Origin of the sequence: Rhodococcus sp. ARP2 (assembly GCF_001029585.1) — a bacterium.
Lineage (GTDB): Bacteria > Actinomycetota > Actinomycetes > Mycobacteriales > Mycobacteriaceae > Rhodococcus_F > Rhodococcus_F erythropolis.
This window is the reverse complement of sequence record NZ_LEKE01000042.1, coordinates 56288-112665: the sequence shown is the minus strand read 5'-3', so window position 1 is coordinate 112665 and position 56378 is coordinate 56288. Positions and strand designations below refer to the sequence as shown.

Below are 56378 nucleotides of genomic sequence, written 5' to 3'. Positions count from 1 at the left end.
CCGGAGACCATGCCGTCGGCAATACCCAAGTGCACCATCATCGTTCCGAAGTACGAGATGTCGGCGATCACCTCGCGGGCCCGCTCGATGGTCATGCCCTTGTGCGCCCGCAGCGCGGTGTATTCCTGTGCGAAGCGCTCGGTGTACTCGGACTGCGCGGGCGCGAGTATCTGCGCGCCGCTGATGTCCACGCCGAGTTCCGCTGCGCGTCGACGCACACTGGGTTCGTCGCCGAGGATCGTCAGGTCGGCAACCTGGCGCTGCAGCAGCCGGCCGGCCGCGCGCAGGATCCGGTCGTCGTCACCCTCCGGGAGGACGATGTGCTTGCGATCGCGTCGAGCGCGGTCGATCAGCTTGTACTCGAACATCTGTGGGGTCACGACGGACGGGATCGGCAGTGCCAGTCGGTCCATCAGGACGTCGGCGTCGACGCGCTGTTCCATCAAGCTCAGCGCAGTGTCGACCTTTCGCTGCGAACCGACTGCCACGCGTCCGCGGGTTTGGGCTGCAGCGCTTGCGGTGTCGAAAGTGCCGAGGGTTGTGGTGAGAATCGGAAGACGCTGTTTGAGGCCGGCCATCAACGCCGCGATGGCCGGGTGCGGTGTGATCCCGCCGTTCATGATGATGCCCGCGAGCGACGGAAATCCATCCGCCTCATGCGCATTGAGCAACGCGAGCAGCACGTCCGAGCGGTCACCCGGTGCGATGACGACCATGCCCTCGACCAGACGCTCGAGGATGTGCTCGGCGGTCATGCCTCCCACCATCACCTTCAGTGCCTCACGGTGCAGCAGTTCCGGGTCACCCGAGTACAACTCGCCGCCGGTGGCCTCCATCAACTCGGCCATCGTGGGTGAGACGAGCAACGGAATCTCCGGCAGGCTCCACGTCGGAACTCCGATGTCGGACAGGGCTGCGGTGACCTCGTCGAGCTTGTCGGGATCGCAGCGATTGGCGACGACCGCGAGCAGGTGAGCGTGGTTGGCGGCCAACTCGGCGGCGCACAGGTGCGCGAGCTGAGCAACCTCCTCGACGCTGCGCCGAGCGCCTCGAACCGCCAACAGCACCGGCGCTCCCAGGTTCACGGCGATGCGGGCGTTGAAGCTCAATTCGCTGGGGCTTGCGACGTCGGTGTAATCACTTCCGATGATCACGACGGCGTCGCACTGCTCGGCCACGGTGTGGTACTTCGCGACGATGTCGGCCAGTGCGGCTTCCGGATCGGCGTGAACTTGCTCGTAGGTGACGCCGAGTGCGTCGGCGTAGGAGAGATCGGCAGTGGTGTGCTCTAGCAGCAGTTCGAGGATGTAGTCGGTTTCCTCGGTCGAGCGGGCGATCGGGCGGAAGACACCGACCCGGGCGACGGTCGCGCACAGCATCTGCAGTACGCCAAGCGCGATGGTGGATTTTCCGGTGTCACCTTCAGGGGAGGCGACGTAGACACTCGACACGGCAGCGGGCGCTTCTGGCATGCCCAACAGCCTAGTGTGGGCCGCCGCCCACCTTGCCACTGATCGTGGTCACGCTCACGGTGCAGCCGACAACCGGCCGCTACGAGAAAGACGAACGGTGCCTGCCACACGTCGAGTGGCAGACACCGTTCAGTTGATCTCGAGGATCAGCCCAGAGCACGCAGGCGGGGCGCGAGGTCACGCTCGAACAGTTCGAGGAAGCGGCGCTGATCGTGGCCCGGTGCGTGGAACACCAGGTGATTGAGACCGGCGTCGACGTAGGCCTTGACCTGCTCGACGGCGTCGTCGGGATCGGAAGCGACGATCCAGCGCTTGGCCACCTGCTCGATGGGCAGAGCGTCGGCAGCTGCTTCCATTTCGATCGGATCCTCGATGCTGTGCTTCTGCTCCGGCGTCAGGGACAGCGGCGCCCAGAAGCGCGTGTTCTCGAGTGCAGCCTCGGGGTCGGTGTCGTAGCTGATCTTGATCTCGATCATCTTGTCGATGTCGGCGACGTCGCGCTCGGCCTTGGCCGCGCCCTCGGCTACGGCGGGAAGCAGCTTCTCGGTGTAGAGCTCCATGCCCTTGCCGGAGGTGCAGATGAAGCCGTCACCGGCACGTCCCGCGTACCGGGCGACAACGGGTCCACCGGCCGCGATGTACACGGGAATCCCACCCTCGGGGACGTCGTAGATCGACGCGCCACGAGTGGTGAAGTACTCGCCTTCGAAGTCGACACGATCGCCCAGCCACAGCTCACGCATCAGCCGCACCGACTCACGCAGGCGCGCGAAGCGTTCCTTGAACTCGGGCCACTCGCCCTGGAAGCCGGTGGCGATCTCGTTGAGTGCCTCACCGCTGCCGACACCGAGCATGATGCGCCCCGGGTAGAGACATCCCATCGTCGCGAACGCCTGAGCGATGACCGCCGGGTTGTAGCGGAACGTCGGCGTCATCACGGACGTGCCGATCTGCACGCGCTCGGTGCGCTCACCGACGGCCGTCATCCAGGCGAGCGAGAACGGCGCGTGTCCACCGTTGTGGCGCCACGGCTGGAAATGATCGCTCACCGCAACGGAATCCATGCCGTGCTGCTCTGCCAGAACTGCCAGCTCTACCAGTTCGCGAGGGCCGAATTGCTCAGCCGATGCCTTGTATCCGAGCTTGAGTTCCTGCGCCACCGTGCACTCCCTTGTCGTCTGTTTCGTTTACTTCTCTGACGTGCTTCTCGTTCTTTGCAGACTATCCAGACACCGCTCGGACTTCTCTGCGTATCTCACGAGGTATCTCAGCGAGCGAGGCTGGTAACCACCGTTGCCACGCCGGCCGCGACGGCAACCCCGGCCAATGCCAGTGCGAACAGCCACAGCGCATGCGGTTCCGGCATCGCCGCTCCGTCCTCGAGCGCCTTCTTCACCTGTAGCCAGCGTCGCATACCGACGAGGGCGGCTGCTGCCGAGAGTGCGATCAACGTCAGACCGAGCGCCGTGCGAACCCACCCTGTACTCCACTCGGGGACCAACTGGACGACGGCAATGCCGCCCGCCAGCAGGGCAAGCGAGCTACGCATCCACGCGAGGAAGGTGCGCTCGCTGGCAAGGGTGAATCGCTCGTCCGGGCGGTTCGGTTCACTCATGCGTGCTCGCCTCCGTGGGGTGCCACCAGATCCGGGTCCTGACGCCAGTCGTAGACGACCTCGGTGCGCAGAACGATGTCCTGCAACGATCGTCGCCGTCGATCGACCGCCGACCACAGCAATCCGAAGGCGAAGAGCACACAGAGCACCGCACGGATGAAGGCGAGCGGCCAACGGACCAACCGGTGACCCGACGTGATCACCCGCAACCCCATCACGAGGGAGCCGACAGTTCGGCCGGTGGTCGCCCAGCAGGCAGTCAGGTAGGCCACCGAGACGCCGAGAAATGCCGTCGTGGACAGGAAGATTCCCGGTTCCGAGAACGTGAAACTCTGCGGCGAGAAGAGCAATCGAACAAAGGCCAAGGCCACGTACACGGAACCCATCAGGATCAGCACGACGCCCAGGTCGATCAGTCCGGCGAGGCCGCGGGTGACGATTCCGGCCGGGCCGGAATTCTCCTGGGCCACTAGCGTTCACCTGCGTTCGTGTCCGGATGCGGCTCGTGTGAGGGTGGTGCGTTGTCGCGGCCGAACAATCGTCCGACGAACCCGGCGACAGCGTCGTCCGCCTGCATCCCCTGCACGCGCGCCCCGTGCACGGCTTCGGTGGAGAGTGAACCGGTCGATTCACGAATCATCTGTGGGAGGTCGACACCCTCGATGACCTGGTCGGCGATCTTGAGGAGGTCGACGCGGTCGATCTGGCGCTCGAGGTCGACACTGTCGACGATGCCGTCGAGGTCGAGGCGATCGATCACTGCTTTGACGTCGAGTCGGCTCGCGATCGCATCGACGTCGACGCGATCGATGATCGGTTCGAGCGAGACCCGTTCGGCAATCTTGTCCACGTCGATGTTCTCGGCGATCTTGTCGATGTCCACGTGGTCCACGACGATCTTCGTGATGTCGACTTCGGCAAGAGCAGCGTCGACGACAGCTTTGATCACCGTTCTCAACGTGGAATCGGCAAATTCCGCTGTCGAGCGAATCGCTTCCGTGCCGCGGGTGGCGACCTGGGTGATCGCGTCGTCGAGTGCGTCACCGACAACGGGGATCCGCTGCACCGAATCAATGGCGAGACCAGCGGTTCTGCGCGCCGCACCAGCCGTGATCGCGGCCAGCCCGAAGGCCAGCCGAATCACGTCGGATTCGGGGTGATGCGACTGCGATCCCACGCAATTGTCTCCATCTTCTTACCGGACTGTTATCCGGACATTCGTCACTCTCCTTCGCATTGTGCCACTGTTGGTAGGCACGAATACGCTGTCCGGCTTGCGCCAGGGGGAAATAATGAAGGCACGTCGATTCACGGTCCGATTGACGATGGCGGTGGCCATGGCTGCCGGCTTTCTCGGCCTCAGCGCGCCGACCGCGAGCGCGGATTCAGTGGTCAGCCGCATCGATGTCTACTCCCCCTCCATGGACCGCTGGATCGCCAACGACGTGATTTCCCCGGCCGGCGGTGGCCCCGCCCCGACCTTCTACCTGTTGACCGGCGTCGGCGGCGGTGAGGACGGGATCTCTTGGTTCAACAACACCGGAGTTCGTGACTTCTTCGACGACAAGCACGTCAACGTGGTCATGCCGGTCGGCGGCAAGTTCAGCATGTACACCGACTGGAACGCCGACGATCCGGTGCTCGGCCGCAACAAATGGCAGACGTACCTCACCAAGGAACTACCGGCGGCGGTCAACGCTCGGTACAACACGACCGGTGTCAACGCACTCGGCGGTGTGTCGATGGCCGGTGGACCGGTTCTGGACCTCGCGATCCAGTCGCCTGGCACCTACCGCGCCGTCGGCTCGTACAGCGGCTGCCCGCGCGCCGGCGACCCGCTCGGCCAGGCAGCGGTGCGCTCGATGGTCGAGATACTCGGCGGAGGAAACGCGGCCAACATGTGGGGGCCGTGGGGTAGCCCGCAGTGGGCTGCTCACGACCCGCTGATCAATGCCGAGAAACTGCGCGGCACAGCGCTGTTCATCTCCACCGGCAACGGCCTTCCCGGTCCGGTGGACGGAATCAACTCACTGGCGATGGCTGCCGGAGTCGTTCCCGGCGCTGTGCTCGAAGGCATCACCAACATGTGCACCGCTGCCCTACAGGGTCGATTCGGTCAGCTCGGCATCCCCGCGACGTTCAGCTTCCGACCTGAAGGCACCCACACCTGGGGACTCTTCGAAGCCGACATGCGTGCGTCGTGGCCGATGATCGCGGGCGCGATCGGGGCGTAAGCCTCACGGACCTCCTTCAAGACATGGCGTCAGGTGAGACTGCGCGCCCAGTCCCGCATCCCGGCGGGGCCAGTGCCAGTGGCGTATTCAGCGAACAGATTTCGCGATTCGTCACGGCGAATGCCGCCGAGGACTTCACGCGGCTTACGGAAAAACGGAAGCTCCTCAGGCGGCGCCCACAGCTGCACGAGTTCCCTTGCACCGTCGTTCGGGGATTCGAGAGCGAACCACACCCGGGACACACCGAGTGTGATCGCGGCACCCATGCACATCAGGCATGGTTCGAGATTGACCGCCAATGTCAATTCTCCTGACGCTCGAGTGAACCCGAGAGCCTCGTCGGCCTGCAAGAGCGCTTGAAGGTCCGCATGGACTACCCGTCGGCCAAGTGCCCGTTCTTGCGTATACGCCCGCCCGAGCACACGGTCGTCGTCGAACACGACTGCCCCGATCGGCATCTCCCCGAGTTCCATGCCCTCACGCGCTACGTCAAGAGCAAGGGAAAGCGCATCTCGGGGCGAAAACATCACTCGACACTAGTAGACCAAGGCAAGCTCATGCTGCCAGTAGTGCGGGTAGCCCCCATTCCTTGGCAAGCAGCTCGTACGAGCGCAGACGATCCTCGTGCCGATGGGTCACCCCGGTGATTACCAATTCGTCCGCTCCGGTGAGCTTCTGCAAACTGTCGAGCCTGTCGGCGACGGTGGTGGGTGAACCGACGAACTGCGTGATCAGCCGATCCTCCACTACTGCTTTGTCGGCATCGGAAAGTGGGAGCGCTGTGGCCGGATCGGGGTACGGGATGGCGCCGTGCCCGCTGCGAATGCTGTGCGTCCAGTGCGCGAACGTCGACGCCAACTCCCTCGCCGTCGCATCGTCTTCCGCAGCAACAACATCCGCGGACACGACGACATACGGCTCCGACAGAACTGCCGACGGTCGGAATGCTGCTCGGTATGCCTCGACGGCGTCGAGCGTACTCGAGGGCGCCACATGGTAATTCGCGCCGAACGGCAATCCGAGTCGTCCGGCGAGTTCGGCACTGGGGCCTGCGCTGCTTCCGAACACCCACAGTTCGACGTCGGCGTCCTCGCCGGGACTGGCGTGCAATTCGATGCCGTCGCGGGTGCGGTGGGTGCCGTTCAGGAGCGAGAGTATGTCGTCGACCTGCTGCTCGAAATCGGGCGCCTGTGCGCCCGGAAACGCCAATGCCTCGAACGACGCCTGCAATCTCGGTGACGTGAGAAGACCGGTTGGATCGAAGGGCGCCGGGATCACGACGCCGTCGCGTACGACGGTCTCCCGCTTCGATTCTGCCGGGGCAGGCGTTCCGGCAGCGACGGCACGAAGTGCCTCCACCCGACGCTGCCCGCTGCGCCCGATACCGAGATCGATACGACCCGGATACAACGCTTCGACGGTACCGAAGGCCTCGACCACCTGAGCTGCCGTGTTGTTGCCCAGCAGCACGGCGGCCGAGCCGACGCGAATGGTGTTGGTCGCGGCCGCAATCAGTCCGACCAGAACGGCCGGTGACGAGCTGGCTACGCCGACGAAGTGGTGTTCGGCGACCCAGTACCTCTTGTATCCCCACGCTTCGGCAGAACGAGCGAGGTCCAGCGAGTTCCGCAAGGCCTGGCGGGCCGTTTCACCCTCACTGATCGGAGAGAGGTCGAGTACGGACAGGGGCGCGCTCACCTCGGTGCGCTTCCGTCGCGGGTCTTCGGTGTCTTCTCGCCGGCTTCCACCGCGAACGGCAAACGATTCTCGGCGGGGGCGACGGGGCACGTCGCGTAATCGGTGAAGGCGCAGGGCAGGTTCGACGCCCGATTGAAATCGAGGGCTACCGCACCACCGGGCTCCGGTGCGCTCACGTGCAGCGAGCGTGCGGCCGGGTAGGTGGATACACCACTGGTCGCGTCGGTGAACAGGATGTGAAAGCCGTTGTCCTTGCCCGCGAACGCAATCAGCGTATGCGTTGCACCATCGTGTTCGAAGCTGATGGTTCCGCGGGCGTCGTGATGATGCTCGAGGCGCTCGACGACCGCACCTGTCGTCACCGTGCGAGCCTCCTCGAAAGCTGTGAAGACACCCTCGATGCGCCACTGCGGGTTCGGCTCGAAGGTCGGGATACCACTGAACTGCGCCAATGCCGGGGCCGACGAATCGTGGATCCGCAGAGCCACCTCGCCGGTGCGGCGGATGACCTCGACCAACCGCGCGCCCTGCTTGACGATCAGTCCCGGCGCACCCTCGATCGGATTCAGAGTGACTGAACCGTCCACTGCGACGCCGTCGATCGAGAGGTCGTCGGCCGGCGTCGCGGTGACGACAACGGCATTCGCGTCGGCGCGCCACGCACCGGGCAGGTCCGCGAAGGTGGAATCGGTGTCAACCAGCCAATGCAACGCAGTCAGGCTCAGCCAGCCGAGTGGTTCACTGAAGGTGGCGTCGCGCGAGGCATGCCAAGCATTCCACTCGCCGGTGAAGGTGCTGGTGGAAGTGTCGGTAACGGTCATGATGCGCGGACTCCTTCAGCCTGCTCGTACGGGTGGCGCAGCCCGAGATGGCTGCGCAGGGTGGTTCCTGAGTATTCGGTCCGGAAACTGCCGCGGTCCTGTAGTTCTGGTACGACGGTGTCGATGAACTCGTCGAGGCCCGCGGGGGTGATGTGGGGAACGAGGATGAATCCGTCGCTCGCGTCGCCCTGGACGTAGGTGTCGATCTCGGCAGCCACCTCCGCTGCACTACCCACGAACTGTTGGCGGGCAGTCACTTCGATGATGAGTTCACGGATGCTGAGATTTTCGGCCTCGGCCTTGGCACGCCACTGATCTGCGACCGCTCGCGGATCCTTGACGTGGCGGACGCGTCCGCGGGTGACGTTGACGTCGTCCGACGGATCTTCCTTCGGCAACGGGCCGTCGGCGTCGTACTGGGAAAGGTCTCTGCCCCACACCTGTTCGAGAAAAGCGATGGCAGTCTGGGGCCCGACCTGCTGCCGCCGGACGTGATACGCCTTCTCCTGTGCGTCCGCGGCGTTGTCACCGAGCACGAAGGTGGCGGCGGGGAGAATCTTGAGGTCTGCGTGCGTGCGTCCGTACTTGGCCAAGCGTCCCTTTACGTCGGCGTAGAACGTCTTGCCTGCTTCGAGCGTTCCGTGCCCGGTGAAGATGGCGTCTGCCTTGGCGGCGCCGAACTCGCGTCCTTCGTCGGAGTCACCTGCCTGCAGCAGGACTGGGTGTCCTTGGGGACTCCGAGGTACTTCGAAGCGTCCGGAGATGTCGAACTGCTTACCGGAGTGTTGGAACTGACCGACCTGCTGGTCGGTGGCAAAAACGCCGCGCTCACGGTCGACGATCGGACGATCGATGCTCCAACTGTCCCACAGCGTCCGTACTGCGTCGACCAACTCGTTTGCGCGTGCGTACCGCTCGGAATGCTCCAGATACCCACCGCGGCGGAAGTTCTCACCGGTAAAGGCATCCGAAGAGGTGACCAGATTCCACGCGGCGCGGCCGTCGGAGAGATGATCGAGCGTCGAGAACTGCTTGGCCAACTCGTACGGCTCGTTGAACGTGGTGTTGATCGTCCCGGCCAGGCCGAGATGCGTTGTCACACCGGCAACCGCGTTGAGAATACTGAACGTATCCGGGCGACCGACCACGTCGAGGTCGTGAATCTTGCCCTGATGCTCGCGCAGGCGCAAACCCTCTGCGAGGAAGAAGAAGTCGAACAATCCGCGTTCGGCACTGCGGGCGAGATGCTCGAACGAGCTGAACTCGATCTGGCTCTTGGACGCCGGATCGGTCCACACCGTGGTGTTGTTCACGCCGGGGAAGTGAGCACCCAGGTGAACTTGCTTGCGAATCCTGTTCTGTGTCATCGGTGTTCCTGTTCTCTGTTCGCGCTACGCGAACTGATTGACGGGCAACTCGAAACCCAACCGCTCGCGCAGAGTCGGGCCGGTAGTCGGTCGCGGATTGAGAGTCGGCACCACGTCCGCCGCGATCTTCTCCACTGCGGCAGCCAAAGCCAAGGGACGCAGGACAACACCGTCGACCCCGGCCAGCCCACCGATCTCGCGAAGGAGGACAGTCAGGCCGGCGCTGTCACCGCGATAGAACAGCGAGTGCGGGGCGTACGGCGCTCCCGCCCATTCCTCGAGTTCCGCCAGAGCGTCGTCGGCGGCTCCGCGATCAGCGCCGAGAAGCACGTCGACGTCGAGGAGAGCCCTGACGCTGCGCCCGAGGGCAGCGGCATTCGCGTGGACCAACTTGGCCGTGGCGTTGGCCTCGCCGAGGTCGGTTGCCGAGATCCGAATCAGATCTCCGCGCGCAACAGCGAGCTCGCGTGCCTCCGGCCTGCTCGCGTCGACGGCGATCAGCGGCTGCCCCTGCGGGGAGCGCGGCGTGATGGACGGCCCCTTGACGGAAAAGTTCTTTCCCTCGAAGTCGATGTAGTGCAGCTTGTCTCGATCGATGAATCGTCCGCTCGCAGCGTCCCGTATCTCGGCGTCGTCCTCCCAGCTGTCCCACAGCCGACTGACCACCTCGACAGCCTCGGACGCTTCCTCCCACGCGGACTCGGGGCCCTGCACTGCCTTTCGGCCGAACAACGACGCCTGCTCAGCGGTGTCGGACACCGCGACCTGCCAGCCGGCCCGCCCCGCTGAGGAGTAGTCGATACTCGCGACGGCCTTGGAGATGTGGAACGGCTCGGTGTGCGTGACTGTCGCAGTGGGGATCAGGCCGATACGCGAGGTCACAGCACTCAGCCGCGCCGCAGTTGCAACCGCCTCCAATCTGCCCCGCACTGCGTGCCGACCCTCGGATTGCAGTCCGAACGAGTCAGGGAGGAACGCCAGATCCACCCCACCCCGATCCGCGGCGGTCACCAGGTCCACCCAGTACGACGGCGTGAACAGATCTTCGGCGCGCGAATCCTCGCGTCGCCAGGAGTACGGATGAGCTCCGGTTCCCTCGAATTCGAGGCCGACCAGGAATGCTCCGGAACTACGCTCGGACATGTTCGGCCTTTCGTGTCGAATGATCCCGCCCGGGGATCGCGTCGAGAAGTGTGCGTGTGTACTCGTTTCGGGGATTGTCGAAAATCTCGGTGGTAGTGCCGATTTCGAGCAATCGCCCGGCCTGCATGACGCCGACGACGTCGCTGATCTGGCGAACAACCGCAAGATCGTGGGAGATGAAGAGATAGGTCAGGCCCAGTTCGCGCTGCAACTCGTCGAGTAGCGCCAGAATCTGCGCTTGCACCGAGACGTCGAGAGCGGACACAGGTTCATCGAGAACGAGCAGGTCCGGCTTCAACGCAAGCGCACGAGCGATCGCCACCCGTTGACGCTGGCCGCCCGAGAGTTCGGCCGGTTTGCGGCTCAGGAACTGCTCGGGAAGTGCAACCTGATCGAGCAACTCTGCTGCACGACTCTGCTGCTGGCTGCGTCCACCAACCTTGAAGGCCCGCAGCGGCTCCGCAACGATGTCCTGGACGGACAATTTCGGGTCGAGTGATGCATAGGGGTTCTGGTACACGAGCTGGATCTTTCGGCGCAGCTCGCGCAGATCGCTGCCCTTGACCTTCGTGATGTCGTGTCCGTCGAAGGAGATGGTGCCGGCATCCGCCTGCTCCAACCGCACGGCGATGCGCGCCGTGGTCGACTTGCCGGAGCCGGACTCCCCCACCAATGACACCGTCTGACCACGCGGAACAGTCAGCGATACCTCGCTCACCGCGGTGATCGAACTCCCGCGTCCGACGTTGAAACGCTTGGTGATTCCGGTCAACGTCAGCAGCGGGCTCGTATCCTGACGGACCGGCCGATCGACCGGTCCCGAGGACAGGCTCGGAGCCGAGTCGAGCAGCTTCTTCGTGTACTCGTGTCGCGGGTTGTCCAGAATATCTGCGGTGCGGCCGGATTCGACGATCCTGCCGCCCTGCATCACCAGGATCCGGTCCGCGCGGTCTGCGGCCACTCCCAGGTCGTGCGTGATCAGGAGCACGGCGGCACCGGATTCGGCGATTCGCTCGTCCAGGTGGTCGAGGATGCGTCGTTGAACCGTGACGTCCAGAGCACTGGTCGGCTCGTCGGCGATGATGAGGGCGGGGTTCGCGACAAGCGCGATACCGATCAGAACGCGTTGCCGCATACCGCCGGAGAGCTCGTGCGGGTACTGGCGTGCTCGGATTTCCGGCCGGTCGATACCCGCGCGCTCGAGCACCTCGACGGCGTCCAACCGGGCTTTGCGACGGTCTGCGAGGCCGTGGATCCGGAGGACTTCTGCAACCTGGTCGCCGATCCTCGTCACCGGGTTGAGCGAGGTCGTCGGATCCTGCGGCACCAAACCGATACGCGCGCCGCGGATTCGCTGCCACGCACGGTCGGAATACGAGTCGATCTGTTCACCCTCGAACTCGACGGTCCCGCCGGTGACGTGGCCACTGCCGGCGAGCAGACCCAATATCGCGTGTGCCGTGGTCGACTTACCGGAACCCGATTCCCCGACCACCGCAACTACTTCGCCCCGACCGACGGTGAAGCTCACGCCGGATACCGCGGGCTCGGCGCCGTAGGCGATCTGTAAGTCGGTGACGGAAAGCAACTGTTCCTCGGTCGTGCTCATCGCCGGTTGTTCCTTTCGATCTCGTGGCCGATACGGTGTGCCGAGATGACCACGGCGACAATCGCGAGACCGGGAAGTGTTGTCATCCACCAGGCATTGGCGAGGAAATTACGTCCCTCGGATACCAGCGATCCCCATTCCGGGGTAGGCGGAACGGCGCCGAATCCCAAGAAGCTCAGAGCCGACACGGCTAGTACTGCCTGCCCGAACTCGACAGCGGACAGCGCGACCACCGGCGCGTAGGAGTTGGGAAGCACGTGCCGACGCAGGACACCGAGCCACTGCACACCTGAACTGAACGCAGCCTCGACGTACTGAGCTCCGCGCACCCGCATCACTTCGGCACGCATCACTCGCGCGAAATTGGCGACCATACTGACGCCGACAGCGATGGCGACGTTGATGGTGCCGAAGCCGAGTGCGGTGACAAGGGCCAACGAGAGCAGCAGTGCCGGAATGGACAGCAGCACGTCGACGATGCGCATCAGCACGGCGTCGACGACGCCACCGACAAAGCCCGCGAGCAATCCGATTATCGATCCCGCCACCAATGCGATTCCGACCGCCACCAAGGTTGCGGTCAGGGACAGCGCGGCGCCGTGCACGAACCGTGTGTACAGGTCACGTCCGAGATTGTCGGTTCCGAACCAGTGAGCCAGGCTCGGGCCCTGCAGTTTGTCCGCCGGGACACCGGACAACGGATCGCCGCTGGCAAAGAATCCGGGTGCGACGGCAAAGCCGATGGCAAGCAACACGATCAACACCGGAATCACCAAGCCGGGCTTTCGGATCCAGCCGATGGCCGTGGACTTTCGGCGCGAAACAACAGGTGCCTTCGCCTCGACGCTCGGATCGAGGAGTAGGGGTTCGATCAATGTGTCAGACATGAGCCGGCTCCAGATCGGTCGAGCTTTCGGTATTCGACTTTTCGGTGTGACTCTTCTTCGTCTGGATGATCCGTGGATCTATCAAGGGGTAGAAGAGGTCGACCGCGAGGTTGACGAGCACGAACACGAGAGAGGCGAACACAACGACTCCCTGCACCACCGGGATGTCCTGCGCCATCACCGACGTCTGTGTCAGACGGCCGACGCCCGCGCGAGAGAACACCGTTTCCACAACCACCGAGCCCGCCAGCAGCGTGCCGACCAGCACACCGGCAATGGTGAATGCCGGAATGCTCGCCAGTCGCAACGCGTGACGGGTCTGCACGCGCCAACGGCTTGCGCCCTTGGCGTACGCAGTCTCCACATGCGGCGAACGTAGCGTCGACTGCAGGCTGGTCGTGAGCACCTGCGCGATCACCGCGCCGGTCGGGATCGCCAAGGTGATCGCCGGAAGAATCACCGTTGCGAATCCCTTGTCTCCGAATGCCGGGAAGATGTGCAGACGGAACGAGAAGAGTTGCAGGAGAATCAGGCCCACCCAGAAAGTGGGCACTGCCACACCCAGCGGCGGCAGCGAGAACAACAGGTTCGCGAGCCACCGCTTGCGGGTGTAGGTAGCGAAGAACGCGATCGCCACTCCGAACAACACGGCCAGAACCAAGGCGGTGGTTGCCAGCACCAGAGTGCTGGGCAGCGCCGAGAAGATGGCATCCGTCACCGACTGACCGGTGGAGATGGACGTACCGAAATCGCCGCGAAGAGCATTCGTCAGCGACGTCCAGTACTGCACCCACACCGACTGGTCCAAGCCGTACCGTGCACGAAGCTGATCGAGCGCAGCCTGATCCACTGCGACACCCTGACCGGACGAGTCGGCAGCCATGCTGACGGGATCACTGGGCAGGAGGAACAGAATCACGAACGAGATGGTGAAGGCGGCCCACAGGACCACTGCGGCCTGACCCAGTCGGGTGAGTACGTATCGAGTCATGATTACTTACCCGACAACCATGCGTCGTAGAACTGCAGGCGTGAAGAGGCTTCGAAGTTCAGGTCCTGCACACTCGATCCGGCGCCGATGGCCTGTGAGAGCTCGATGGTCGGGATGGAGAGTCCACGGTCGAGGATCAATTCCTGTGCAGTGGATACCAGTTCGCCGCGTTGGCCGTTGTCCGTGGCTGCAAGCTGGTCTGTGAGTACCTTGTCGAGCTCCGGATCTGCGCCGCGACGGTTCAGGTTGCGGCCCTCGGTGCTGAACGATGCCCGCAGGATGTCGGCGTCCGCGCGAGTGCTGTTGTAATACAGCGAATCGTAATCACCCGATACTCCCTTCTCGGTCCATTCACCGTTCGAGACCAGGTTGAGCTGCAAGTCGACGCCGACCTTCTTGAGCTGCTGCTGTACGAGCTCGAGGATGGCCTGGTTACCCGAGAACACCGGACTGAAGGTGACGCTGAAAGTGAGCTTCTGCCCGTCCTTCTCGCGGATACCGTCGCTGCCGGCCTTCCAACCAGCCGCGTCGAGAAGCTTCGCCGACTTGTCGGCGTCGTACGTCACGACACTCGATTCGTCGCTGTAGAGCGGAGTGGTGTGAGCCAACGGGCTCGTGGCCGGGAAGAACGACGGATCCAGAACGGTGTCGACGAGTTCTTGGCGGTTGATCGCGGGAATGATGGCCTGGCGAACAGCCTGATCGGCGAGAACGCCGCGACTGACGTTGGGCTGGAAGAAGAAGCTCACACCCGGGTTCGGCCTTGTGAGGATTCGTCCGCCTGCGCCCTCGATCTGCGGCGCATCCTGCGGAAGCGCATCGCTGACCGCATCGAGCTGGCCGGAGGCCACGCTGCCTGCCCGCACACCAGATTCGGGGACCACAGTGAAGTCGACGCCGTCGAGGTAGGCCTCACCCTGATGCGCGACCGCGTCCGACGCCCAGTTGTATCCCGCACGCTTGGCGATCTTGACGCTCTTGTCCTGCTGCCAGTCGGTGTACACGAACGGTCCGGAGGCGATCACCGCGGCACCCGGGCAGCGCTGCTCGGATGCCAGCGCGGTGGTGGAATCGGCGAGGATTCCGAGCTGTGGCGTCGAAGTTGCCTGCAGGAACTGAACATTGGGTCCGGAGAAATTGATCATCGCCGTGTGAGCATCTACGACGTCGGTACCCGTGTACGAGGACAGGTAACTCTTCGCCAACGACGCGTTCGGTCCGAGATTCTTGACCGAGTCGAAGGTCTTCTTCACCGAATCCGCCGTCACCGGTGTGCCGTCACTGAAGGTGGCGTCGTCGCGAAGGACGAACGTGAAGCTAGCGGCGTCGGGGCTGATCTCCCAACTCTTGGCGAGCCACGGGGTGATCTCTCCGGTGTCGGGATTTTGATCGGTCAGCGAATCCACCACGGTCCGAGTGACATACACGGTCTGGTTACTGCCGGCCTGGGCCGGATCGGCGCACGTCGGCGCCTGCGACAGACCGTAGCGAAGGGTTCCGCCGGACTGGGCGGGGCCTGCGTCGGCAGCACTGTCACTCCCGCTGCTGCAGCCGGCGAGGACGGTGCCGAGAACCGAGACAGCACCGATACCGGCGATTACGGTCGCGCGTTTGCGGGCACCGAATGAGGGCGAAGACACCAAGAACTCCTAAAGAGGCATGCCGAAGAGCGCACCCGTCGCCTGAGACGAGAAAGGCGATCGAGCACGAATCACTTGTGAGAGAAGAGAAAACAGACTTGTCGACGACTCGCCTGAGTGTGAATGACTGACCGAGGTCAGTTGGTACAGAAAGATCCCGCGGTGCGGCACAGGTCTACGTGACGACGCGACCAGGCGGTATCGAAACCGCCTTCGACTGCCTTCATTTCGTGTTCCTCCATCGGTCCTGGCGGTAGCACCCGCACCCGATCACTCGGGGGGTTGCTGCGACTTCAATGAGCCAGGTCTCTCGGTCGCTCTGGATGGTCGTTCGCAAGTGTACGAGGTTAAACCCGGGTGTTGTCAACCCGGTCGGTAGGAATTGCTGCTCGAGTCACATTTTCGAGGACCCGAAGTTGTTTCTCGAACGGGTGGATGCCCACCTCTTCGGGCGAGAGTGACGCGTCGTAAAGCGGTGTGTATCCACTGGACAGATACAGCGCGACGGCCTCGGGTTGCCGAGGACCCGTCGTGAGAAACACCCGGTTGTATCCACGAAGTTCGATCTCTCGTTCCAACTCGCGAACGACGGCCTTGCCGAGGCCGCGCTTCCGATAGTCGACCGATGTCCAGATTCTCTTCAGTTCGGCAGTGGTGGAATCGAATTGACGAAACGCACCACCGGCGATCGGCAGACCGTCGTGGGTGAGCACCAGAAGCGCACCCTGAGGGTAGGCAAATTCTTCTGCCGGATACGTCGTGAGATCCTCGAGCATCGCTTCGCGAGTCCCGCCGTAACGCGAACTGTATTCGAGTGCCAACTCCGCGATCAGCGGAGCTGCCAAGGGATCGTCCTGCGATACCGAATAGACCTCTACCGCTCCGACACCCTCGAGCTGCCGAGTTCCGAGCTCCAGTGCCACAACACTTTCCTCCATGAATCTGGTCAACGCTCCCCCAGCCTGAAAACTTCCGGAGCGAGGGTGGTTCCGTCGACGAGGTCCGCCACAAGTTCACCCAAGGCCGGACCGAACTTGAACCCATGCCCCGAGAACCCCGCCGCCACCGTGACGGCTCCGACTCGGTCGATGACGAAGTTACTGTCCGGCGTGCTCGTGTACAGGCAGGTGAGCGACTCGACACGGGTGGAATCGACACCGGGCAACCACGACTCGGCGTACTCCACCAATCGCTGCTCTCCGTCGACACCAGGGGTGTAGTCACGGGTCTGCGGAGTCACCACCGGCCCGGTCGCGTGTTCGCCGATCTTGATCCCGTCCTCGGAACCGAGCCCGTAGATCCCCGCGGTCTCCAATTCTGCGCCGGTGTGGTGAACGAAACTCGGCCACTCGACTCCGGGATCGAGCGGTGCGAAGTGTGCCGGTTGTTCCTGTGTCGTGCGCAGTGTCGGCAGTACGATCTCGGAGCCGAGACCGCTGTCTGCGATCAGATCCGCAGTCCACGCACCGGCCGCGATCACTACCTGACGAGCTGCGAGCGTTCCACTGTCCGTCACCACGTCCACGCCGTAGGACGCCCGCGCGAGTGCCAACACCCGAACATCGTGACGGACCTCGGCGCCGGCAAACACCGCTCCCGCCTTCAGAGCGGTCACGGCGCGGTCCGCGTGCAACCGGCCTGCATCGGGGTGATGGAGCACCGTGGTGTCGAATCGCAGCCCCGGCCAACGGGCGGACGCCTCGGCAGGGGTGAGGATCTCACCCTTGATGCCCGCCTCGAAAAGTATCTTCGCCTTGGACTGCACGGCCTGCGGCAGGCCGTGATCAACGGCACCGGTGAGTTCCAGGAACCCGATGTCCGTCGTTGTCTCCAACTCCCGCCACAGCGGCAGCGCGTCGGCCGCCAACCCGGTGTACAGGTGATTGTCGTACGCCTGCCGGTAGATGCGCGAAGTACCGTGCGACGCACCGTGCTTGTGCCCCGGCCCGAACTGTTCCAGCTGAACGACGCTACGTCCGCGCGCCGCGAGCCGCCAGGCGGCGGAGGACCCGACGAGTCCTCCACCGATGACGATCGCATCGAGAATCTCACTCATGGACGAGAGCTCACTTGGTCTTCGGAAGGCCGGGCGGGTTGATCAGGGACGTGTCGACGGCTTCATTCGTGATGTTCCAGCGCTCGAGGATCTGCTGGTACGTGCCGTTCTCGATCGTGTGGTTGATCGCGTCGTTGATTGCCTTGATCAACCCGTTGTCCTTCTTCACCAGAACCGCAATCTGGCCTTGCAGCGTGTCGCCTGCACCGGAGAACTCACCGACGACTTCGGTTTCACCCGACTGCTTGGCATGGAACTGCGACGACGGGTTCGGTCCGAAGTAGGCGTCGATCCGGCCGGACTGCAGCGGCAGGTAGTAGTCGGTGGTGTTCTGGTAGTAGGAGATGTCGGTGGGGGCCAGGCCGGCCGCGACGTTCTGCTCACTCCATTTGACCAGCAGCGCTTCCTGATTGGTGCCGGAACCTACCGCGATCTTCTTGCCTGCGACATCCTTGGGTTCCTTGATGGAGATCCCGGAGCCCTTCTTGGCTTCGAAGGCCAGGGTGTCGAGTCGGTAGGTGGCGAAGTCGTACTTCTCTTTACGCTCCTCTGTCACAGTCACATTGGAGAGGAATGCGTCGGCCTCACCGGAATCGATGCGGACGAAGTTCTGTGCCCAGTCTGCGGTCTGCAGGTCGACCTTCAAACCGAGAACGTCACCGATCAGGTAGGCGAAGTCGGTCTCGGAACCGATGAGAGTGGTGTCGTCGTCGGCGTAGAAGCGGAGCGGCGGAGCGGCACCGGCACTACCGGTGACGCGCAGCGTGCCACGATCGCGAATGTCCTGAGGTAGCTCGGCGGCAATGGAATCGACTTTGTCGGTGGTGATGCGGTTCTGATCGGCAGTGAGGTTGTAACCCGCAGCAGCGGTGACCTGGGCGCCGTCGGACTCGGCGTCCGCACTGCTGCATGCAGCGCTGAGCAGTCCGACTGTGGCAAGAGCCGAGATCAGAAAAGTCGCGCGACGGGATGGGGAGAACATCAATTTTTCCTTCCGGGAATGAGTCTGGGTCGCGTCAGAGGACGCGGGAGAGAAAAGCTTTGGTCCGTTCGTGGACCGGATTGTCGATCACCTGCGAAGGTGGGCCCTGTTCGACGATGACGCCGCCGTCCATGAAGACCGCAGTGTCCGCCACTTCCCGAGCAAATCCGACCTCGTGTGTGACGATCACCAAGGTGGCGCCGTCACGGGCCAGCTGAGCGAGGACTTCGAGAACCTCGCCCACCAGTTCCGGGTCGAGCGCCGACGTCGGCTCGTCGAAGAGAATGACCGCCGGCCGCAGTGCCAGCGCTCGCGCTATCGCGACGCGCTGTTGCTGGCCACCGGAGAGTTGGCGGGGATACTCGTCCGCCTTGTCCCCCACTCCCACTCGCTCGAGCAGTGCGCGGGCCTCGCGGTACACCTCGTCACGATCACGCTTCTGGGCCGAGAGCGGCGCTTCCACCACGTTTTCCAACGCGGTCAGGTGCGGAAACAGGTTGAAGTTCTGGAACACGAATCCGATGTGCGAACGCTGTTTCAGGATCTCGCGGTCACGCAGTTCGTGGAGCCGATTTCCCTTGCGCCGGTACCCGATCAGTTCTCCGTCGATCCGCACGGTCCCGCGGTCGACCTTCTCGAGGTGATTGAGGGTGCGCAGCAAGGTGGACTTACCGGAACCCGACGGACCGAGAATGACGGTCACTTCGCCCTTGCGGACCAGGAGATCAACGCCGGCAAGTACTTCCAGCGTGCCGAAGGACTTGTGAATTCCGCGCGCTTCGACGGCATACAACGTCTCTTCGGTCAGTTCTGCGGTCATCGGGTCGCACCTCTCGGAATATCGAGACGCGCATCGCGAATCTCTTCGAACTTCTTGCGCGCCTTCTGTACCGGAGTCAACGGAAGCGCACGGGCGGATCCTCGTGCATAGTGGCGCTCCACGTAGTACTGACCGATCGAGAGCAACGTCGTGAGGATGATGTACCAGATCGTGGCGACCATCAGCAGGGGCACGACTCGTCCGTTGCGGCCGAAGATGACCTGCACCTGGTAGAACAGTTCGGCGATTGCCATGGTGGAGACGATCGACGTTCCCTTGAAGAGTCCGATGACCTCGTTGGCGGCATTGGGGAGGATCGCTCGCATTGCCTGCGGGAGAACGATCTTGAAGAACTGGCGACTGCGCGGAATACCGAGCGAGTGAGCAGCTTCGATCTGGCCGTGATCCACCGAAATGATTCCGGAGCGGATGATCTCGGCCGAGTATGCAGCCTGGTGCAGCGCCAAACCGATGACCGCCGCGGTGAATCCGCCGATCACACCGCTGACCTGGAAGGTGAAGAACTCGGGCCCGAAAGGTATTCCGAGAGAAAGTGTCTGGTACAGGTAGGTGATGTTGAACCAGAAGAGCAGCTGCACGATGAGTGGAATCGAGCGGAAGGCCCAGATGTAGGTCCAAGCGATCACCTGCAGGACCGGGTTTTTCGACAACCGACCGAGTGCCAGGAAAACACCGAGACCGAATCCGAGGATCGTCCCCCACAGCGTCAGTTTGATCGTCATCCACAACGCGGCGAGCACTGATTTCGCGGTGAAGTACTGCGCGAACGTCGGCCAGTCCCAGCCGGGGTTGACGACGAGACCGTGGATGAACTGAGCAAGCAGTACCAGCACGACCGCACTGATCACCCAGCGCAGCGGGTGCCAGGTGCGAGCAACGACAAGCTCCGAGTCGGGAAGTTGCGACTCGGACACCGACTTTTCGGGGCGGACATCGGTGGGCGCGCTCACGGCGCGCTACCTGACGGAGTGGACATCACGAATAGACCTTTCGGGGAAATGGGAACGCAGCTGTGTCCTCGAGTTGGTGTGCTCGAGTTGCGAAGACGACGAGAGTTCGGTCAGCGACAGTGACACGAAGCGGTGCGGCACAGATCGATGTGACGTCGCTTGTGCGCAGCGTGCGAAGTGGTACCCATGTGATGCCTTCCATCGGTCCTGGCGGTAGCACCCGCTCCCGATCACTCGGGGGGTTGCTGCGACGTCGACGAGCCAGGTCTCTCGGTCGCTCTGGATGGTGAGCAAAGACTAGACGCGAAATGCCGAGTCGTCAAATGTTGTATTTCCCTGCACTGCAAGGGAAATGAAGGGTCCACGATGTTGAAATCGCATTGATTCCAACGGTGTCCGAAGCCGCGTTCGGCGTGTTGAATGGAGCGTTCGAATGAAGACCGGGACCGCCGTCCGGACTGACTTTTCCTCTGCCGTACCGTCTGCGGAGTGAGTGGACTCGACGCATTCTTCATATTGCTGGCCGGCATCGGTGCGGGCGCGATCAACGCCGTGGTCGGCAGTGGAACGCTGATCACGTTCCCGACGCTGGTCGCCTTCGGCATGCCGCCCGTGACCGCGACCATGTCCAACGCGGTCGGGCTCGTCGCCGGCGGAGTTTCCGGCACCTGGGGCTACCGACGCGAGCTGTCCGGACAGTGGGATCGACTGAAGTGGCAGATTCCGGCGTCACTCGCCGGGGCACTACTCGGTTCCTGGTTGCTCATGCATCTACCCGAGAAACTGTTCGAAACCATCGTTCCGGTGCTGTTGGTCCTCGCCCTCGCACTCGTCCTCCTCCAACCACGCATCCAGGCGTGGGCCAAGAAGCGTTCCACCGAAGAAACGACGCTGTCCACCAAGAGGCTGATGCTCCTGACCGCCGGCACCTTTGCAGTCGGCATCTACGGCGGATACTTCACTGCCGCGCAGGGCATCCTTCTCATCGGTGTGATGGGTGCCATCCTCCCTGAAACCCTCCAACGCATGAACGGCGCGAAGAACCTGCTCTCACTGCTCGTCAACATCGTTGCAGCGGGGATGTACATCACTCTGGCGTTCGATCAGATCAATTGGGCAGCAGCAGGTTTGATCGCTGTCGGCTCGCTCGGCGGTGGCGTCCTGGGCGCCCGCTACGGACGGCGCCTGTCCCCCACTGCATTGCGCTACACGATTGTCGTCGTCGGCCTGATCGGGCTGTGGCGCCTTCTCGCTTGATCGCCCACATCGGGCGGCACCCGCACATACTGGAGTCATGACCAGTACAGAAGATCAGACCGGTTGGACCTACCTCATGGACATGGACGGGGTTCTCGTCCACGAGGAGCACTTGATACCTGGAGCGGACACGTTCCTGGCAGAGCTGGCGTCGAACGACATCCCGTACATGGTGCTCACCAACAACTCCATCCGAACCCCGCGTGACCTGCGAGCACGCCTGCTCAATTCGGGACTCGACATCCCGGAGAAGTCGATCTGGACGTCAGCGCTCGCTACCGCGACGTTCCTGGCCAACCAGCGGCCAGGCGGCAGCGCCTACGTGGTCGGCGAATCGGGCCTGACCACTGCCCTGCACGACATCGGTTACGTCCTGACGGACAGTGACCCCGACTACGTCGTCCTCGGCGAGACGCGCACGTACTCGTTCGAGGCGATCACCACCGCCATTCGCCTGGTCGAGCGTGGTTCGCGGTTCATCGCCACTAACCCCGACGCCACTGGGCCGTCGCGTGACGGCTCGCTGCCGGCCACCGGCTCGGTCGCCGCTCTCATCACCAAGGCAACCGGACGCGATCCCTACTACGTCGGCAAGCCCAACGCTTTGATGATGCGCTCTGCCCTGCGGTCCATCGGCGCTCATTCGGCTAACACGTTGATGATCGGCGACCGGATGGACACCGACATCGTCTGTGGCCTCGAAGCCGGACTGCAGACGATTCTGGTGATGACCGGGATCTCGACCCGCGCGTCGGTGGAGCTCTTCCCGTACCGACCCACAGTCGTTCTCGAGTCGGTCGCCGATCTTGTAGGAATGACAACCGATCCATTCCGTAGCACCGCAAACAATTGATTCAATTGCAAAACAAAACCGCGAGTCGGTAATTAACTGGTAAAAAACACTAGATTTGCCAGGTTCCGACTCGTCCGCTTTGTCCAACTGGACAAACAATCGGTTTTCTTCACTCCAAAATTACATACTGATAGTTATCTGCAGGTCAGAAGGCAATTTGTTCGACAGAGAAAGGTGGATCACAGTCGAAAAATAAATTTCGAAAAAGTAGTAACGAATCGTTTGCCGTGGCTGATACTCATGTCTGAACGACCCATTTCGGGTCCCAGACATGAAATGAGATTTTCATGAAGAAGCAGACCAAGGGCGCGATCGCTGCTGCGGCGGCCGGCGCCCTCCTCCTCGGTGGTGCGGGCTCGCTCGCAATGTGGAGTGACAGCGAAGTTGTCGGCGGCGGCGGCGCTGTCACAGCGGGCACGTTGCAGCTCGCTCCCTGCGCCCCGGTATCCGGAACGGGGTGGCAGTCCACGAACCCCACGGTGAAGCCGATTGCGGATATCACCGCATGGCGAATTGTGCCGACCGAAGTGCTCACTTTCGACTGCACAACTTCGATCACCGCAGATGGCGATCGCCTCGCTGCAACTATCGCAGCGGACACGAGCACCATCACGGCAGGCACGACGGCGGCTCCAGGAGCCACCGCGAATCAACTCAAAGACAACATCACGGCAACAACGGTGGTGACCGTAGGCGGCACCGTAGTCACGGCCGCATCCCCACTGACCGAAGCCGACAACGGCAAACCTGTGACGGTGAAGGTGACTTTGACCTTCGCTGACGTCCAGCTTCTTGTGGCTCAGGGCGCGTCGGTCAACTTGTCGAACCTCGCCATCAAGCTGCAACAGCAAGCCATCCCGGCATAAGCGATCTATGAAGGGGAGAGCTTGGGGAGCCCTTGCGGGCGCGTCGGTGATTGTGTTGATGTTCGCATCAGCGCAAGGCACCGGCGCGCTATGGAAGTCCGCTGCCCCGATCAGCAACGACGTACTGACCGCCGGTGGTAGCACGTTTGCACTCAAGGTTGGTTCTACGGTTGCCAACGCCGCCAGCACCTACACCTGGAGCACGTTCGCGGGCTCAGCGATGACAGCAACGACGGCCGTTCAGATGCCGCTGACCATCGTGAATCCGGCTACGAACAACGCGGCACTGACATTTCGATTGGCCTCGGTGACTGCCACCAATGCAAATCCTGTTCTCGACCTCAAGATGTCGACCGTGACGAGTGCCGCGAACTGTCCGAACACCGTGAACACAGGCACTGCCCTCCCCGGAGCCCAGGTCTATTCGGGAGTGGCAACAAACGCCGCATACCCGTTGCCCGCGAACCCCGGAATCTCTTTGGCCAACGGCAGTTCCACGGTCTGGTGCATGCGCGCGTCGGTCAACATGGCAGAAACCACCCTGGGCGGGGTGTCGACCAAGCTCGTTTTCACCTTCACGGCAAAACAGTCGTAGGACTCGATCGAGATGACAGGCGCAGGTGAATGACTACAAAACACTCCCATCGACGTGAACGGACCGGCCCGCTGTGGTGGGTCAGCTCAGTTGTGACCTGGGTTTTGCTGTTCGCTCTGTGCGCGGTCATCGTCGTCACGATCGTGATACCGATCGTCACAGGCTCACAACGATTTACGATCCTCACGGGCTCTATGCGTCCTACCTACGAACCGGGCACACTCATCATTGTCAAACCTGTGGACAAGGGCGATCTGACCGTCGGCATGCCTATCACCTACCAACTCGAATCAGGCCAGCCGACTGTTGTCACGCATCGGATCATTTCGATGAGCATCAACACCAAAGGCGAACGCACGTTCATCACACAGGGCGACGCCAACAACACCCCCGACGAGAAACCGGTGCTCCCGGTACAGATTCGCGGCAAGGTGTGGTATTCGGTTCCCTACCTTGGACACGTCAACAGTTGGCTGACCGGCGACCAGCGCAAGATCATCCTCACCGTTACGGTCGGCACGCTGGGTGTGTACGCGTTGTACATGATCGCCAGCGGGACACGTGAAAGTATGCGCTCTCGCAACAAGAACCGGAGCGAGCCACAAGGATCCGCACCAGACGTTTCAGCTGACACCGCAGATCCGGAAACAACTAGGTCGACGAAAGATGGTGTGCACCATGGCGGGCAATGACAGCTCGTTGCGTCAGCGTTTTTCCGGAGCCCGAAGCACTCGTATTCGGGCGCTGCTCTCACTCGGTATGGTGCTCGGAGTCGGCACGTTGAGCACCATGGCGGCCTGGGGTGCAACAGCAACATCCACGTCAGGAAACTTCTCCGCGGGAACCGTCAACCTGGTCGCATCGAGCACTGGTGTGACCGAGGCAAAGAACATCACCATCACCCTGTCGTCGAGCGCCATGACATCCACAACCGCTGTGACACAGAGTCTGACCGTGAAGAACACCGGGTCCTTCGGTGCCTCTCTCGGCATCACGGCCCAGTCTCCCGCATCGACTCCGCCGAGTTTCGCTGCGGCGCTGAAAATCTCGGTGTATCTGGATAGCACATCCTCTGGATCGGCGTGCTCCGGCACTGCGCAAAAGGCAGAGCTCGCGCTGGTCGGCGGTGGCAGTACAGCGGCGCTCCTCGCAAGCCCGATAACGCTGGCCGCTGGGGCCAGCAGGATTCTGTGCGTGAAAATGACTCTGGCCGCAGGTACTCCGGGAGGCGGAAACCTCCCCTATACGCAACTCAACATCGCGGGAACGGCGGTCTGAATCGATATGTCACATCCCAACCGCCCGGACACGATCAATCGCTTCAAGCAAGCTGCTCTGACCACAGGCGCCGTCCTCGGAGTTCTGTGCATCGTCGCCACGGCACTGTCATTGGCATTCGGCATCAAACCCGTCGTCTTTCGATCCGGCTCGATGTCTCCCGCAATACCGACGGGCTCGTTGGCATTTGTGAAATCCCAACCGGTATCCGAGTTGACGGTTGGCGACATTGTCAGTGTCACCACCAACGGCGGAGATCGACTCACTCACCGCGTGTACGGAATCGATCAGCTGGACAACAATCTGTCGTCACTGACACTCAAAGGTGACGCCAACAATGCTCCCGACAGCGAAACATACGCGGTCGCCGACGCAGACCTGGTTGTATTCAGCATGAGTCGAGTCGGCTACGTACTTGCGTGGCTGTCCGGTCCGATCGGAATCTTCGCCGGCGGATTGTTCGCCGGCACCCTGTTGATGATCGCATTTCGTCCAGCACCGCGCGGCGAAGGTCCACCGAGCGGCGGCATGCCTGCAGAGGGCATACCCAACGACACTCCGACTGTGCCCGAACACAATTCGCCTCGTTCACGTTCGACGCAGGTCTCGTCGCGCATCCTCACAGCACCCTGGCGACAAAGGGAATTGATCCTCGTTACAGCTGCCGGACTGGGCGCACTGCTGGCGATGTCACCGATCGGCAACACCGCCGCCATGATCACCGACACCGCAACCGCAAAGACCGGCCAGTTCGCCACAGTCCAGACCTTCACATGCGAGAACTATTCGCCGAGCCTTCTTGCCTCCAGTGCTCGAATCACGTGGACGGCGCCAGGGGCGGGAACCTACACCTATCGTGTTCTGGTACTCAAGCCCGACGGCACCACGTACAGCGATAACATGCAGAGCGCCAATACCGTTGACATCACGCTCCCACCCGCACTTCTCGATCTGAGCGGCACCTCTACAGTACGAATTTACTCGATTGAAAACGGACTGACGGCCCCTACATGGACGGGCTTCAGTCTGAGCAAAGGTCTTCTCTTCGGTGGAACATACTGTGGCTCGATGATTTCCGGAACCAGCGCCGCCAGCAGAATGGCTGCCAGTGCGCCCACATCGACTCAGTCGACCGTAACCACTACTCCGGCAACAACAACACCGACGGCAACCACCACCACAGGTACCACCGAACCGACTCCATCCACGTCTGCGTCGACCACAACGACGACAACCACGCCGACGACTACTGCGAGCACTACACCGGAAACCACGACCACCGCCGAGATCACAGCGACAACAACTGCCCCGCCCCCGACTGGAACACAGGTCGGATCCGACCTCGTCTCAGCCGGTCCGGATTCATACACCGCCCGCAGAATCCACAGCGACACCGGAATTTTGCTTGACGTGTACGACGCGCTCGGGACTCGGATCTATCGCACGTCCATCGAATCGACCGATGTACTGCACTGGCTATCCGGCACCAATCAGTTGTGGATCATCGGCACCGCAGGAGCGGAATTCGTCGAATTCACAACCGGAGCGGGAGTGCGACAGACAGCAACGGGCGAACTTCCGGCCGAGATCGAGGACTTGGTGCCCTGATGCAGAGACAAATAAAGGGTGCGCTTGCAGCGACCGTCGCGCTGGCGGTCATGCTCGGCGGGGGAAACTCACTCGCAAAATGGGTCGACCAGGAATCACTGTCGGGCGCGAAGGTCACGGCAGGCACGTTGTCCCTCGGGGCGTGTGTCAAAGACGGCGCGAGCGGGTGGTCCGAGAGAGTGTACGCCCCAGACCCCAACCCGAACATTTACACCGAAATTGCCGATATCGCTTCGTTCAGACTGCGGGCCGGCTACGACTACGTCTACTACTGCTATTCACCGGTTTCAGCTACTGGCCCTCGGTTGCGAGGATCGGTAACCGCGGACCCATCACTTGCCGGTGGCACCCTGCCAACTACTGTCAACGCATTCAGAACCTATGTAACAACACAGTCGAACGTCGAATTGTACAACAGCACACTGACTCCCAAGATCCGCAGTGACCTCACCTCAGCGCAGAATGCCCAAGACGTTCTGGTAACCGTGGCGTTCAGCATCCTTCCGAACGACCCACTCAGCGCAGGTGGAACCCTGAACATGGCCGGCCTCAGCCTCGTCACACAACAATTGGCGCCAATCTGAGCGGAGAGCTTCGACGGCACTACCCTCGAAACCCTCCGCGGCTTGCGACGGGACTACCCCAGAGCTCGCTTCAGATCAGCCAACAGATCAGCCGTGTCTTCAAGCCCGACGGACAGACGGACAACTCCGTCTGTAAGACCCACTGCTGCACGGCCTTCCGGCCCCATGGCCCGGTGCGTTGTGGTTGCGGGGTGGGTGATCAACGACTTGGAATCACCCAAGTTGTTGGAGATGTCGATGACGCGCAGGCCGTTGAGAACCTCGAACGCCCGCTTCTTGCCCTCGCCGTCAGGCGCATTGAGCTCGAACGTGACTACAGTTCCGCCGCCGCTCATTTGAGACTTCGCGAGCTCGTGCTGCGGGTGCGAAGTCAGGTACGGATACTTGACCCACTTGACGCCGGAGTGCCCTTCGAGGAATTCGGCGATCTCGAGTGCCGAAGCCACGGAGTGCCGAATACGGACCGGCATGGTCTCGAGACCCTTGAGCAGAGTCCACGCATTGAACGGGCTGAGCGCAGGACCGGTGTGCCGCATCAGTTCTCGGACGGGACCGCTGATGTATTCCTCGGTTCCGAGGATCGCGCCGCCGAGCACGCGGCCTTGACCGTCGATGTGCTTGGTACCGGAGTACACCACGACGTCGGCGCCCAGATCGAGGCTGCGCTGCAGAAGCGGCGTCGCGAAGACGTTGTCCAGCACTACCTTTGCCCCGGCAGCATGAGCAAGCTCCGACACCCGCCGAACGTCGACGAGGGACTGCATCGGGTTGGACGGCGTTTCGAAGAACACCGCAGTGGTCGGCACCGAGAGCGCTTCTTCCCACTGCGCATTGTCTTCACCGTCGACAAAAACGACCTCGACACCCCAACGCGGAAGGATCTCGTTGCACACGACAAAGCAGGATCCGAACAGGCTGCGAGCAGCCACCAATCGGTCGCCGTTGCCCAACAGCGCGCCCAACGCTGTGAAGACAGCCGACATTCCACTGGCCGTCGCAAAGCAGGCTTCCGCGCCTTCGATGAGACGCAAACGCTCTTCGAACATCTTGACCGTCGGATTGCCGTAGCGGGAGTAGACAAAATGATCCACCTCGCCGGTGAAGGCCTGTTCGGCGGCTTCTGCACTCTCGTAGACGAATCCGGAGTTGAGGAACAGCGCTTCGGAAGTCTCCTCGAACCCGGTACGCATCAGTCCGCCGCGAACTCCGAGAGTGCCGAGACCGACGTCGTCCGGCAGCGCTCGTTGAAATGCGCCACCCTGGGGAATTCCGCTCACTGCTGCCTCCATGGCAAGCCGATGGCCCGCCAACCTACAAGTCCGCGATGTCCGTCGGCACCCAATGCGCCTTCGAACCCGTCGAGCACGTTGTACGACGGGCCGATGCCCGCCGCAGTCGCAGCTTCCGCCGCACCGATGGAACGTTGTCCGGATCGACACAGGAAGATCACCGGACGCTCCGACCCGGAGGAATCGGCGGTGATGCCGGCTTCCTTCAACTGGTCGACGAAGTTGTCATTGCGCGCGCCGGTCGGGTGGCTCACCCATTCGATCAGTGCGGCCTGCTTGCCGAGGGAGGAAACATCGGGGACACCGACGTACTTCCACTCCGCATCGGTCCGCACGTCGACCAGCACGGCGTCGGGGTTTTCGCGGAGCAGCTCCCAGGCTTGCTCCGGCGTCAGATCGCCTGCGTAACTCACGTAGTCCATGTTTTCACAAGACTGCCGTGAGCGCCTGAGCGGGCCGTCAGTTACAGACGACCCAACGGTTGCCGTCACGGGTCAGGGCCCAGGTCGAGACCCGCTCGCCCGCTCCGCCGCCGGTGATCGTCACGTCGGCCCTGGCGCGATCGCCGTTGACCACGACCCCGTCCACACCCTTCAGTTCGACCGTCCCGTCGACTCCGGCCATCGGACCAGTGCTCGAATTGAAGCTCGCGCAGGTCAGGGTCTTGACCGTCTCCGCGTCATTTCGATTCTCGGCATCGACGTAGTCGGTGACGGAGCGGCTCACGCGGTCCGACTCGGTGACGTTCTCCTCGGCCGGCGAGATCCACGATGCGACGAAGATTCCACCCAGGATCAAGGCGACGATGGCAACAGCCAAGAGGAACGGCCCCGCAGACGCCTTCTTGCCATCGATGTTGTCGGATTCGCGAAGCTCGTCACTCATAACGCCAATACTCCCCCACAACTTGAAATTGTGGCCCGTCAAGGACCAGGCCCCTACCCCGAATACCCGAGACAACGGGAGAATGGGAAGAAAGAATAGGTTTACCCACAACCGATCGAGTGAGAGTGTGGATCCGTTCGGCCGCAACCGAGGCACTGTGCTTAGGTTCGGCTAAATTGGATACTTGTCGATATGTTGTCCGAACTTCGAAGAAGGTAGCTGTCCTCACGATGACTGACTCCAACCGCCCACTCCGGGTCGCGATCGTCGGCGCCGGCCCCGCCGGCATCTACGCCGCCGACGCCCTCATGAAATCCGACACCGCAGTCTCCGGCCGCGGCGTCAGCATCGACCTCTTCGAGCGCATGCCCGCGCCCTTCGGCCTGATTCGTTACGGCGTCGCGCCTGATCATCCGCGCATCAAGGGCATCATCACCGCTCTGCACAAGGTGCTCGACAAGCCTCAGGTCCGCCTGCTCGGCAACATCGACTACGGCACCGACATCACCCTCGACGACCTGCAGTCGTTCTACGACGCGGTCATCTTCTCGACCGGCGCCAACGCCGACCGCGCGCTCGGCATCCCGGGTATCGAACTCGACGGCAGCTACGGCGCGGCCGACTTCGTCTCCTGGTACGACGGCCACCCCGACGTACCGCGTACGTGGCCGCTCGAAGCCGAGAAGGTCGCCGTCCTCGGCGTGGGCAACGTTGCGCTCGACATCGCCCGCGTCCTCGCCAAGACCGGCGACGAACTGCTGCCGACCGAGATCCCCGCCAACGTCTACGAGGGCCTCAAGAACAACAAGGCCGTCGAGGTTCACGTCTTCGGACGCCGCGGCCCGGCCCAGGCCAAGTTCACGCCTCTCGAACTGCGTGAGCTCGACCATTCCCCGACCATCGAGGTCATCGTCGACCCCGAGGACATCGACTACGACGAGGGCTCGGAGCAGGCTCGCCGCAACTCCAAGCAGGTCGACATGGTCGCGAACACGCTGCAGGACTGGGCAATCCGCGACGTCGGAGCCCGCCCCCACAAGCTGTTCCTGCACTTCTTCGAATCTCCCACGGAGATCCTCGGTGAAGACGGCAAGGTCGTCGGCCTGCGCACCGAGCGCACTCAGCTCGACGGCACCGGCAACGTCAAGGGCACCGGCACGTACAAGGACTGGGATGTCCAGGCCGTGTACCGCGCCGTCGGTTACCTCTCGCAGAACGTCACGCAGCTGCCGTTCGACGACCAGGCGGGCACCGTCCCCAACGACGCCGGACGCGTCGTCGCCGACGACAACGCCGAGGGCGCAGCCCGGTTCATGCCGGCCACCTACGTCACCGGCTGGATCAAGCGCGGCCCCGTCGGCCTCATCGGCCACACGAAGGGTGACGCCAACGAAACCGTCGCGAATCTTCTCGAGGATTCCGTCGGCTTCGCCGGCGCCGCGAACCCCGACGAGAACGCCGTCATCGAGTTCCTCGAAGGCAAGCAGGTGCCGTACACGACCTGGCAGGGCTGGTACCGCCTCGACGCGCACGAGCGCAGCCTGGGCGAGCCCGAAGGCCGTGAGCGCATCAAGGTCGTCGAGCGTCACGACATGCTGAAGGCATCCGAGCCCGACCGCGCGAACTGAGTGCGCAGAAGTAACTGAACAGAAACACTCCACCGGCCCGACGCGACCCAGGTCACATCGGGCCGGTGGTGTGTGCGGGGACCCAAGGCAACAGGGCAAAATAGACCCCGTGTTTGACGCCCACGTGCATATCATCGACCCGCGCTTCCCGCTGGTCGAGAATCACGGGTACCTGCCTGAGCCCTTCACCGTGGCCGATTACCGGGCCCGGCTTGCCTCACTGAAGGGCCTGAGTGTTGACGGCGGCGCTGTGGTGACCGCGTCGTACCAGGGCAATGACCAGGAATACCTGAAAGCCGCCTTGTCCGAGCTCGGCGAAGGCTGGGTGGGCGTCACTGCTTTGCCGCTCGATGCGACGGATGAAGACATCGTTGCGCTGGACGCGCTGGGAGTGCGCGCCGTCCGATTCAATCTGCGCCGAGGCGCCACCGACCTGCGTCTACTCGCCGATCTCGCCAACCGCGCATTCGATCTGGTCGGCTGGCACGCCGAGTTCTACGTCGATGCCACGCTGTTGCTGTCGCTGGAACCCGTATTCGCCAAATTGCCGGCGGTGAGCATCGACCACTTGGGAATGTCCACCCGCGGACTGCCGTATCTCCTCAACCTCGTCGACCGCGGGGTACGCGTCAAAGCCACCGGGTTCGGCCGCACCACCATCTCCGACGTCGGCGACGTGCTTCGCCAGATCCACGCGGTCAACCCCGCTGCGCTGATGTTCGGCACCGATCTACCCGGCACACGGGCACGTCGAGCGTTCGAGGTCCACGACCTGGACGTGATCGCCGAAGCTGTCGGCGACGACCTGGCCGCGGTCATGTGCGACAACGCCCGCTCCTGGTACCGCTGCGCTCAAGTGAACGCGACGGCTCCCAGCCACAGCCCCGCCGCGATCAGCGCTCCGAACAGTTCCACCAGCATGGACAATCCGACTGCCTTCACCGCGTGAAGCGTCGACGACCAGGCGATGTCGTAACGGCGCAGCCGCGCTAGTTCGGCGAAATACGTTCCGACGATGAATCCGAGGAACAAGCCCACGACCGGAATCACGAAGAACCCGATGATGCCGACGACGCCGCCGACCACCACCGACAGGTTGGGCACTCCCCCGGACTTCATCCGCTTGCCTGGCCAGGTGTACTTCACGATCCCGGTGACCACCAGTGCCAGCGTCGACAGCGCGAACACCGTCCACGCCGTCGCGCCACCGGTCATGATCGCCCACACCAGAATTGCACCGAAAACGAGAAGTGTCCCCGGAAGAATCGGAACGACGACACCGATCAGACCGACCAGGATGACCAGCCCGACGAGGACCTCGGCCACAGGACTCATCCGACGGGACGCACCTTCGACGCGGCCTCGCGAGCACGGGCGCGTGCAGTCGGCACATCGGCGGCCGTCGACACTGCAACACCCATGCGACGACGCGTGAAGCTCTCGGGCTTGCCGAAGAGCCGCAGGTCCGTCTCGGGAACCGAGAGTGCCTCGGCGACGCCGTCGAATCCGATCCCCTTGGCCTCCACTCCGCCGTAGATCACCGCCGATGCTCCCGGCACCGTGAGCGTCGTGTCGACCGGCAAGCCCAGGATCGCGCGGGCATGCAGCTCGAACTCCGAAAGTCTCTGCGTCCGCAGAGTCACCAATCCGGTGTCGTGCGGCCGTGGGCTCACTTCGGAGAAGAAGACGTCGTCGCCCTTCACGAATAGCTCGACACCGAAGATGCCTCGCCCGCCCAGAGCCGTGGTCACCTTCTCGGCGACGTCTCGGGCCGAGGCGAGGGCAACTGCGGACATCTGCTGCGGCTGCCACGATTCGATATAGTCACCGGCCTCCTGCAGGTGCCCGATCGGCTCGCAGAACGACGTCTCGACCTGACCGCTCTCACCGACGGCGCGAACCGTCAATTGTGTTATCTCGTAATCGAAATCGACAAAACCCTCGACGATCACCCGGCCGTGATTCACACGACCTCCGGCCATCGCGTAATCCCATGCGGCGTCGAGATCTTCGGCGGATCGAACCGTCGACTGTCCCTTCCCCGACGAGGACATGACGGGCTTGATGACGCACGGGAAACCGATTCGGTCTGTCGCTGCCTGCACTTCGGCAAGCGAGTCCGCGAAAGCGTACGGCGAAGTGGGCAGGCCCAACTCCTCGGCCGCGAGCCGACGGATCCCCTCACGGTTCATCGTGAGCTGGGTGGCGCGGGCGGTCGGAATGACCACCGCGGCCCCGCGTTCTTCAACGAGTGCAAGCGCATCCGTCGCAATGGCCTCGATCTCGGGAACCACGAAGTGAGGCTTTTCCAACTCGATGACGGCAAGCAGCGCTTCCGGGTCGGTCATGTCGACGGTATGCGCACGATGAGCCACCTGGTGCCCAGGGGCATCGGGATACCGATCCACCGCAATCACTTCGACGCCAAGACGCTGCAACGCGATGACAACTTCCTTACCCAACTCGCCTGATCCCAACATCATCACGCGGATGGAGTTCTCGGTCAGAGGAGTTCCGAATCGGAGCGGAAGCGTCGGCAGGGGCGAAGGCGTCGAATCAAGCTGCATGGGTGCGACTATATGCCAATCCCGATGCAGGTCAGCGCGGTTATCGGCCGTCCACCACACCTTCGCGGCCAAATCCTCGCCTGATCGTTCGTGGTATGTCAGGTTTGCGATAGGTGCGGGTGGCCATATCGGGCTCGGAATTCCGTTGCGGCAATGCATCGTTGCCGAGCCGGCGCACTTTCACGAGGTTGCGCCCGGCGCGCTTGGCTTCGTACAGAGCCTCGTCCGCGACGCTCATGAGGGTGGTCAACGTCGGCGTCGCATGATCGACCCACGCGACGCCGACACTGACGGTGCTCGTCACTTCTGATTCGGCCGAGTACTCGACTTGCGCGCCGCGGACCGCCTCGGCCACATCGACTGCTCGCGCGTAGCTGCAGTCCGGAAGCAGAATGGCGAACTCCTCGCCGCCGAGCCTTCCGATCAGATCGCCGTCCGACAATCGGTCAGCGGCCCGTTCGGCGAAGTTCGCGAGAACGCTGTCACCGGTCATATGTCCATGCGTGTCGTTGATGCTCTTGAAGTGGTCCAGGTCGAGCATCAGCAGGCCGACCGGGGATTGTGTGCGGGCCGCGGCGGCAAGCTCCGATTCCGCATGCCCGAGAAACGCACCACGCGAGAGGACCCCGGTCAGATGGTCGAATTCGACAGCAAGGAAGAGCTCACGCTCGGCAGCGCGACGTTCCTCGGTCGCACAGGCAACCGCGATCGGCCCCAACGCGATCAGCGTGACGGCAATGGACGTGATGACGTCCTCGTTCCACGTCGAGGCGGCTTGATCACCGATATCGAGTCGACCGCTACCCGCCATCATGAGCGACCACACCGACCAGACCACGGAAACGAAGGCAGTGCTCGGAACCGAGATGCGAGTGGCGCACCACAGGAGAGCCGGAATCGGAAGGACCAGCGCGATCGGCCCTTCGATACTCAGGGCGATCGGCACGCAGGCTGCAGTGGCGAGTAGCGGAACGCTCATAGCGGCGACAGTTTTGGCAGTCAGTTTGCTGCGGAACTCGGCAAGGCTCGACGGGATGGTGAGAGTGAGAATGAGAGGAAGGACCAGCAGGTACGCCATGACCTCGGTGGCGCCCCAGTGGAAAAACGTGTCGGTAAATGACTGACCGCGTAAGAGCCGGTCCAAGGCGCCGGCAGTGGCCGCGGTACCAGTCGCCGCGACGAACGAGACGAAGACCATCCACACCAGTGACTGCGAATCGACCAATCGGAACGGTGTGCGCTTCAAGTAGTACAGAACAAGAACACCGACTGTGACTCCGGCGAGGTTCGCCCCGTTCAACTGCACCGCAAGCGAGAGCGAGTTGCCGGTGATCAGGTCAGCGCAGACGTATCCGACAGCCGCAGCGATCCACGTCGGCCACTCGATCAGGACCGGCCATCTGACCATCATTCCCAGCAGAATGGCGTTGGCGCACCAGAATGTCGCGAGCAAACCTGGTGGGCGCGTGAGGATGCCGATCAACGAAGCCGCAAGTACAACGGCCAGCACTAGGAGAAGGCGCAGAAAGCGACTCGTCCCTACCATGCGTCACCTCGCGGTCGGCTACCTCTGAATTCGGGAGCACCGGACGTCGCGGTGACCGTATGCCGATGTCGTCGAACCATCGTACGCAGGTGCTGCCACTCACAGTTCTGTGTTCACACGCCAAAACGGCAACTACGAAGATCTCCGCAAACGCGGGTGCCCTCTGGCCACGACAGTGGACAGAGGGCACCTGCATGCAATCCGATTGGCAGAGCCGAATGGACCTGCCGGAAGGGATGACTACTCGGCGGATCCGCTGGACAGACCCGAGAGTGAACCGGTGGACGAGCCCTCGCCCTCGCCGGACAGCGATTCGGTGGGAACGGACTTGAGGAAAGCTCCGAGCGCGGTGAGCAGGGGTCCGAGGGTGCTGAGTGATCCGAACATAGGAGGTTCTCCTGTTTGTGAGGTGGTGTGATGTTCCAGCGCCATTCCGGCCGCAGGCGGTGGCCGAGATGGTTCGGGAACTTCTGCCGCGCGGATGGCTGAACCGCCCCCCGAACAACATCCCGAGCTGTGATGTAGCGCACTACCTTGGCGCTGCCTGCATTTATAGACCGACTGCTCACACTTGTCTAGCTACTGAATAGCTACCAACGTGAACTGTCGGTAACACCTTCTGGCATAATTGCAGTTCAGAGCCCAAATAGACAGTTCGAAATATCCAATAATGTGATTTAGCTCACAATTGAAATGCAGAAAGTGTGGCCCGCAGACAACCGCGAGCCACACTTTCGGACAAACGGGACTTACTTGTCAGCCGCCGATCCGGTACCCGGGGTGAGCGAGCCACCACCGAGTGCCGTGAACAGGTCCTTGAGTACCGGAATGAACGTCTTGACGACGCCGCTGAAGTCTTCGAACGAACCCATGTCGGGTCTCCTTATGTCGGGATGCAGTTGAAATGAAGTGGGGACCGAGAACTACTCGGCAGTGGAACCGGCCGAACCCGAGCCGTCTGCCGATCCCGCGTTCAACTTGGTCACGAACGCGAGAACGCTCTTGAGGAAGGCGTCGAGATTCTGAATCGAGGTCATGCGACTACTCCTGTGTTGTTTCGGAAGAATTGTTGTGGTCGAACGTCAGGAGTTCGAGCTCGCGGTGTCCAGCCCCTGAAGGGTCTTGAGCATGTTGACCAGGGGAAGAAGCTGGAGAATGCCCCAGCCCATGCCGTTGGCCTTGAGAAGGTTTCCGAGGGATCCCATGTGTGACTCCTTGCATGAATATCTATGACGCGGCGCACGTTTTGTTCGCTCCGCCCCTTTGTAGCCAAGCTAAATACGTACGTCCAGTTTGTTTCGATCCAAGTAAAACCGTGACATATTGGAGCAATATGTAAACCGGCAGTTCAGGCCCTGTGACCTGAAACCAATATCGAATTCAAGTGTGTTGGACATCACATTCGATTTGGACAAATGGTTGCAATCGTCAGAGTCGGTGCCAACCTCGACCACGATCTGTCATACCGTGTGCTTGTGATCAATCGCGAACGAGCGGCAACCGAAGCAACTCACCGGGAACCGTCGTGCTAGCAAAACTCCTCAAGGCGTACCTGCCGCCGTACCGCTGGTTGCTTGCCGGGGTCCTCGCACTTCAACTCTTCGGGGCCATCGCGTCGTTAGTCCTCCCCACGCTCAACGCTCGGATCATCGACGACGGTGTCGCCCGAGGCGACACCGGATTCATCATGTCCACCGGCGGGATCATGCTGCTGGTCTCGCTTGCGTCGATCATCGCGTCGGTCGCATCGACCTATCTGGCGGCAAAATCGTCGATGGGCTTCGGCCACGACGTTCGAGGCGCCTTTTACAAGGCCGTCGGCAGCTTCTCTGATCGCGAATTCAACAGTTTCGGTGCGCCGACGCTGATCACACGGAACACCAACGACGTCCTGCAGATCCAGGCCCTGGTCATGCTGACCTCCTCGATGCTCGTCAGCGCCCCACTGATGTGTATCGGCGGCATCATCATGGCGCTGCGCGAGAACCTGCAGATGTCCTGGCTCCTGACGATTTCGGTACCACTGCTCGGCATCACCGTCTCGGTCGTGGTGGCCAAGCTGATCCCGCACTTCCGGACGATGCAGACGCGGATCGACAACATCAATCGATCACTGCGCGAACAGCTCACCGGTATGCGTGTCATCCGCGCCTTCGTTCGAGAACCCGACGAGACGATCCGCTTCGACAAAGCCAACAAGGAACTGACCGACACCTCGCTCCTCATCGGTCGCTACCAGGCGGTTCTGCTGCCCACCGTCATGTTGATCGCCAACCTGTCGAGCGTCGCGGTGCTGTGGTTCGGCGCGCATCTGGTCGATACCGGAGACATGCAGATCGGCCAGATCAGCGCCTTCCTCGCCTACGTCATGCAGATCCTGATGTCCGTGGTCATGGCGACCATGTTGGCCGTCGTGATCCCCCGCGCGGCCGTGTGTGCCGACCGCATCACCGAGGTACTCGACACCGAGCCGACCGTGCCCGCACCGGCCCAGCCCCTTCGCCCGACCAGCCCCTACGGCGTTGTCGAGTTCGGTGGAGCCGGATTCACGTATCCGGGAGCAGAAACGCCGGTCCTGTCGAATGTCTCGATGCGATGCATGCCAGGAACGGTCACCGCGATCGTGGGCAGTACCGGTAGTGGCAAATCGACCCTCGTCTCACTCATCCCCCGACTCTTCGACGTCACGGCCGGCGCCGTCCTGGTCGACGGCTTGGACGTCCGTGGCTGGGATCAGGACGAACTCTTCGCCAACTTCGGATACGTGCCCCAGAAGGCCTACCTGTTCGCCGGCACGATCGCGAGCAATATCCGCTACGGAAACCCGACCGCCACCGACGACGACATCTGGGCAGCCCTCACCATCGCCCAGGCAGACGACTTCGTCCGTGAACTCTCCGACGGTCTCGAGTCTCCGATCGCCCAGGGCGGCGGCAATCTCTCGGGCGGACAGAAACAACGTCTCGCCATCGCCAGAGCTGTGGTCCGCAGACCCCGGATCTTCGTCTTCGACGATTCGTTCTCCGCACTCGACATGCACACCGACGCCGCAGTCCGACGCGAACTCCGCACGGTCTCGACTCATTCGACGGTCATCATCGTCGCGCAGCGCGTCGCGTCCATCATCGATGCCGACCAGATCATGGTCCTCGAAGACGGCGCTCCGGTCGGTCTCGGCGACCATCAGTTCCTCCTGGCCAACTGTCCGACGTACCAAGAGATCGTGGCTTCCCAGATTCCCGCGGAGATGAGCGCATGACCAGCCCGCAGGACCCGACGTGGGGCAGCCCCAACAGCCAGTACTTCGACGATGCCCCGACGGTGGTGTTCGCCAAGATCCCGAGCGAACCTGAATCCGCGAACGGGGATGCGAAGTCGAGTAACCCCGAGAACCCCGACAAAGAGCCGAAGCCCGCGCTGACCGCGACGGACACCAAACCTCGCCACTTCAAGGCGACGATGAAGCGGCTTCTCTCGCTTCTGCAGCCACACAAGTTTGCGGTCGTCTGTGTCGTCGTTGCGACGATCGCCAGCATCGCGCTCTCCGTCGCGGTGCCGAAGATCCTCGGTCACGCGACAGACCTCATCTTCGCCGGGTTCATCGGCAAGAGCCTGCCCGCCGGACTGACCCGCGATCAGGCAGCAGAGGCGATCCGCGCATCAGGAAATTCGACGTTCGCCGACCTCGTCGCCAACTCGACCGACGTCGTTCCCGGTGTAGGTCTGAACTTCGACGCCATCGGCAAAGTCGTCATGCTCGCGATCGTCGTGTACTTGCTCTCGTCGCTACTTGCCTGGTTGGAAGCATTCCTCCTCAACATCATCGTCCAGAAGACCATCTACAACCTGCGTGCCTCGGTCGAGGCGAAGCTTCACCGTCTCCCCCTTCCATACTTCGACAAGACGCCGCGCGGCGAGATCCTCAGCCGCGTCACCAACGACATCGACAACATCTCGTCGACGTTGTCGTCGACGTTGACCTCACTCCTGACGTCGGTGCTCACCGTCCTCGGCGTCCTGACGATGATGTTCGTCATCTCCCCGATGCTCGCCCTGATCGCACTGATCGCGGTGCCGGTATCGGTGCTCCTCGTTGCCAGGGTCGCCAAGCGTGCACAGGTGTTGTACAAGGCTCAGTGGACCGAGACGGGCAAGATCAACGCACAGATCGAGGAGAACTACAGCGGTCGCGACCTGGTACGCGTGTACGGGCATCAGGCCGAAGCCGAGCGTGAATTCGCCGAGCAGAACAAGAAACTCCTCGACGCGTCCTTCGGCGCACAGTTCCTCTCCAGCCTGATCATGCCGGTCATGAACTTCGTCGGAAACATCACCTACGTGCTGCTCGCTGTGGTCGGCGCACTCAAGGTCGCCAGCGGCAACATGTCACTCGGTGACGTTCAGGCGTTCATCGTCTATTCGCGCCAGTTCAGCCAACCACTCACGCAGATCGCGTCCATGTCGACGAGCCTGCAGTCCGGAGCAGCGTCGGCCGAGCGGGTCTTCGAGCTTCTCGACGAACCCGAGCAGTCGCCCGACATCGACGTGCCACTAATGCCCGAGCCTGCCGGACGCCATCGCAACGTCGGACACATCGAGTTCGAGAACGTCTCGTTCCGCTACGAGCCGGACAAGCCGTTGATCGAGAACGTGTACCTGACGGCTCGGCCCGGGCAGATGGTCGCCATCGTCGGACCCACCGGTGCCGGCAAGACCACCTTGGTCAACCTGCTCATGCGCTTCTACGAAGTCGACTCGGGCCGAATCACTCTCGACGACGTCGACATCTCGCAGATGCGCCGCTCCGACTTGCGCAAGCACGTCGGCATGGTTCTGCAGGACACCTGGCTCTTCGGCGGAACGATCCGCGACAACATCGCGTACGGCCGGCTCGACGCCAGTGAATACGAGATCCACGAAGCCGCACGCGCTGCCTTCGTCGACCGCTTCATCCACACGCTCCCGGACGGGTACGACACCGTGCTGGACGAGGAGGCATCGAACATCAGCTCCGGCGAGAAGCAGCTCATCACGATTGCCCGAGCATTCCTGTCGGAGCCGTCGCTGCTGATTCTCGACGAGGCGACCAGCTCGGTCGACACACGTACGGAACAGCTTGTGCAGCAAGCAATGTCCGCGTTGCGCGTCGGGCGCACCAGCTTCATCATCGCGCACCGGCTCTCCACCATCCGTTACGCCGATCTGATCGTCGTGATGGAGGCGGGCAAGATCGTCGAGCAGGGCACACACGACGAACTCATCGCAGCGGCGGGCGCGTACTTCCGTCTCTACAACGCTCAGTTCGAGGGTGCCGCCGTCTAGTGATCGGCGCCTCCCTCGGCGGACACAGTGCCCCGGAGCACACCTGACCGATTCGACACGTTACCGTCGAGTCAGGAGTGTTGTCACCGTCTGAATTGGGAGTGCGTGTGTCTGCAGAAGCTGTGGAGAAGAAGGGCCCGCTCGCGGGCATTCGGATCGTGGAATTCGCTGGATTGGGACCGGGCCCGCACGCCGCGACGCTGTTGGCGGACATGGGCGCCGACATCGTCATCGTGCAGCGCGCAGGGCAGATTCCGCAGGACTCGAACGCAACCGACCAGATCAAGCGCGGCCGCCGCATCGTCGAGGCCAACCTGAAGGATCCGGCCGACGTCGCCAAGGTTCTCGATCTCCTGGGCCGCGCCGACGTCCTCATCGAGGGCTTCCGCCCCGGCGTCATGGAACGCATGGGACTCGGACCCGACGTGGTGTCGGAGCGCAATCCGCGCCTCGTTTACGCCCGTATGACGGGCTGGGGACAGGAAGGACCGCTCGCCAACGCCGCCGGTCACGACATCAACTACATCTCACTGACCGGTGTCCTCAACGCCATCGGACGCAAGGGTGAACGCCCCGTCCCGCCGCTCAACATGGTCGGCGATTTCGGCGGCGGTTCCATGTTCCTGATCTTCGGCATTCTGTCGGCTCTCGTCGAGCGCTCGACGTCCGGTAAGGGCCAGGTCGTCGACGCGGCGATGGTCGACGGAACCCTCGCGCTCTCGCACATGATGTGGGCATTCCGCGGTCGCGGCGTCTGGTCCGACGAGCGCGGCGTCAACCTCCTCGACACCGGCGCTCCGTTCTACGACACCTACGAGACCTCCGACGGCAAGTACATGGCCGTCGGATCCATCGAACCGCAGTTCTACGCATTGTTGCTCGAGGGCCTCGAACTCGATCCCGCGACGCTCCCTCACCAGATGGACACGTCCAAGTGGGACGACATGAAGACGCTCTTCACCGAAAAGTTCTTGTCCAAGACTCGCGACGAGTGGGCCAAGATCTTCCTCGGCACCGACGCCTGTGTCTCCCCTGTCCTGACTTTCGCCGAGGCTCCGTCCAACGAACACATCGCGGCCCGCGGTTCGCTCATCGAACTCGACGGCGTCACTCAGCATGCTCCCGCACCGCGCTTCTCGCGCACGCCCACCGCGACGCCCGCTGCGCCGGCGCGTGAGGCGACGGAAATCGACACGGTCTGGACCTAGGGCCTTCGGCCCCGTGCGCGGTTAAGGAGCCTCAGGACTCTCTAACCACGCACGGGGCGTCAGCCCAACCTGTAGAACCTGAACATCTCGTGCTCGATCGGCAGCACGTCCACCCGCTCGAAACCGGCCGCCTTGGCATAGCTTTCGAGTGTCGAGTGCCTCATCACCGTCCCGGTGGCAACGCTCCCCGGATGCGACAGGCTGTCGGGCAGGCAGCACGTCAGCGAAAAGCCGTACAGCAATTGCTCGATCGGACCCGCCTCGGGATCGAACACATCTGCCGTTCGTTCGTCCATGACGATCACCGGAGCGCCCGGCTGGGCAATCGCCCGAGCCGTGGACAGAAATCCCACCGGATCCGGAACGTCGTGAAGGCATTCGAAAGCGAAGACGGCATCGTAGGTCCCGGCATCGACTCGCCCGGCCTCAGGAGCCTGTCCGGCGACGTCGACCAACGAGAAATGTACTCGGTCGTCCACCCCACGATCGTGGGCGTTACGACGGGCAGCGTTCACCGATGCCGCGTCGACGTCGAAGCCGTGCACTTCGATCTTCGGGTATCCGAGGGCGAGCGCGATCGACGACCAGCCCTCCCCCATCCCGAGATCAGCGACCTGCCCGCCGCCGACAAGAATGGCGTGCAGGTCGGTGACTACCGGCAGGAACTGCTGACAGAGCTGCTGGAGATACATCGGCCGGTTCAGCAGCGCCTGGCCCTCGCGAGCATCGGGGCCCATCGATTCCCACGTGACTCCCCCGCCGTGACGATAAGCGTCGAGTAGACGCGGCATCGACGACGTCGTCGCGACGAACAGCCTCGCCAACGGCGCCAGAAAAAGCAGGTTCTCGTCGTCGACCAGAACATCGGCGTGGGCCTGCGGCAGGCTGTACCGGCGATCGGCATCCGAATTGACGTCCACATAACCGGCGACGGCCTGCTGCTCGAGCCACTCCCGCGCATACCGTTCGACGGTCCCGGTCCGGTCCGCCAGCTCCGTCGACGTGAGCGGGCCGTGATCGCTCAGCGCGCGGTACCAGCCCAGCCGGTCGCCCAGATACACAGCCTGCAGCTCCGACGCCCCGAGCGTGGCCGCGAACAATCGTTCTGCGAGCGCGTCCGCCGCACTTGTTCCCGCTGCGCCTGTACCGTCTACCGCCGTCATGCCCTACCTCCTGGTTTCACACCACTTTCAGGGTGTGTACCCAGTTCTCAGACGACGACCATTCGTTGGTCTGCCGTGTCGCGATCCGTCGCGAGGGTGTCGTACGCAGCGGCGATGGACGCGACGCCGCGAATGAGGTCCTCGGGAGAACGTGCGTACGGCACGCGGATGAATCGTTCGAACGCACCTTCGACGCCGAAACGGGGGCCGGCGGCAAGGAGTACGCCGAAGTTGGGTGCCACCGCCGCCAACGCCGTCGAGACTGGCGCGGACATTCGCATCCAGACCGACATTCCACCGGAGCCGATGGTGGGACGCCAGTCCGGCAGATGCTCTGCCACTGCACCGAGGAGTACCGCACGCTGTTCTCGCAACACTTCGCGACGCTGTTCGAGCAACGAGCGGTCGTCGGCGAGCAAGTAAGCGGCTGCCAACTGATCCATGACGGGAGTACCGAGGTCGACCGCGGCACGCGCCCCCACCAACTGGGTGATGAGCGCGGCATCGGCGCGAATCCAACCGACACGTAGCCCGCCCCACAGCGACTTCGCGGTCGAACCGAGCGTCACCACTTCGGTTTTCGCCGCGCCTCGCCCATGTGAGGCGACCGGTGCCGGAGGCGGTGCGTCGAGCCACAGGTCCACCATCGTCTCGTCGACGACCAGAGTCATTCGCGTTTCGTGCGCAATCTTCGCAAGCTCGGCGCGGCCGGAAGAGTCCATGCAGAGGCCGGTCGGGTTGTGAAAGTCGGGAATCAGGTACGCCATTCTGGCAGCGGTTTGCCTTGCTGCACTTCGAATCCCGTCGAGATCCCAGGCTCCGGCCGCCGCGAACTCCGGTCGGACCGGAACCGGTACGGGCCGAGCGCCGTTTCGCCGAATCGCTTCCAGCGCATTGGGGTACGTCGGATGATCGACCAGCACTCGCTCGCCGGGTGAGGTGAGCACCGACAGCAACAATCGAAGCGCGTGCTGCGCACCCGAGGTCACCATGATCTGTTCGGCGGTGGTGGGAAGACCCCGCGCCGTGTAGCGCTGCGCGATCACGTCACGCAAGTCGGCGATCCCGACCGGTTCCATCCCGTGCGTGGGCAGGAAGTTCGGAAGTTCCTGCAGCGCAGACGCATACGCCAGTTCGACCTGAGCGGCGGGAGCTGCCATCGCCGCGTAACTGAGGTCGACGACGGGCCCACTCGGCCCCGGTTGATGGGAGCGGAACATCAACCCGTTCGGCCGCGCGCCGGCGGGCAAAGCCACGGTGCTTCGCGAACCCTGCCGGCTGATCAGATACCCCTCGTCTCGCAGCACCGAGTACGACGACGTGATCGTGGTCCGACTGAGTTCGAGCACCGCCGCGAGTTCACGCTCACTCGGCAGTGCGACCCCCAGCGGAACGCGACCGTCGTGCACGAGCAGGCGGATACCGTCGGCAAGCGCACGGTACGCGGGCCTGCGCCCAGACTCTTCCTGCCAGGACCCCAGATCGCGCGCAAGCGAACGGGCACCGAGAACTCGAGTCATCATGCAGTCCAGTATCGACAACTTGGCTATGTAACTCAATACCAGTCGAGTTGATCATATGTCCATGACTACCTTCGCAACCCTGATCGCCATCGGACTCTTCGTGGCACTCGTCTACTTCTTCGCGCCCGCTGAAGGTGAAGGTACATACATTCGTTTGGAGCAGTTTCGCCTGGCAGCACCCCTCGGCGGCATCTTCCACGACAAGACTTCAGACCGCGAAAACGACGCTGTCAGACCCCCGTGCGATTGTGATCAGGGGGAAGAATTCACTGATCTCAGTCCAGTTGCGTAAAACTGGACTCTTTTCGCACTCAGAAAGTCTCCAGAGAGGGATTGCATGCCGGCTTCCAAAAAGATCCTCTACATCGATCTCGACAACACCTTGGTCAACTTCCAGTCGGGCATCGATCGCCTGACCGACGGCGTCCGGGAGAAGTACAAGAACGACCTCGACGAAGCGCCGCACATCTTCTCTCGCATGGATCCTCTCGACGGTGCTATCGACGCCTACCACCAACTGGCGCAGCAGTTCGACACCTACATCCTCTCGACAGCGCCGTGGAAGAACGCCACAGCCTGGCACGACAAGGTTCTGTGGGTCCAAGAGCACCTCGGCATGGAGGAGGGCAGCGTCGCGTACAAACGTCTGATCCTCTCGCACCACAAGCACCTCAATCGAGGCGATTACCTCGTCGACGACCGCGGAGCAAACGGCGCAGATCGATTCGAGGGCGAGTGGATCAAGTTCGGCAGCACCGAGTTTCCCGACTGGAAGACCGTCACCGCACACTTGTCGAAGCTGGCTTGAAACACGAATCCCCGCTCCTGCTTGCAGGAGCGGGGATTTCGAGGGAACGAACTAGCGGACGATTTCGCGCCGGACGATCGTCTCGTCGCGGCCGGGACCGACACCGATGCAGGAGATGAACGCACCCGAAAGCTCTTCGAGCCGAAGCACGTAGTTCTGCGCATTCTGCGGCAGTTCCTCGAAGGTGCGAGCCTCCGAGATGTCCTCCCACCAGCCAGGCATCTCTTCGTAGATGGGCTTGGCGTGGTGAATGTCGCTCTGCGACATCGGCATTTCGTCGTGGCGGACACCGTCCACCTCGTACGCGACACAGATCGGCACGGTGTCGAGGCTGCTCAACACGTCCAGCTTGGTGAGGAAGTAGTCGGTGATGCCGTTGACGCGCGTCGCGTAACGCGCGATGACTGCGTCGAACCATCCCGTACGACGAGCGCGTCCGGTGGTGACACCGACCTCGCCGCCCTGCTTCGCCAGGTATGCGCCGTGATCGTCGAACAGCTCCGTCGGGAACGGACCGGAACCGACACGCGTCGTGTACGCCTTGAGGATTCCGAGCACCGTGGTGATCTTGGTGGGACCGATGCCCGAACCGACCGCCGCACCACCTGAGGTGGGGTTGGACGAGGTCACGTACGGGTACGTGCCGTGGTCGACGTCCAGCAGAGTGCCCTGCGAACCTTCGAGCAAGACGGTCTCGCCGCGCTCGAGGGCGAGGTTGAGCTCCAGGCGCGTGTCCGAGATGCGGTGCTTGAAACCCTCGGCCTGCGTCAGTACCTCTTCGACGACCTGCTGCGGGTCGAGTGCCTTGCGGTTGTAGATCTTGACCAGCACCTGGTTCTTGAATTCGAGTGCCGCTTCGACCTTCTGGGTCAGGATCTTCTCGTCCAGGACGTCCGCAGCACGGACACCGACACGGGCGATCTTGTCCTGGTAGCACGGGCCGATACCGCGGCCGGTCGTGCCGATCTTCTTCGCTCCCAGGAAGCGTTCGGTGACCTTGTCGATGGCCACGTGGTACGGCATGATCAGGTGCGCATCAGCAGAAAGCAGCAGGCGGGACGTGTCCACACCGCGCTCTTCCAAGCCTGCCAATTCGGTCAGCAACACACCCGGGTCGACGACGACACCGTTACCGATGACGTTGTTGACGGCGGGGGTGAGGATTCCGGACGGGATGAGGTGCAGTGCGAACTTGTCACCGTTCGGCAGAACCACGGTGTGTCCGGCGTTGTTACCGCCCTGGTATCGCACGACCCACTGAAGCTGCTCGCCCAGTAGATCTGTAGCTTTGCCCTTACCTTCGTCGCCCCACTGGGCGCCGATCAGGACGATTGCCGGCATGACGTTGTCTCCTACGGTCGACGTGCAGCAGTTGTCCCGCCGCATTGGTACTGCCTGGCTTCCGCGCACATGATGCAGCGCCGAACTGTTGCAGTGACCGAAGGAGCAGTCTAGCCCAGAGCACCAGACCAGACCTGACGGTCCAGAATTTGGCCGGTGACCATCACGATTGCGAGTCGACACAGAGACTCGCACTAAGATCGTCGGCAGTGATTCGGACGGCCATTTCGGGGAAGGGTGGCGAGGTCCCACTACCCGAGAAGAAGTCTTGATCGAGCTAGGAGTGGCTTTGACCCCTGTGGTGCTCAAATGTGGCGATTCGCCGGTTCCACTCCCCCTGGGTGAACTCACGTCGTTCACTGTCCCTGAACTTCCGGAGAAGCAGGACTTCGACGAGGCCCTGTCCCAACTGCAGGTCGTCACGGAGCCTCGCTTGATCGTCGTGGGTAACGACGGCGCGTTTGCCGCGGCATTGACACGGTTGATGCGACTGGAGCGACTGAACGTCGAACTCGCCTACGTCACCGAGAACAGGTCCGACGCAACCGACGCGTACAAACTCGCAACCGGTGCCCGGGCTGCGCGCACGGCGTTGAAAGGCACAGTCCACACCGTGCCGCTCATTCGCGACGACGCCGGAATCGCGCTGGTCGGTGCGGCAACTGTCACGGGTCCGGCCGATGCCGCCGAATTGATCGGCGAGGCGTACGTCGACGACAACAAGCTGTTCTCCGGCACAGTCCCCGGTATCCGGATTGTGCCGAGCCCCAAGCTCCCCGGGATCAAGGCATCGGTCGACCGCAAGAGCCGCTGGAGCGGGCGACGATGGCTGGAAGGCCGAGCGATTCAGCTGGGCTCGCCGGCAGCGCGTCTGGTTCGCGACGGGGTGGCCAACCCACGCGATCTCAAGCGTTCGACCTTCTACCGGCACGACAAGACTTGGTTGTTGGTCAGGTGAGAACCGGAGCAGCACGGTCCGCGGTTCGTCCGAGCCCTGTCTTCCTGGGCGTAGTTGCGATCACCGTCATCGCCGGTGTTGTCGCCTGGAACTCGACGTGGGGTTCCATCGCGGGCCGTGCGGGTGTTTTTGTCCTCGTGGTCGCAGGCTGGGTGGTCACGCTGTGCTTGCACGAATTCGCCCATGCATATCTGGCGTGGCGTCACGGAGACACCGACGTCGAGGCTCGTGGTTATCTGACGCTCAACCCGCTCAAGTACAGCCATCCGATGCTCTCGATCGGTCTGCCGGTGCTGTTCATCGCCTTGGGCGGCATCGGGCTTCCCGGCGGCGCCGTGTACCTGCGCACCGGGATGTTCCCGCCCAAGGTGCAGGCGCGAATATCGCTCGCCGGTCCGTTCACGAACGCCGTCGCCGCGGTAATTCTCCTCGTCGTCATACGTACGTACGGCTCATCGGCGGAGCATCTGACGTTCTGGGCCGGCCTCAGTTTCCTGGCCTTCTTGCAGGTCATGGCAACAGTTTTGAACCTACTTCCAGTCCCCGGTCTGGACGGTTACAACGCGCTGGAGCCCTACCTCGCGCCCAACACACGACACCAACTCGACCAGTTCAAGCCGTACGGACTGCTCCTGCTGGTTGCGCTCCTGTTCGTCCCGCAGATCAATGTCGTCTTCTTCGATGCGATCTACTGGATCTTCGAACTGAGCGGTGTGTCCGACTACTACGCCATGCTCGGTAACGCCCTCATGCGTTTTTGGACGTGATCGAGTGCACTGGAGGAGACTCGTGAGAGTCTGACATTTCAGACATTCATTCTTCTTCAGGAGAGCATCGATGATTGCGACGTCATTTCAGTCCGGCGGAGTGGAGTACACCCTCACGCGGGCCGAGATTCGACACGTGGAAGCACTGATCGACTTGCTCGCCGACGACCCGATCGGGAGCACCCGGGAGACGACCAACCCCGAGGCCCGAACGATCTACGAGGACGCATTCAAGCGAATCGACGAGGATCCGGCGCAACTCCTCGTCACCGTTCTGGTCGGTGACGCAGTGATCGGCACCATGCAATTGACCTTCATTCCGGGTATGAGCCGAATGGGGGCGACACGACTGCAGATCGAAGCTGTTCGCGTCCACGAGGACTACCGGAGCAAGGGCATCGGCAGTTCGATGATCCGTTGGGCCTGCGAAGAAGGTGCCCGGCGCGGCGCGTTCCTGGCGCAGCTCACCTCGGATCAAACTCGCAAGGAAGCCCACGACTTCTACGAGCGACTCGGATTTGTCGCCTCCCACGTCGGGTTCAAGAAGTCGCTGAGCTGACACACAGCCACCCAGCCAACCACCCAGACTCCCAAAGGCGGGCTCGAGCACCGGGGCATGGCGGTGCCCCGGTGCTCACGTCTCGAGTTGTTTCACTTCAGGCTGCTGTGGGTGGGCTGTTCCCGCCGATCGGCTGTTGATACGGGTCAACGGACATCGGCGGATAGAACACCGACTTCCGATCCGGGCCGACCTCCACCCGCCACTCCGTATGATGCAGCGTCCGATGATGATGACCGCACAACAAGATCAGATTGTCGAGATCTGTTGGGCCACCATCGTTCCAATGAACAATATGGTGAGCATCGCACCACCCCGACGGCGTCCCGCACCCCGGAAACGCGCACCCACCATCCCGAACTGCCAACGCCCGCCTCTGCGGCACCGTCGCGGTTCTGGCTTCCTTGCCGCAGTCGAGCGGAACACCGTTCTCATCCAACAAAATCCGCGTGACCGTGCAGTCGCACGCCAGCATCCGTGCAGTGTCGATGTTGATCGGGCCCACCCAATCCGCCCACGCAAATCCCAGCTCCTCGGTGGACGGCAGGAGGTCTTTCAGAACTTTAAGGTCCGTCATGTCTTTCGCGCTGGCGGTGACCGTGATGTGCGGTTTCACGCCGCCCTCGATCGGACCCAACCCCGCCCGCTCATACCGGCGCAACAACTCGCAAAACCCGTCCGCACGCCGTAATGCCGGAGTACGCGTGTCCTTGACACCGTCCTTCTCCGGCGTCGGAGCGGACAGGCTCGACAGCAACGTGATCAGACGGGCCCCGTTCACAGCATCCAGATCACCCTTCACAGTCACTCTGCCGTACAGGCCTTTCGAGGCGTAGAACTCATTACGCTCCGAATCCTCCCCGACCGGAACACCGTCCTCACGCTTGCCGTACTGCTTCTCGATCCGCCGAATCGCTGCCCGCACCGCATCACAATCGGCAATGTTCTTCGACGCCAACCCGAGCAGAATCCCGCGGGCCTTGTCCACATCCGCCAGGGTCATGTTCTTCGGTGGATGCTGACAAAACGACGCCACCTGCCGCGCCTTCAACGCATCAACATCACCCCGGTGAAACGCATCGCCCACAACAGGTTCGAGCATCAACAACCGCGCCAACCCGACCAGCAGACTGCACTCACCGATCTCCAGATTCGTCGAACCATGCAACCACTGCGCGATCGCCCGAAAACCCTTCCCCCCGAGAACCTCACGGGAAAACATCTCCACGATCAACAACACCATCCGCGACTGCAACTCGTGCCGGACACGCACCAGATCCAGAACCTCACCCTTGAGGCCCTCACCATCCAGCTGCCATGCTTCCCGACTGTTCATACCGAAAGTTTAATCGAACATACTTTCGATAACCAGAGACAAAACGGACAACTTCAAGAAGACCTACACTCGAGAGCTGTTGAGATGCATTGCTATTCGCGCAACCGCCGACGCGATTCGTTGACAGAGACTCGCAACTCCCCCAAAGGCACTTCACGACCCGACTCACTGCGCACCTCGACGCGAACACGCTCGCCAGTGGCGTCGTCCGCCACCTCCAACGGTCCGCCTTTTCCGCCGTGCAGATACTTGTCTCCCCACTGCATCAGCGCAAGAACCGCCGGCAGCAAGTCACGGCCCTTCTCGGTGAGCACGTACTCGTGCCGCGTCCGCTTTCCAGGCTCCTTGTACGGCACACGCTCGAACAGTCCCGCCTCAGTGAGTTCTTTCAGCCTTGCCGACGCAACCGCCTCGGTGATGCCGACTCGCGACGCGAAGTCGTCGAAACGCGTTGTGCCGTAATAGGCCTCTCGCAGAATGAGCATCGCGGACCGGGTGCCGACCACTTCCATCGCCCGCCCGATCGAACAGTGCGTGGCCCGCCAGGCGTCGCGATCTTCGAGCACTCCGGTCAGTCGTACAGCGTCCATGCAATTCACCATACCACCTGGCTTGCCATAACCATAGCCAGAGTCTAGATTGCTGACTATGGAACTTCATAGCCAGCCAGTGCGGACTGGGCCGCTCCTCGCAATTCTGTCGGGAGCGCCGTTTGTCGCCAGCCTCGATCTTTTTGTGGTCAACGTGGCCTTCGGCGACATCGCCAAGAGCTACCCGGGCCACTCGCTCGGCGAGTTCAGTTGGATCCTCAACAGTTACGCGATCGTCTACGCCGCGCTGTTGATCCCCCTCGGACGCTGGGCGGACCGGATCGGGCACAAGCGCGCCTTCATCGCCGGCCTCGCACTGTTCACCCTCGCCAGCGCCGCCTGCGCTTTCAGTCCGTCATTGTGGGCACTGGTGGCATTCCGCATCGTTCAGGCAGTCGGCGCCGCAGCGCTCACCCCGGCCAGCCTCGGCCTCCTGATCAGTGCACTCCCGGCTGCGAAACGTCAATCCGGCGTACGCATCTGGGCGGCAGCCGGCGCGGCCGCTGCGGCATTCGGCCCCGTCGTGGGCGGCATTCTCGTCGAGGCGTCGTGGCGCTGGGTCTTCCTGATCAATGTTCCAGTCGGGATCGTATTGCTCTACTTCGCAGTCCGACTCGTCCCGGATACAACACACAAGGACTCCGATGCCGGGATCGACTTCGTCGGCGCCGCCCTCCTCACCGTCGGAATCGGCTCTCTCGCGCTGGCACTCGTCCAGGGACCTGATTGGGGATGGACCGACAACCGCGTTCTGATCGCCTTCGCCGTCGCCGTTGCGACCCTACTTTCGTTCTGGTGGAGCAACTCTCGCCATCGCACTCCGTTGATTGCTCCCGATCTTCTGAAGATCCGCTCCTTTGCCTGGTCCAACGTCACCGCCATCCTGTTCAGCGCGGCATTTGCTGCCGGACTGCTCTCGAACATCCTCTGGCTGCAAGAAGTTTGGGGATACTCGGCATTGCGCACCGGTTTCGCCGTCTCGCCGGGTCCGCTTCTGGTTCCGCTGTTCGCGATCGCCGGTGGATCGCTTTCGCGCAAGTACTCGGCGGGACGCGTCGCCGCACTCGGCAGCCTTCTGTGGGCAGTCGGAACGGTATTGGTCCTCGTCTCGGTTGATTCGACGCCCAACTACGCGACCGGACTACTGCCGGGCTGGATCATCGCCGGAATCGGTGTCGGCCTTGCCCTGCCGACCATTCTGTCGCAGGCCACGGCGGATCTTGTACCGGCCCGATCGGCCACCGGTAGCGCAATCGTCAGCATGAGCCGACAGATCGGAACCGTTCTCGGCGTGAGTGTTCTGATCGCGGTTCTCGGCTCCTCCGTCGACCCCGACACCTTCCGCCAGGCCTGGTGGGTGATCTTTGCCGTCGCGCTTGTGTCTGCCCTGGCATCGCTGGGAATGACGCCTGCAACCACACCCGCCCCAGTTGTCCCTGCTGAATCCGCCATCCCTGAAAGGAATTTGTCATGAGAGACGCAGTTATCGTCGAAGCCGTTCGCACTCCGATCGGCAAGGGAAAGGCGAACGGCGCCCTGCACGGCATCAACGCCGTCGACCTCCTCGCCCACAGCCTCAAAGCGGTAGTCGAGCGCACCGGGATCGATACCGCGCTGATCGACGACGTCATCGGCGGCGCGGTCAGTCAAGTCGGTGAACAGAGCCAGAATGTCACTCGCACCGCCCTTCTCGCCGCCGGCTACCCTGAGTCGGTACCGGGAACCACCGTCGACCGACAGTGTGGAAGTAGCCAACAAGCAGTTCATTTTGCTGCTCAGGGCGTTATTGCCGGTGCGTACGACATCGTTGTTGCTGCCGGAGTCGAGTCGATGAGCCGAGTGCCGATGGGCTCGAGCAGCGTCGGGCGCGAGTCACTCGGTGTAGGTTTCGAAGAGCGCTATCCGGACGGACTGGTACCGCAGGGCATCAGCGCCGAATTGATCGCTGCCAAGTGGGGACTGAGCCGCACCCAACTCGACGAGTTCTCGGCGTCAAGTCATCGGAAAGCCGCGCTGGCAACCGAGAGTGGTTACTTCACCAAGGAACTCGCCACGCTCCCGCAACTGTCGGTCGACGAGGCCATCCGCCCCGGCACCACGGTCGAGACCCTTGCCGGCCTACGGACCGCCTTCGAATCCGACTACTACGCCCAGCGATTCCCACAGATCGACTGGTCCATCACCGCGGGCAACAGCAGCCCGCTTTCGGACGGCAGTTCGGCGGTGATGATCACGACCAGTGAGATCGCCGCGAAACTCGGCCTCACACCGAAGGCACGACTGCACAGCTTCGCTGTCGCCGGCGACGATCCGCTGTACATGCTCACGGCGGTCATCCCGGCCACCGAGAAGGTCTTGGCCCGTGCGGGTTTGACGATCTCGGACATCGATCTGTTCGAGGTCAACGAGGCCTTTGCTCCCGTCGTCCTCTCGTGGGCAGCAGACACCGGCGTCGATCTGTCCAAGGTGAACGTCCACGGCGGTGCCATCGCACTCGGCCATCCGCTGGGCGGCAGCGGAACCCGGATCATGACCACTCTGGTCAACGCTATGGAACAGCGCGGCGCGCGCTACGGACTCCAGACCATGTGTGAGGCAGGTGGGCTGGCCAACGCAACCATCCTGGAGCGCTTGGGCTGAGCAATCACCGCTGGACGGCACTCGGACACTAGTGACCGAGTGCCGTCCATTCGGGATCCGGCTTGCGCGCAACGACCCGGAACACGATTCCACCCCGTCCACTGCGCTGCACCTCGTCGATCAGGAAGCCTGCGTTTTCGAGGTATCCGACCGGTTCGCGGGTGAGGTGATCGGCACCGAACCGTACAGAAAGCGGTTCGACGGCCTTCATCAGCGCCCGTACAACCGTGTTGGTGCTCGGCCCGTGCTCAGCGAGCACGAATCGACCACCAGGCACCAGCACTCGAAATGCTTCGCTGGCAACTCGGTCCGGATCGGGGATCGTGCAGAACGCGTAGGTGGAGACCAATGTGTCCACGCATTCGTCAGGAACATCGAGTGCTTGCACGTCTCCGAGTCGTAGGTCGACTTCGGTCTTCACTCCCTCGGAGACCTTGACCCTGGCCTGATCGAGCATCGCAGTCGAGATGTCCACGCCGATGACGTAGTCGACGTCGTCCCCGTAGAGCGGCAGGTTCAGCCCGGTGCCCACGGCAATTTCGACCACGCGCCCATGCGCCTGATCTACAGCCCATTTCCGGGCGTCACCGAGCACAAAGCGCTCGAAGCGCCCGATCTGTCGGTCGTAGTGCGCCGCCATTGCGTCGAAAGTCTTGGCGACCTGTGCAGTGTCTGGTTCACGCATAGTGCCCCGTTTCGATCGATCTTCTGTGCAGTCTTACACGCGAGCACCGGGTCGGGAAGACCTTTCGTGACGAAGAGCGACCGGCCGCGCGACGCAGTCCCTGACGGATGACCCCGGTATCGTTCCAGGTGACCTGACCTCACCAACGACCATCATGGATAGAGACCTCGTGCGATCAAGTAACTGCGTCACCGGATCGGTCCGGCCACCTTTTTCCACTGATTCCACTGGAGGTCTGTGATGGCCGGAGGACTCTTCGCCCTGCTCGACGACGTCGCAGCCCTGGCTCGTATGGCTGCCGCCTCGATCGACGACGTCGCCGCCGCAACCGGTAAGGCGACCGCCAAAGCTGCAGGCGTCGTCATCGACGACGCAGCCGTCACGCCGCAGTACGTCCGTGGGCTCGCGGCCGAACGCGAGTTGCCCATCATCAAGCGCATCGCCATCGGGTCGCTGCGCAACAAGCTGCTGATCATTCTTCCGATCGCTCTGCTGCTGAGTCAGTTCCTCCCCTGGCTGCTGACGCCACTGTTGATGGTCGGCGGCTGTTACCTCAGCTACGAAGCGGTTCACAAGATCTGGGGTGCGATTTTCGGCCACGGTGACCACCACGAGGCCGCTGACGAGCATCCTCGCGACGAAGAAGCAGTGGTTTCCGGCGCCGTCCGCACCGACCTGATCCTGTCCGCCGAGATCATGGTGATCGCACTCAACACCATCGCGGGCGAAGGTTTCTGGAGCCGGTTGGTGATCCTTGCCGTCGTGGCGGTCGTCATCACCGTGGTCGTCTACGGCGTCGTCGGACTGATCGTGAAGATGGACGACATCGGATTGAAGATCGCCGAGACGTCGTCTGGCTTCACCCACAAGGTCGGCCGAGGCCTCGTTCGCGGCATGCCTCACGTGATGTCGGTGCTCTCGGTGGTGGGTACCGCCGCGATGCTGTGGGTCGGTGGCCACATCCTGTTGGTCGGCATCGACGAACTGGGTTTCCACCCGCTGTACGACGCCGTTCATCACGGCGAAGAAGCAGTCAGTGACATCGCCGGAGTCGGCGGGGTACTGGCGTGGATCGTCAACACCCTTGCGTCGGCGGCACTGGGTCTGGTGGTCGGCGCCATCATCGTCGCAGCTCAACTGGGTATCACCCGCCTGCTCGCAAAGCGTTCTGCAACGGCCTAGTCACTGCGAGTTGTGGCGGAGCACCATCTGCTCCGCCACGGCGCGCAGTCCTTCACGCAACGACCGTGGCTCGAGCGCTTCGACGTCCGCTCCCAGACCGATCAACTGCGAGAGCGCGACAGCTTCGCTCTCGAGTTTCAGCTCCGCACTCACCCATCCGTCGTTGTCCTCCGGCCCCACTTCGACGGCAGCGGCAAGCTCGCCCACCACATCGGGGAGCCGGCGCCTGCCCTCTGGTGACAACCGCACGCGACACTCGAAGCGAAGCAGCGAACGGTCGAACTCGGCCATCGACGCCGCCCACCACGACGGCAGGTCGAAATCCACCGGCCGAGTGAACGAATCATCTTCTACCACGGCATTTTTGATGCGCCCGACTCGAAACGACAGCGTTCGACCGTTCATCCCCGCCACCAGATACCAAACACCGGCTTTGATGACCAGACCCAGCGGATCGACCGTCCGCTCGCGATCACGATAGGCGAAGCGCAGTCGACGCGAGTCCAGCACAGCGGATGTGACGATCGGAAGCGCAGAGATGTCGTCGACGCCGCCGAACCAACCCGGAACGTCTACCAGGATTCGGTCCTGCCACAGTCGTGCACTCTCGCGCAGGGGACCGGGCAGGGAGCGGAGCAGTTTGGCCCCCGCCGAACCGACGGCGTCGGATCGCCCGAGATCTGCAGCGATGGACGGCACGCCCAACAGCATGAGTGCGGACGTCTCGTCGTCGGTCATACCGGACAGCTTGGACTGCCAACCGTCGAGCAGACGGATGCCACCACCGGGGCCGCTCTCGGTCCAGATCGGCACGCCGGCAGCCGACAACGAGGCCACGTCGCGGTAGATCGTCCGCACCGAAACGCCGAACTCTTCGGCCAACTGATCGGCGATAACGCCGCGACTCCCCTGCAAACGCAGCATGAGTTGGAGCAACCGCGCGGATCTCATGGACCGAACATTACCGAGAATCACTGACAGAAGTTGTCAGGAATAGGGGTGCACAATGACCGTCATGGTCACTTGGAAGCAGT

The 56378-nt window shown here is 62.6% G+C and carries 60 protein-coding genes and 2 riboswitches (2 of these 62 running past the window's edge); of the genes, 23 read left to right on the top strand and 37 right to left on the bottom strand.

Annotated elements, in window-relative coordinates:
• The 5 genes from pta to ABX74_RS09615 form a co-directional block, all read right to left on the bottom strand.
• On the bottom strand, window positions 1-1472 hold the 5' portion of the coding sequence (gene pta, locus ABX74_RS09635; RefSeq protein ID WP_047888734.1) for a phosphate acetyltransferase. Its footprint begins 607 nt before the window's first position; 1472 of the gene's 2079 nt are visible here — the first part of the coding sequence; its start codon is at window positions 1470-1472; the stop codon falls past the left edge of the window.
• A 146-nt stretch (window positions 1473-1618) separates the two neighbouring features.
• Window positions 1619-2632 (bottom strand): glucose-6-phosphate dehydrogenase (coenzyme-F420), encoded by a 1014-nt coding sequence (gene fgd, locus ABX74_RS09630; RefSeq protein ID WP_003944371.1) that lies wholly within the window; start codon window positions 2630-2632, stop codon window positions 1619-1621.
• A 107-nt stretch (window positions 2633-2739) separates the two neighbouring features.
• Window positions 2740-3087 carry a YidH family protein gene (locus ABX74_RS09625; protein ID WP_019749510.1) on the bottom strand — a complete coding sequence of 116 codons (348 nt, stop codon included), beginning with the start codon at window positions 3085-3087 and terminating at the stop codon, window positions 2740-2742.
• Window positions 3084-3557 carry an RDD family protein gene (locus ABX74_RS09620; RefSeq protein ID WP_019749509.1) on the bottom strand — a complete coding sequence of 158 codons (474 nt, stop codon included), beginning with the start codon at window positions 3555-3557 and terminating at the stop codon, window positions 3084-3086. Before ABX74_RS09620 ends, ABX74_RS09625 begins: the two co-directional genes overlap by 4 nt.
• Window positions 3557-4264 (bottom strand): hypothetical protein, encoded by a 708-nt coding sequence (locus ABX74_RS09615; protein ID WP_019749508.1) that lies wholly within the window; start codon window positions 4262-4264, stop codon window positions 3557-3559. Before ABX74_RS09615 ends, ABX74_RS09620 begins: the two co-directional genes overlap by 1 nt.
• Window positions 4265-4379: 115 nt before the next feature.
• Here ABX74_RS09615 and ABX74_RS09610 point away from each other — a divergent pair, with 115 nt between their 5' ends.
• Window positions 4380-5321 carry an alpha/beta hydrolase gene (locus tag ABX74_RS09610; RefSeq protein ID WP_029538606.1) on the top strand — a complete coding sequence of 314 codons (942 nt, stop codon included), beginning with the start codon at window positions 4380-4382 and terminating at the stop codon, window positions 5319-5321.
• Between the two features lie 29 nt (window positions 5322-5350).
• On the opposite strand, the gene ABX74_RS09605 is transcribed toward ABX74_RS09610, so the two are convergent.
• The 16 genes from ABX74_RS09605 to ABX74_RS30900 all read right to left on the bottom strand — a co-directional run bounded on the left by ABX74_RS09605 (window position 5351) and on the right by ABX74_RS30900 (window position 20494).
• Window positions 5351-5848, bottom strand: a complete 498-nt coding sequence (locus tag ABX74_RS09605) for a nucleoside deaminase (RefSeq protein WP_167343319.1) — start codon at window positions 5846-5848, stop codon at window positions 5351-5353.
• A gap of 28 nt (window positions 5849-5876) precedes the next feature.
• The gene (locus ABX74_RS09600) at window positions 5877-7019 is read right to left on the bottom strand and encodes an LLM class flavin-dependent oxidoreductase (protein WP_047888733.1); all 1143 of its coding nucleotides are present in this window, start codon (window positions 7017-7019) and stop codon (window positions 5877-5879) included.
• Window positions 7016-7840: a DUF1684 domain-containing protein gene (locus ABX74_RS09595; RefSeq protein WP_047888732.1), complete on the bottom strand. Its 825-nt coding sequence runs from the start codon at window positions 7838-7840 to the stop codon at window positions 7016-7018. Before ABX74_RS09595 ends, ABX74_RS09600 begins: the two co-directional genes overlap by 4 nt.
• Window positions 7837-9207 (bottom strand): NtaA/DmoA family FMN-dependent monooxygenase, encoded by a 1371-nt coding sequence (locus tag ABX74_RS09590; RefSeq protein WP_047888731.1) that lies wholly within the window; start codon window positions 9205-9207, stop codon window positions 7837-7839. The genes ABX74_RS09595 and ABX74_RS09590 overlap by 4 nt, the downstream gene beginning before the upstream one ends.
• Window positions 9208-9231: 24 nt before the next feature.
• Window positions 9232-10350, bottom strand: coding sequence for an LLM class flavin-dependent oxidoreductase (locus ABX74_RS09585; RefSeq protein WP_047888730.1), 1119 nt, complete (start codon window positions 10348-10350; stop codon window positions 9232-9234).
• A complete protein-coding gene (locus ABX74_RS09580) occupies window positions 10337-11959 on the bottom strand; it encodes a dipeptide ABC transporter ATP-binding protein (RefSeq protein WP_047888729.1) in 1623 nt (540 codons plus the stop codon). The genes ABX74_RS09585 and ABX74_RS09580 overlap by 14 nt, the downstream gene beginning before the upstream one ends.
• A complete protein-coding gene (locus tag ABX74_RS09575; RefSeq protein ID WP_007726838.1) occupies window positions 11956-12846 on the bottom strand; it encodes an ABC transporter permease in 891 nt (296 codons plus the stop codon). The genes ABX74_RS09580 and ABX74_RS09575 overlap by 4 nt, the downstream gene beginning before the upstream one ends.
• Window positions 12839-13837 (bottom strand): ABC transporter permease, encoded by a 999-nt coding sequence (locus tag ABX74_RS09570; protein ID WP_003944382.1) that lies wholly within the window; start codon window positions 13835-13837, stop codon window positions 12839-12841. The genes ABX74_RS09575 and ABX74_RS09570 overlap by 8 nt, the downstream gene beginning before the upstream one ends.
• A 2-nt stretch (window positions 13838-13839) precedes the next feature.
• Window positions 13840-15477, bottom strand: a complete 1638-nt coding sequence (locus tag ABX74_RS09565; RefSeq protein ID WP_047888728.1) for an ABC transporter substrate-binding protein — start codon at window positions 15475-15477, stop codon at window positions 13840-13842.
• A gap of 137 nt (window positions 15478-15614) precedes the next feature.
• The gene (locus tag ABX74_RS30820) at window positions 15615-15704 is read right to left on the bottom strand and encodes a putative leader peptide (protein ID WP_310504006.1); all 90 of its coding nucleotides are present in this window, start codon (window positions 15702-15704) and stop codon (window positions 15615-15617) included.
• An 8-nt stretch (window positions 15705-15712) separates the two neighbouring features.
• A riboswitch (SAM riboswitch) is annotated at window positions 15713-15807 on the bottom strand.
• 17 nt (window positions 15808-15824) lie between these two features.
• Window positions 15825-16415: a GNAT family N-acetyltransferase gene (locus ABX74_RS09560; RefSeq protein WP_019749497.1), complete on the bottom strand. Its 591-nt coding sequence runs from the start codon at window positions 16413-16415 to the stop codon at window positions 15825-15827.
• 8 nt (window positions 16416-16423) lie between these two features.
• The gene (locus ABX74_RS09555) at window positions 16424-17533 is read right to left on the bottom strand and encodes an FAD-dependent oxidoreductase (RefSeq protein ID WP_047888727.1); all 1110 of its coding nucleotides are present in this window, start codon (window positions 17531-17533) and stop codon (window positions 16424-16426) included.
• A gap of 10 nt (window positions 17534-17543) precedes the next feature.
• Window positions 17544-18515, bottom strand: coding sequence for an ABC transporter substrate-binding protein (locus tag ABX74_RS09550; RefSeq protein WP_047888726.1), 972 nt, complete (start codon window positions 18513-18515; stop codon window positions 17544-17546).
• Between the two features lie 34 nt (window positions 18516-18549).
• Entirely contained in the window at window positions 18550-19335 is a 786-nt protein-coding gene (locus ABX74_RS09545) for an amino acid ABC transporter ATP-binding protein (protein WP_019749494.1), read from the bottom strand.
• Window positions 19332-20306, bottom strand: coding sequence for an amino acid ABC transporter permease (locus ABX74_RS09540; protein ID WP_003944440.1), 975 nt, complete (start codon window positions 20304-20306; stop codon window positions 19332-19334). Before ABX74_RS09540 ends, ABX74_RS09545 begins: the two co-directional genes overlap by 4 nt.
• 110 nt (window positions 20307-20416) lie before the next feature.
• Complete coding sequence (locus ABX74_RS30900; RefSeq protein ID WP_350318888.1) at window positions 20417-20494, bottom strand: putative leader peptide; 78 nt, start codon at window positions 20492-20494, stop codon at window positions 20417-20419.
• 7 nt (window positions 20495-20501) lie between these two features.
• Window positions 20502-20596, bottom strand: a riboswitch (SAM riboswitch).
• A gap of 199 nt (window positions 20597-20795) precedes the next feature.
• Here ABX74_RS30900 and ABX74_RS09535 point away from each other — a divergent pair.
• From ABX74_RS09535 to ABX74_RS09500, 8 genes are all read left to right on the top strand, one after another.
• On the top strand, window positions 20796-21563 hold the full coding sequence (locus ABX74_RS09535) for a sulfite exporter TauE/SafE family protein (RefSeq protein ID WP_003944404.1): 768 nt from the start codon (window positions 20796-20798) through the stop codon (window positions 21561-21563).
• Window positions 21564-21600: 37 nt separating this feature from the next.
• Window positions 21601-22416 (top strand): HAD-IIA family hydrolase, encoded by an 816-nt coding sequence (locus ABX74_RS09530; protein ID WP_029254768.1) that lies wholly within the window; start codon window positions 21601-21603, stop codon window positions 22414-22416.
• Between the two features lie 287 nt (window positions 22417-22703).
• Window positions 22704-23282 (top strand): alternate-type signal peptide domain-containing protein, encoded by a 579-nt coding sequence (locus ABX74_RS09525; protein ID WP_007726829.1) that lies wholly within the window; start codon window positions 22704-22706, stop codon window positions 23280-23282.
• Window positions 23283-23289: 7 nt separating this feature from the next.
• Complete coding sequence (locus ABX74_RS09520; RefSeq protein WP_135000266.1) at window positions 23290-23877, top strand: hypothetical protein; 588 nt, start codon at window positions 23290-23292, stop codon at window positions 23875-23877.
• 29 nt (window positions 23878-23906) lie between these two features.
• Window positions 23907-24569, top strand: a complete 663-nt coding sequence (locus ABX74_RS09515; protein ID WP_047888724.1) for a signal peptidase I — start codon at window positions 23907-23909, stop codon at window positions 24567-24569.
• Window positions 24556-25155 carry a hypothetical protein gene (locus tag ABX74_RS09510; RefSeq protein WP_042951104.1) on the top strand — a complete coding sequence of 200 codons (600 nt, stop codon included), beginning with the start codon at window positions 24556-24558 and terminating at the stop codon, window positions 25153-25155. The genes ABX74_RS09515 and ABX74_RS09510 overlap by 14 nt, the downstream gene beginning before the upstream one ends.
• Window positions 25156-25161: 6 nt before the next feature.
• Window positions 25162-26763, top strand: coding sequence for a signal peptidase I (locus tag ABX74_RS09505; RefSeq protein ID WP_047888723.1), 1602 nt, complete (start codon window positions 25162-25164; stop codon window positions 26761-26763).
• Window positions 26763-27347 carry an alternate-type signal peptide domain-containing protein gene (locus ABX74_RS09500; RefSeq protein WP_047888722.1) on the top strand — a complete coding sequence of 195 codons (585 nt, stop codon included), beginning with the start codon at window positions 26763-26765 and terminating at the stop codon, window positions 27345-27347. Before ABX74_RS09505 ends, ABX74_RS09500 begins: the two co-directional genes overlap by 1 nt.
• A 53-nt stretch (window positions 27348-27400) precedes the next feature.
• Here the strand turns inward: ABX74_RS09500 and ABX74_RS09495 are convergent, their stop codons facing one another.
• Genes ABX74_RS09495 through ABX74_RS09485 form a run of 3 tightly spaced genes read right to left on the bottom strand, consistent with a single transcriptional unit; the run spans window position 27401 to window position 29521 of the window.
• On the bottom strand, window positions 27401-28624 hold the full coding sequence (locus ABX74_RS09495) for an O-succinylhomoserine sulfhydrylase (protein WP_029538600.1): 1224 nt from the start codon (window positions 28622-28624) through the stop codon (window positions 27401-27403).
• The gene (locus ABX74_RS09490) at window positions 28621-29049 is read right to left on the bottom strand and encodes a rhodanese-like domain-containing protein (protein WP_007726822.1); all 429 of its coding nucleotides are present in this window, start codon (window positions 29047-29049) and stop codon (window positions 28621-28623) included. The genes ABX74_RS09495 and ABX74_RS09490 overlap by 4 nt, the downstream gene beginning before the upstream one ends.
• Window positions 29050-29095: 46 nt before the next feature.
• Complete coding sequence (locus ABX74_RS09485) at window positions 29096-29521, bottom strand: hypothetical protein (RefSeq protein ID WP_019749485.1); 426 nt, start codon at window positions 29519-29521, stop codon at window positions 29096-29098.
• Window positions 29522-29751: 230 nt separating this feature from the next.
• Here ABX74_RS09485 and ABX74_RS09480 point away from each other — a divergent pair, with 230 nt between their 5' ends.
• Together ABX74_RS09480 and ABX74_RS09475 are read left to right on the top strand one after the other, a co-directional pair.
• A complete protein-coding gene (locus ABX74_RS09480) occupies window positions 29752-31149 on the top strand; it encodes an FAD-dependent oxidoreductase (protein ID WP_019749484.1) in 1398 nt (465 codons plus the stop codon).
• 109 nt (window positions 31150-31258) lie between these two features.
• Entirely contained in the window at window positions 31259-32098 is an 840-nt protein-coding gene (locus ABX74_RS09475; RefSeq protein WP_047888721.1) for an amidohydrolase family protein, read from the top strand.
• Here ABX74_RS09475 and ABX74_RS09470 read toward each other — a convergent pair.
• The 6 genes from ABX74_RS09470 to ABX74_RS30735 form a co-directional block, all read right to left on the bottom strand.
• Complete coding sequence (locus tag ABX74_RS09470) at window positions 32002-32484, bottom strand: DUF456 domain-containing protein (protein WP_019749482.1); 483 nt, start codon at window positions 32482-32484, stop codon at window positions 32002-32004. The genes ABX74_RS09475 and ABX74_RS09470 overlap by 97 nt on opposite strands.
• A complete protein-coding gene (purT, locus tag ABX74_RS09465; RefSeq protein ID WP_021343268.1) occupies window positions 32481-33716 on the bottom strand; it encodes a formate-dependent phosphoribosylglycinamide formyltransferase in 1236 nt (411 codons plus the stop codon). Before purT ends, ABX74_RS09470 begins: the two co-directional genes overlap by 4 nt.
• A gap of 40 nt (window positions 33717-33756) precedes the next feature.
• Window positions 33757-35262: a GGDEF domain-containing protein gene (locus tag ABX74_RS09460; protein WP_020906657.1), complete on the bottom strand. Its 1506-nt coding sequence runs from the start codon at window positions 35260-35262 to the stop codon at window positions 33757-33759.
• A 240-nt stretch (window positions 35263-35502) separates the two neighbouring features.
• Window positions 35503-35649, bottom strand: a complete 147-nt coding sequence (locus ABX74_RS09455) for a hypothetical protein (RefSeq protein WP_003944356.1) — start codon at window positions 35647-35649, stop codon at window positions 35503-35505.
• A 362-nt stretch (window positions 35650-36011) separates the two neighbouring features.
• A complete protein-coding gene (locus ABX74_RS30740) occupies window positions 36012-36134 on the bottom strand; it encodes a hypothetical protein (RefSeq protein ID WP_019749478.1) in 123 nt (40 codons plus the stop codon).
• A gap of 210 nt (window positions 36135-36344) precedes the next feature.
• On the bottom strand, window positions 36345-36467 hold the full coding sequence (locus ABX74_RS30735; RefSeq protein WP_003944443.1) for a hypothetical protein: 123 nt from the start codon (window positions 36465-36467) through the stop codon (window positions 36345-36347).
• A 320-nt stretch (window positions 36468-36787) separates the two neighbouring features.
• Here ABX74_RS30735 and ABX74_RS09450 point away from each other — a divergent pair, with 320 nt between their 5' ends.
• The 3 genes from ABX74_RS09450 (at window position 36788) to ABX74_RS09440 (ending at window position 41792) form a co-directional block, all read left to right on the top strand.
• A complete protein-coding gene (locus ABX74_RS09450; RefSeq protein WP_019749475.1) occupies window positions 36788-38521 on the top strand; it encodes an ABC transporter ATP-binding protein in 1734 nt (577 codons plus the stop codon).
• The gene (locus tag ABX74_RS09445; protein ID WP_047888720.1) at window positions 38518-40584 is read left to right on the top strand and encodes an ABC transporter ATP-binding protein; all 2067 of its coding nucleotides are present in this window, start codon (window positions 38518-38520) and stop codon (window positions 40582-40584) included. Before ABX74_RS09450 ends, ABX74_RS09445 begins: the two co-directional genes overlap by 4 nt.
• A gap of 107 nt (window positions 40585-40691) precedes the next feature.
• Complete coding sequence (locus ABX74_RS09440) at window positions 40692-41792, top strand: CaiB/BaiF CoA transferase family protein (RefSeq protein WP_047888745.1); 1101 nt, start codon at window positions 40692-40694, stop codon at window positions 41790-41792.
• Window positions 41793-41851: 59 nt separating this feature from the next.
• Here ABX74_RS09440 and ABX74_RS09435 read toward each other — a convergent pair whose 3' ends face one another.
• Together ABX74_RS09435 and ABX74_RS09430 are read right to left on the bottom strand one after the other, a co-directional pair.
• A complete protein-coding gene (locus ABX74_RS09435; RefSeq protein WP_042951098.1) occupies window positions 41852-42955 on the bottom strand; it encodes a class I SAM-dependent methyltransferase in 1104 nt (367 codons plus the stop codon).
• Window positions 42956-43002: 47 nt separating this feature from the next.
• Window positions 43003-44478 carry a PLP-dependent aminotransferase family protein gene (locus ABX74_RS09430; RefSeq protein ID WP_019749471.1) on the bottom strand — a complete coding sequence of 492 codons (1476 nt, stop codon included), beginning with the start codon at window positions 44476-44478 and terminating at the stop codon, window positions 43003-43005.
• A 61-nt stretch (window positions 44479-44539) separates the two neighbouring features.
• Between ABX74_RS09430 and ABX74_RS09425 the strand changes: the two genes are divergently transcribed.
• Together ABX74_RS09425 and ABX74_RS09420 are read left to right on the top strand one after the other, a co-directional pair.
• Window positions 44540-44770 carry a hypothetical protein gene (locus ABX74_RS09425; RefSeq protein ID WP_047888719.1) on the top strand — a complete coding sequence of 77 codons (231 nt, stop codon included), beginning with the start codon at window positions 44540-44542 and terminating at the stop codon, window positions 44768-44770.
• Window positions 44771-44815: 45 nt separating this feature from the next.
• Complete coding sequence (locus tag ABX74_RS09420; protein WP_019749470.1) at window positions 44816-45286, top strand: 5' nucleotidase, NT5C type; 471 nt, start codon at window positions 44816-44818, stop codon at window positions 45284-45286.
• 51 nt (window positions 45287-45337) lie between these two features.
• Here the strand turns inward: ABX74_RS09420 and ABX74_RS09415 are convergent, their stop codons facing one another.
• Window positions 45338-46627 (bottom strand): adenylosuccinate synthase, encoded by a 1290-nt coding sequence (locus ABX74_RS09415; RefSeq protein WP_003944351.1) that lies wholly within the window; start codon window positions 46625-46627, stop codon window positions 45338-45340.
• 283 nt (window positions 46628-46910) lie between these two features.
• On the opposite strand from ABX74_RS09415, the gene ABX74_RS09410 reads away from it, so the two are divergent.
• The 3 genes from ABX74_RS09410 (at window position 46911) to ABX74_RS09400 (ending at window position 48911) form a co-directional block, all read left to right on the top strand.
• Entirely contained in the window at window positions 46911-47585 is a 675-nt protein-coding gene (locus tag ABX74_RS09410; RefSeq protein ID WP_019749469.1) for a hypothetical protein, read from the top strand.
• Entirely contained in the window at window positions 47582-48352 is a 771-nt protein-coding gene (locus tag ABX74_RS09405) for a site-2 protease family protein (protein ID WP_019749468.1), read from the top strand. The genes ABX74_RS09410 and ABX74_RS09405 overlap by 4 nt, the downstream gene beginning before the upstream one ends.
• Before the next feature lie 70 nt (window positions 48353-48422).
• Window positions 48423-48911, top strand: coding sequence for a GNAT family N-acetyltransferase (locus ABX74_RS09400; RefSeq protein ID WP_007726792.1), 489 nt, complete (start codon window positions 48423-48425; stop codon window positions 48909-48911).
• Window positions 48912-49008: 97 nt separating this feature from the next.
• Here ABX74_RS09400 and ABX74_RS09395 read toward each other — a convergent pair whose 3' ends face one another.
• Together ABX74_RS09395 and ABX74_RS09390 are read right to left on the bottom strand one after the other, a co-directional pair.
• On the bottom strand, window positions 49009-50247 hold the full coding sequence (locus tag ABX74_RS09395) for an HNH endonuclease signature motif containing protein (protein ID WP_047888718.1): 1239 nt from the start codon (window positions 50245-50247) through the stop codon (window positions 49009-49011).
• Between the two features lie 92 nt (window positions 50248-50339).
• A complete protein-coding gene (locus tag ABX74_RS09390) occupies window positions 50340-50837 on the bottom strand; it encodes a winged helix-turn-helix transcriptional regulator (RefSeq protein ID WP_003944415.1) in 498 nt (165 codons plus the stop codon).
• A 58-nt stretch (window positions 50838-50895) separates the two neighbouring features.
• Here ABX74_RS09390 and ABX74_RS09385 point away from each other — a divergent pair, with 58 nt between their 5' ends.
• Window positions 50896-52311: an MFS transporter gene (locus tag ABX74_RS09385; RefSeq protein ID WP_047888717.1), complete on the top strand. Its 1416-nt coding sequence runs from the start codon at window positions 50896-50898 to the stop codon at window positions 52309-52311.
• Complete coding sequence (locus tag ABX74_RS09380; protein WP_047888716.1) at window positions 52308-53477, top strand: thiolase family protein; 1170 nt, start codon at window positions 52308-52310, stop codon at window positions 53475-53477. The genes ABX74_RS09385 and ABX74_RS09380 overlap by 4 nt, the downstream gene beginning before the upstream one ends.
• A gap of 28 nt (window positions 53478-53505) precedes the next feature.
• Here the strand turns inward: ABX74_RS09380 and ABX74_RS09375 are convergent, their stop codons facing one another.
• A complete protein-coding gene (locus tag ABX74_RS09375; protein ID WP_003944335.1) occupies window positions 53506-54162 on the bottom strand; it encodes a class I SAM-dependent methyltransferase in 657 nt (218 codons plus the stop codon).
• A 240-nt stretch (window positions 54163-54402) separates the two neighbouring features.
• Here ABX74_RS09375 and ABX74_RS09370 point away from each other — a divergent pair, with 240 nt between their 5' ends.
• Window positions 54403-55344 (top strand): DUF808 domain-containing protein, encoded by a 942-nt coding sequence (locus ABX74_RS09370; RefSeq protein ID WP_020968812.1) that lies wholly within the window; start codon window positions 54403-54405, stop codon window positions 55342-55344.
• On the opposite strand, the gene ABX74_RS09365 is transcribed toward ABX74_RS09370, so the two are convergent.
• On the bottom strand, window positions 55345-56295 hold the full coding sequence (locus ABX74_RS09365) for a helix-turn-helix transcriptional regulator (RefSeq protein WP_047888715.1): 951 nt from the start codon (window positions 56293-56295) through the stop codon (window positions 55345-55347). It abuts the gene before it with no gap.
• 64 nt (window positions 56296-56359) lie between these two features.
• Here ABX74_RS09365 and ABX74_RS09360 point away from each other — a divergent pair, with 64 nt between their 5' ends.
• On the top strand, window positions 56360-56378 hold the start of the coding sequence (locus ABX74_RS09360; protein ID WP_029254754.1) for a pyridoxamine 5'-phosphate oxidase family protein. It continues 446 nt past the right edge of the window; the window shows 19 of its 465 coding nt (coding positions 1-19); the start codon lies at window positions 56360-56362; its stop codon lies off the right edge, out of view.

Coding starts and splice junctions, on each gene's coding strand:
- ABX74_RS09625 (WP_019749510.1), bottom strand. CDS start 3,087: ATGAGTGAACCGAACCGCCCGGACGAGCGATTCACCCTTGCCAGCGAG.
- ABX74_RS09610 (WP_029538606.1), top strand. CDS start 4,380: ATGAAGGCACGTCGATTCACGGTCCGATTGACGATGGCGGTGGCCATG.
- ABX74_RS09605 (WP_167343319.1), bottom strand. CDS start 5,848: ATGTTTTCGCCCCGAGATGCGCTTTCCCTTGCTCTTGACGTAGCGCGT.
- ABX74_RS09595 (WP_047888732.1), bottom strand. CDS start 7,840: ATGACCGTTACCGACACTTCCACCAGCACCTTCACCGGCGAGTGGAAT.
- ABX74_RS09590 (WP_047888731.1), bottom strand. CDS start 9,207: ATGACACAGAACAGGATTCGCAAGCAAGTTCACCTGGGTGCTCACTTC.
- ABX74_RS09585 (WP_047888730.1), bottom strand. CDS start 10,350: ATGTCCGAGCGTAGTTCCGGAGCATTCCTGGTCGGCCTCGAATTCGAG.
- ABX74_RS09580 (WP_047888729.1), bottom strand. CDS start 11,959: ATGAGCACGACCGAGGAACAGTTGCTTTCCGTCACCGACTTACAGATC.
- ABX74_RS09575 (WP_007726838.1), bottom strand. CDS start 12,846: ATGTCTGACACATTGATCGAACCCCTACTCCTCGATCCGAGCGTCGAG.
- ABX74_RS09570 (WP_003944382.1), bottom strand. CDS start 13,837: ATGACTCGATACGTACTCACCCGACTGGGTCAGGCCGCAGTGGTCCTG.
- ABX74_RS30820 (WP_310504006.1), bottom strand. CDS start 15,704: ATGAAGGCAGTCGAAGGCGGTTTCGATACCGCCTGGTCGCGTCGTCAC.
- ABX74_RS09560 (WP_019749497.1), bottom strand. CDS start 16,415: ATGGAGGAAAGTGTTGTGGCACTGGAGCTCGGAACTCGGCAGCTCGAG.
- ABX74_RS09555 (WP_047888727.1), bottom strand. CDS start 17,533: ATGAGTGAGATTCTCGATGCGATCGTCATCGGTGGAGGACTCGTCGGG.
- ABX74_RS09550 (WP_047888726.1), bottom strand. CDS start 18,515: ATGTTCTCCCCATCCCGTCGCGCGACTTTTCTGATCTCGGCTCTTGCC.
- ABX74_RS09545 (WP_019749494.1), bottom strand. CDS start 19,335: ATGACCGCAGAACTGACCGAAGAGACGTTGTATGCCGTCGAAGCGCGC.
- ABX74_RS30900 (WP_350318888.1), bottom strand. CDS start 20,494: ATGGGTACCACTTCGCACGCTGCGCACAAGCGACGTCACATCGATCTG.
- ABX74_RS09530 (WP_029254768.1), top strand. CDS start 21,601: ATGACCAGTACAGAAGATCAGACCGGTTGGACCTACCTCATGGACATG.
- ABX74_RS09525 (WP_007726829.1), top strand. CDS start 22,704: ATGAAGAAGCAGACCAAGGGCGCGATCGCTGCTGCGGCGGCCGGCGCC.
- ABX74_RS09520 (WP_135000266.1), top strand. CDS start 23,290: ATGAAGGGGAGAGCTTGGGGAGCCCTTGCGGGCGCGTCGGTGATTGTG.
- ABX74_RS09515 (WP_047888724.1), top strand. CDS start 23,907: ATGACTACAAAACACTCCCATCGACGTGAACGGACCGGCCCGCTGTGG.
- ABX74_RS09510 (WP_042951104.1), top strand. CDS start 24,556: ATGGCGGGCAATGACAGCTCGTTGCGTCAGCGTTTTTCCGGAGCCCGA.
- ABX74_RS09505 (WP_047888723.1), top strand. CDS start 25,162: ATGTCACATCCCAACCGCCCGGACACGATCAATCGCTTCAAGCAAGCT.
- ABX74_RS09500 (WP_047888722.1), top strand. CDS start 26,763: ATGCAGAGACAAATAAAGGGTGCGCTTGCAGCGACCGTCGCGCTGGCG.
- ABX74_RS09485 (WP_019749485.1), bottom strand. CDS start 29,521: ATGAGTGACGAGCTTCGCGAATCCGACAACATCGATGGCAAGAAGGCG.
- ABX74_RS09480 (WP_019749484.1), top strand. CDS start 29,752: ATGACTGACTCCAACCGCCCACTCCGGGTCGCGATCGTCGGCGCCGGC.
- ABX74_RS09470 (WP_019749482.1), bottom strand. CDS start 32,484: ATGAGTCCTGTGGCCGAGGTCCTCGTCGGGCTGGTCATCCTGGTCGGT.
- purT (WP_021343268.1), bottom strand. CDS start 33,716: ATGCAGCTTGATTCGACGCCTTCGCCCCTGCCGACGCTTCCGCTCCGA.
- ABX74_RS09460 (WP_020906657.1), bottom strand. CDS start 35,262: ATGGTAGGGACGAGTCGCTTTCTGCGCCTTCTCCTAGTGCTGGCCGTT.
- ABX74_RS09455 (WP_003944356.1), bottom strand. CDS start 35,649: ATGTTCGGATCACTCAGCACCCTCGGACCCCTGCTCACCGCGCTCGGA.
- ABX74_RS30740 (WP_019749478.1), bottom strand. CDS start 36,134: ATGGGTTCGTTCGAAGACTTCAGCGGCGTCGTCAAGACGTTCATTCCG.
- ABX74_RS30735 (WP_003944443.1), bottom strand. CDS start 36,467: ATGGGATCCCTCGGAAACCTTCTCAAGGCCAACGGCATGGGCTGGGGC.
- ABX74_RS09445 (WP_047888720.1), top strand. CDS start 38,518: ATGACCAGCCCGCAGGACCCGACGTGGGGCAGCCCCAACAGCCAGTAC.
- ABX74_RS09435 (WP_042951098.1), bottom strand. CDS start 42,955: ATGACGGCGGTAGACGGTACAGGCGCAGCGGGAACAAGTGCGGCGGAC.
- ABX74_RS09430 (WP_019749471.1), bottom strand. CDS start 44,478: ATGATGACTCGAGTTCTCGGTGCCCGTTCGCTTGCGCGCGATCTGGGG.
- ABX74_RS09425 (WP_047888719.1), top strand. CDS start 44,540: ATGACTACCTTCGCAACCCTGATCGCCATCGGACTCTTCGTGGCACTC.
- ABX74_RS09420 (WP_019749470.1), top strand. CDS start 44,816: ATGCCGGCTTCCAAAAAGATCCTCTACATCGATCTCGACAACACCTTG.
- ABX74_RS09415 (WP_003944351.1), bottom strand. CDS start 46,627: ATGCCGGCAATCGTCCTGATCGGCGCCCAGTGGGGCGACGAAGGTAAG.
- ABX74_RS09400 (WP_007726792.1), top strand. CDS start 48,423: ATGATTGCGACGTCATTTCAGTCCGGCGGAGTGGAGTACACCCTCACG.
- ABX74_RS09395 (WP_047888718.1), bottom strand. CDS start 50,247: ATGAACAGTCGGGAAGCATGGCAGCTGGATGGTGAGGGCCTCAAGGGT.
- ABX74_RS09390 (WP_003944415.1), bottom strand. CDS start 50,837: ATGGACGCTGTACGACTGACCGGAGTGCTCGAAGATCGCGACGCCTGG.
- ABX74_RS09385 (WP_047888717.1), top strand. CDS start 50,896: ATGGAACTTCATAGCCAGCCAGTGCGGACTGGGCCGCTCCTCGCAATT.
- ABX74_RS09380 (WP_047888716.1), top strand. CDS start 52,308: ATGAGAGACGCAGTTATCGTCGAAGCCGTTCGCACTCCGATCGGCAAG.
- ABX74_RS09375 (WP_003944335.1), bottom strand. CDS start 54,162: ATGCGTGAACCAGACACTGCACAGGTCGCCAAGACTTTCGACGCAATG.
- ABX74_RS09370 (WP_020968812.1), top strand. CDS start 54,403: ATGGCCGGAGGACTCTTCGCCCTGCTCGACGACGTCGCAGCCCTGGCT.
- ABX74_RS09365 (WP_047888715.1), bottom strand. CDS start 56,295: ATGAGATCCGCGCGGTTGCTCCAACTCATGCTGCGTTTGCAGGGGAGT.